At 74.1% G+C, this 57,671-nt stretch carries 35 protein-coding genes and 2 pseudogenes (2 of these 37 cut by a window edge); 24 read left to right on the top strand and 13 right to left on the bottom strand.

Features of this window, described 5'->3' with window-relative positions; translation table 11 throughout:
• Positions 1-1,142, top strand: the 3' portion of a protein-coding gene (locus AB0873_RS20020; protein WP_366601200.1) for an MFS transporter. Its footprint begins 106 nt before the window's first position; 1,142 of the gene's 1,248 nt are visible here — the last part of the coding sequence; its start codon lies beyond the left edge, outside the window; the stop codon is at positions 1,140-1,142.
• Positions 1,143-1,150: 8 nt separating this feature from the next.
• Here AB0873_RS20020 and AB0873_RS20025 read toward each other — a convergent pair whose 3' ends face one another.
• The gene (locus AB0873_RS20025) at positions 1,151-1,909 is read right to left on the bottom strand and encodes a FadR/GntR family transcriptional regulator (RefSeq protein WP_366601201.1); all 759 of its coding nucleotides are present in this window, start codon (positions 1,907-1,909) and stop codon (positions 1,151-1,153) included.
• Between the two features lie 136 nt (positions 1,910-2,045).
• On the opposite strand from AB0873_RS20025, the gene AB0873_RS20030 reads away from it, so the two are divergent.
• The 9 genes from AB0873_RS20030 (at position 2,046) to AB0873_RS20070 (ending at position 10,512) form a co-directional block, all read left to right on the top strand.
• A complete protein-coding gene (locus AB0873_RS20030) occupies positions 2,046-3,335 on the top strand; it encodes a sugar ABC transporter substrate-binding protein (RefSeq protein ID WP_366601203.1) in 1,290 nt (429 codons plus the stop codon).
• 77 nt (positions 3,336-3,412) lie between these two features.
• Entirely contained in the window at positions 3,413-4,360 is a 948-nt protein-coding gene (locus AB0873_RS20035; RefSeq protein ID WP_230688793.1) for a sugar ABC transporter permease, read from the top strand.
• Complete coding sequence (locus tag AB0873_RS20040; protein WP_155333027.1) at positions 4,357-5,172, top strand: carbohydrate ABC transporter permease; 816 nt, start codon at positions 4,357-4,359, stop codon at positions 5,170-5,172. Before AB0873_RS20035 ends, AB0873_RS20040 begins: the two co-directional genes overlap by 4 nt.
• Before the next feature lie 4 nt (positions 5,173-5,176).
• A complete protein-coding gene (gene dgoD / locus AB0873_RS20045; RefSeq protein ID WP_155333026.1) occupies positions 5,177-6,325 on the top strand; it encodes a galactonate dehydratase in 1,149 nt (382 codons plus the stop codon).
• A 5-nt stretch (positions 6,326-6,330) separates the two neighbouring features.
• Complete coding sequence (locus AB0873_RS20050; protein WP_230688792.1) at positions 6,331-6,966, top strand: bifunctional 4-hydroxy-2-oxoglutarate aldolase/2-dehydro-3-deoxy-phosphogluconate aldolase; 636 nt, start codon at positions 6,331-6,333, stop codon at positions 6,964-6,966.
• Positions 6,963-7,916 carry a sugar kinase gene (locus tag AB0873_RS20055; protein ID WP_366601205.1) on the top strand — a complete coding sequence of 318 codons (954 nt, stop codon included), beginning with the start codon at positions 6,963-6,965 and terminating at the stop codon, positions 7,914-7,916. The genes AB0873_RS20050 and AB0873_RS20055 overlap by 4 nt, the downstream gene beginning before the upstream one ends.
• 36 nt (positions 7,917-7,952) lie before the next feature.
• Positions 7,953-9,182 (top strand): D-mannonate dehydratase ManD, encoded by a 1,230-nt coding sequence (manD, locus tag AB0873_RS20060; RefSeq protein ID WP_155333024.1) that lies wholly within the window; start codon positions 7,953-7,955, stop codon positions 9,180-9,182.
• The gene (locus AB0873_RS20065) at positions 9,172-9,714 is read left to right on the top strand and encodes a gluconokinase (protein WP_366601207.1); all 543 of its coding nucleotides are present in this window, start codon (positions 9,172-9,174) and stop codon (positions 9,712-9,714) included. The genes manD and AB0873_RS20065 overlap by 11 nt, the downstream gene beginning before the upstream one ends.
• 402 nt (positions 9,715-10,116) lie before the next feature.
• Complete coding sequence (locus tag AB0873_RS20070) at positions 10,117-10,512, top strand: hypothetical protein (protein ID WP_155333022.1); 396 nt, start codon at positions 10,117-10,119, stop codon at positions 10,510-10,512.
• A gap of 17 nt (positions 10,513-10,529) precedes the next feature.
• On the opposite strand, the gene AB0873_RS20075 is transcribed toward AB0873_RS20070, so the two are convergent.
• Positions 10,530-11,417 carry a helix-turn-helix domain-containing GNAT family N-acetyltransferase gene (locus AB0873_RS20075; RefSeq protein ID WP_366601209.1) on the bottom strand — a complete coding sequence of 296 codons (888 nt, stop codon included), beginning with the start codon at positions 11,415-11,417 and terminating at the stop codon, positions 10,530-10,532.
• 162 nt (positions 11,418-11,579) lie between these two features.
• Here AB0873_RS20075 and AB0873_RS20080 point away from each other — a divergent pair, with 162 nt between their 5' ends.
• Positions 11,580-12,701, top strand: a complete 1,122-nt coding sequence (locus AB0873_RS20080) for a DUF3103 family protein (protein WP_366601211.1) — start codon at positions 11,580-11,582, stop codon at positions 12,699-12,701.
• A gap of 10 nt (positions 12,702-12,711) precedes the next feature.
• On the opposite strand, the gene AB0873_RS20085 is transcribed toward AB0873_RS20080, so the two are convergent.
• Both AB0873_RS20085 and AB0873_RS20090 read right to left on the bottom strand, forming a co-directional pair.
• Positions 12,712-13,731 (bottom strand): nitroreductase family protein, encoded by a 1,020-nt coding sequence (locus AB0873_RS20085; protein ID WP_366601213.1) that lies wholly within the window; start codon positions 13,729-13,731, stop codon positions 12,712-12,714.
• Positions 13,650-14,147 (bottom strand): hypothetical protein, encoded by a 498-nt coding sequence (locus AB0873_RS20090; RefSeq protein ID WP_366601215.1) that lies wholly within the window; start codon positions 14,145-14,147, stop codon positions 13,650-13,652. Before AB0873_RS20090 ends, AB0873_RS20085 begins: the two co-directional genes overlap by 82 nt.
• Positions 14,148-14,240: 93 nt before the next feature.
• Here AB0873_RS20090 and AB0873_RS20095 point away from each other — a divergent pair.
• Positions 14,241-14,723, top strand: a pseudogene (locus AB0873_RS20095) (hypothetical protein); the annotation flags it as partial.
• A gap of 293 nt (positions 14,724-15,016) precedes the next feature.
• Here the strand turns inward: AB0873_RS20095 and AB0873_RS20100 are convergent.
• Positions 15,017-16,879, bottom strand: a complete 1,863-nt coding sequence (locus AB0873_RS20100) for an adenylyl cyclase (RefSeq protein ID WP_366601217.1) — start codon at positions 16,877-16,879, stop codon at positions 15,017-15,019.
• A 192-nt stretch (positions 16,880-17,071) separates the two neighbouring features.
• On the opposite strand from AB0873_RS20100, the gene AB0873_RS20105 reads away from it, so the two are divergent.
• Both AB0873_RS20105 and AB0873_RS20110 read left to right on the top strand, forming a co-directional pair.
• Positions 17,072-17,554 carry a hypothetical protein gene (locus AB0873_RS20105; protein WP_366601218.1) on the top strand — a complete coding sequence of 161 codons (483 nt, stop codon included), beginning with the start codon at positions 17,072-17,074 and terminating at the stop codon, positions 17,552-17,554.
• A 79-nt stretch (positions 17,555-17,633) separates the two neighbouring features.
• A complete protein-coding gene (locus AB0873_RS20110) occupies positions 17,634-18,956 on the top strand; it encodes an MFS transporter (protein ID WP_366601259.1) in 1,323 nt (440 codons plus the stop codon).
• On the opposite strand, the pseudogene AB0873_RS20115 reads toward AB0873_RS20110, so the two are convergent.
• Positions 18,893-20,071 (bottom strand): annotated as a pseudogene (locus AB0873_RS20115) (Gfo/Idh/MocA family oxidoreductase); the annotation flags it as partial. The gene AB0873_RS20110 and the pseudogene AB0873_RS20115 overlap by 64 nt on opposite strands.
• 1,091 nt (positions 20,072-21,162) lie before the next feature.
• Here AB0873_RS20115 and AB0873_RS20120 point away from each other — a divergent pair.
• From AB0873_RS20120 to AB0873_RS20155, 8 genes are read left to right on the top strand one after another with little or no spacing between them, the layout of a single operon-like run.
• Positions 21,163-21,390, top strand: a complete 228-nt coding sequence (locus AB0873_RS20120; RefSeq protein ID WP_366601220.1) for an MbtH family protein — start codon at positions 21,163-21,165, stop codon at positions 21,388-21,390.
• Positions 21,387-29,192, top strand: a complete 7,806-nt coding sequence (locus AB0873_RS20125) for an amino acid adenylation domain-containing protein (protein WP_366601221.1) — start codon at positions 21,387-21,389, stop codon at positions 29,190-29,192. Before AB0873_RS20120 ends, AB0873_RS20125 begins: the two co-directional genes overlap by 4 nt.
• Positions 29,193-29,208: 16 nt before the next feature.
• The gene (locus tag AB0873_RS20130) at positions 29,209-30,204 is read left to right on the top strand and encodes a TauD/TfdA family dioxygenase (RefSeq protein WP_366601223.1); all 996 of its coding nucleotides are present in this window, start codon (positions 29,209-29,211) and stop codon (positions 30,202-30,204) included.
• Positions 30,201-30,761 carry a DUF6817 domain-containing protein gene (locus AB0873_RS20135; protein WP_366601225.1) on the top strand — a complete coding sequence of 187 codons (561 nt, stop codon included), beginning with the start codon at positions 30,201-30,203 and terminating at the stop codon, positions 30,759-30,761. Before AB0873_RS20130 ends, AB0873_RS20135 begins: the two co-directional genes overlap by 4 nt.
• Before the next feature lie 11 nt (positions 30,762-30,772).
• Positions 30,773-34,462 (top strand): ATP-binding cassette domain-containing protein, encoded by a 3,690-nt coding sequence (locus tag AB0873_RS20140; protein WP_366601227.1) that lies wholly within the window; start codon positions 30,773-30,775, stop codon positions 34,460-34,462.
• On the top strand, positions 34,459-40,176 hold the full coding sequence (locus AB0873_RS20145; RefSeq protein WP_366601229.1) for an amino acid adenylation domain-containing protein: 5,718 nt from the start codon (positions 34,459-34,461) through the stop codon (positions 40,174-40,176). Before AB0873_RS20140 ends, AB0873_RS20145 begins: the two co-directional genes overlap by 4 nt.
• A complete protein-coding gene (locus AB0873_RS20150) occupies positions 40,173-47,372 on the top strand; it encodes an amino acid adenylation domain-containing protein (protein ID WP_366601231.1) in 7,200 nt (2,399 codons plus the stop codon). Before AB0873_RS20145 ends, AB0873_RS20150 begins: the two co-directional genes overlap by 4 nt.
• The gene (locus AB0873_RS20155; RefSeq protein ID WP_366601233.1) at positions 47,369-48,148 is read left to right on the top strand and encodes an alpha/beta fold hydrolase; all 780 of its coding nucleotides are present in this window, start codon (positions 47,369-47,371) and stop codon (positions 48,146-48,148) included. Before AB0873_RS20150 ends, AB0873_RS20155 begins: the two co-directional genes overlap by 4 nt.
• A gap of 48 nt (positions 48,149-48,196) precedes the next feature.
• Here AB0873_RS20155 and AB0873_RS20160 read toward each other — a convergent pair whose 3' ends face one another.
• From AB0873_RS20160 to AB0873_RS20180, 5 genes are all read right to left on the bottom strand, one after another.
• Positions 48,197-48,937, bottom strand: a complete 741-nt coding sequence (locus tag AB0873_RS20160) for a GNAT family N-acetyltransferase (RefSeq protein ID WP_366601235.1) — start codon at positions 48,935-48,937, stop codon at positions 48,197-48,199.
• Between the two features lie 120 nt (positions 48,938-49,057).
• Complete coding sequence (locus AB0873_RS20165; protein WP_366601237.1) at positions 49,058-52,489, bottom strand: family 16 glycoside hydrolase; 3,432 nt, start codon at positions 52,487-52,489, stop codon at positions 49,058-49,060.
• Between the two features lie 279 nt (positions 52,490-52,768).
• A complete protein-coding gene (locus AB0873_RS20170) occupies positions 52,769-53,284 on the bottom strand; it encodes a 2'-5' RNA ligase family protein (RefSeq protein WP_155333007.1) in 516 nt (171 codons plus the stop codon).
• 51 nt (positions 53,285-53,335) lie between these two features.
• Positions 53,336-53,815, bottom strand: a complete 480-nt coding sequence (locus AB0873_RS20175) for a zinc-binding dehydrogenase (protein ID WP_366601239.1) — start codon at positions 53,813-53,815, stop codon at positions 53,336-53,338.
• Positions 53,713-53,976 carry an alcohol dehydrogenase catalytic domain-containing protein gene (locus AB0873_RS20180; RefSeq protein ID WP_366601241.1) on the bottom strand — a complete coding sequence of 88 codons (264 nt, stop codon included), beginning with the start codon at positions 53,974-53,976 and terminating at the stop codon, positions 53,713-53,715. Before AB0873_RS20180 ends, AB0873_RS20175 begins: the two co-directional genes overlap by 103 nt.
• A gap of 125 nt (positions 53,977-54,101) precedes the next feature.
• On the opposite strand from AB0873_RS20180, the gene AB0873_RS20185 reads away from it, so the two are divergent.
• Both AB0873_RS20185 and AB0873_RS20190 read left to right on the top strand, forming a co-directional pair.
• Entirely contained in the window at positions 54,102-54,479 is a 378-nt protein-coding gene (locus tag AB0873_RS20185; RefSeq protein WP_366601243.1) for an SCP2 sterol-binding domain-containing protein, read from the top strand.
• Positions 54,476-56,542, top strand: coding sequence for a glycogen debranching N-terminal domain-containing protein (locus AB0873_RS20190; RefSeq protein ID WP_366601245.1), 2,067 nt, complete (start codon positions 54,476-54,478; stop codon positions 56,540-56,542). The genes AB0873_RS20185 and AB0873_RS20190 overlap by 4 nt, the downstream gene beginning before the upstream one ends.
• Positions 56,543-56,558: 16 nt before the next feature.
• Here AB0873_RS20190 and AB0873_RS20195 read toward each other — a convergent pair whose 3' ends face one another.
• Together AB0873_RS20195 and AB0873_RS20200 are read right to left on the bottom strand one after the other, a co-directional pair.
• Entirely contained in the window at positions 56,559-57,329 is a 771-nt protein-coding gene (locus AB0873_RS20195) for a hypothetical protein (RefSeq protein ID WP_366601246.1), read from the bottom strand.
• A gap of 120 nt (positions 57,330-57,449) precedes the next feature.
• Positions 57,450-57,671 carry the end of a DinB family protein gene (locus AB0873_RS20200; protein ID WP_366601248.1) on the bottom strand. The gene runs 285 nt beyond the window's last position, so the window shows 222 of its 507 coding nt (coding positions 286-507); its start codon lies off the right edge, out of view; the stop codon is at positions 57,450-57,452.

A 57,671-nucleotide genomic window follows, 5' to 3' on the forward strand; every position in this document is an offset into this window, starting at 1 on the left:
CGCTGACCTACGCCACCACCGGGTCGGCCACGCTCACCGCGCTGAGCATGTTCGGGGCGCCGCTGGCCGGCGTGCTCGGCAGCCTCACCCTGCTCTCCGCGTCGGACAGCCTGCCGCCTCGCCGGGCCCTGGCCCTCGCCGCGCTGGTCGGCCTCGCCGGGACGGCTCTGCAGGCCGTGCCGGGGCTGCCGTTGGTGGCCCGGTTCGCCGTCATCCTGCTCGTCGCGTACGTCGGGTCGATCACCAACGGCGCCCGGTGGGCGCTGATCAACGACATCCTGCCGGCCGGCGCGTACGTGCTGGGCCGCTCCACGATGAACGTCAGCGTGGGCGTCATGCAGATCGCCGGCTTCGGAGCGGGTGGCCTGCTGCTGGTCTGGTTGAGCCCGTACCAGGTGTTCCTGGTCGCCACCGCGCTGCGCGCCGTGGCGTTGGCGGTGACCTGGATCGGCGTGCGCGAACGGCCGGCCCGGGCCGGTGCCCGGACCTCGACGGCCCGGACGCTGCGGATCAACCGTGAGCTGTGGGCCGACCCGGGGCGGCGCTCGCTCTACCTCAATCTGTGGCTACCCAGCGGCCTGGTGGTCGGATGCGAGGCGTTGTTCCTGCCGTACGCCGGTGAGCGGGCCGGCTTCCTCTTCGCCGCCGGCGCGCTCGGCATGCTCGCCGGCGACGTGGTGGTGGGCCGGTTCCTGTCCGCTGCCGCGCGCCAGCGGTGCGTCCTTCCGCTGCGGCTCCTGCTTCCCCTGCCGTACCTGGTCTTCCTGCTGCACCCGGGGCTGCCGGTGGCGATGCTCCTCGCCCTGGTCGCCTCGGTCGGCTTCGCGGTCGCCCTGCCGTTGCAGGAGCAGCTCATCGCCCACTCCCCGGCGGAGGCCCACGGCCAGGTGCTCGGCCTGCAACAGAACGGGATGATGACCGGGCAGGCGGTCTTCGCGGCCCTGGCCGGGGCGGTCGCCGACGTCCTGCCGACGCACCAGGCGGTGGCGGTGCTCGCCGGGCTGTCGCTGGCCACGACGCTGCTTCTCACCCGGGGTCTGCGCCACACCCGGCCCGCGCCGCGGGTCACGACCGGCCGGGCCGGTCCCGTCGTGCGGCGTCGACCAGCGGAGATGTCGCCGCCGGCCGACGGGAGGCGTTGAGGGAGCCGTCACTGGGCGGGGTTGGCCGCCTGTTCCCAGATCGCCGTCATCTCGTCGAAGGCCTGCTCCATGATCTGGACCATGGCGCCGCGGGCCCGGTCGCCGTCGCGCCGCTGGATCGCCTGGGCCACGTCGGCGTGCAGTTGGAGCGCCTGCTCGTGCGGATGGTGCGGCATCAGGTGGTAGTGGTGCCGGCCGCTGAGCACCTCGGCCACCAGGTCCTGGAGCTTGACGAACATCTCGTTCCCGGAGGCGGCCAGCACCCGGCGGTGGAACTCGATGTCGAGGCGGAGGAACCGTTCCTCGTCGCCGGCCTTGCCGGCGGCCCACATCTTCGCGGCGAGGCCGACGAGCTCGCTCGCCTCGTCGTAACCGATCCGGGCGGCGGCCAGCCAGGCGGCGTGCGGCTCGACCGCCGTCCGCAGCTCGGTGATCGAGCGGATCTGGGCGATGCGGCCGGCCGAGGCGAGCCGCCAGCGGATCACCTGCGGGTCGAAGACGTTCCAGGCGTCCGGCGTGCGGATCATGACGCCGACGCGGCGTCGGGTCTCGATGAACCCCATCGAGGCGAGCACCCGCAGCACCTCGCGGACCACCGAACGGGACACCGCGTACCGCTCGACCAGCTCGTCGATGTTCAGGATCGCGCCGGGCGGCAGCTCACCTCCGCAGATGGCCGTGCCGAGGTGGTCGAGGACGCGTGCGTGCAGCCCGGCCTCGGCAGGCGCGTTCTGGGCGACTGCGCCCTCGGAGGAGTACCGTTCCACGCCTCAGATCGTATCAGTTAGATCAACCCCTTGAATAAGTCCGCTTTTTCGGCCTAGCATCCCGACGTTAAGCGGATGTAAACACCGAGGTAGCGCCCGTCCGGGGCAGCGACCGGGGACAGAAGGAGAGACAAGGGTGCGACGTCGAGCAATGATCGGCACTTCTCTGGCCGTGGTCGCCGCCATGGGCCTGTCCGCCTGCGGCGGCGGTGACGACGGCGGCAGCGGGTCGAACACGCTCCGGGTGACGCTGGTCAACCACGTCTGGACGGAGAACATCAAGAAGGCCCTGCCGGAGTTCGAGAAGCAGAGCGGGCTCAAGGTCGAGGTCACCCAGCTCGGTGAGGACCAGCTGTCGGACCAGTACAACGTCAAGCTGAACGCCGGGTCCCGCGACCTCGACGTGATGATGTACCGGCCGCTGCAGGAGGGGAAGCTGTTCGCCAAGAACAAGTACCTCGCCGACCTGGGCGAGAAGGCCAAGTCGGACAGCGCGTTCGAGCTGGGCGACTTCCAGGCCGGACCGGTGCAGGCGACCACGTACGAGGACAAGTTGGTCGGCGTACCGATCATCACCGAGCAGGAGGTCCTCTACTACCGCAAGGACCTGCTGGAGAAGTCCGGCTTCACCGCCCCGCCGAAGACGCTCGACGAGCTCAAGGCGCAGGCGGCGAAGGTCGAGGCGGACAACCCGGGTGTCGCCGGGTTCGTGGCCCGTACCGGCAAGTCGGCCGCGGTCACCCAGTTCTCCAGCTTCCTGTACAGCTTCGGCGGTGACTTCGTCGACGCCAGCGGCAAGGCCTCGGTGAACAGCGAGCAGGCCAAGCAGGCGTACGCCTACTACGGCGGCATGCTGCGCGACCACGGCCCGGAGAACATCAGCACCGACATGAGCTGGTCCGAGGCGATGGCGATCTTCACCCAGGGCAAGGCGGCCTTCTACACCGAGGCCAACTCGCTCTACAAGAACGCCACCGACCCGGCCAAGTCGAAGGTCTCCGAGACCGTCGGGTTCGCCACCTTCCCGGCCGGCCCGGCCGGCTCGAAGCCGTACAACGTCCCGTCCTGGGCGCTCGGGGTCAACGACGCGTCCGAGAACAAGGACAACGCCTGGAAGTTCATCCAGTGGGCGGCCGGCAAGGAGCAGTCGCTGGCGCAGCAGAAGGCCGGTGTCCCCGGCGCCCGCGCCTCCGTCTGGGCCAACCCGGAGGGCACCGCGACCTACCCGAAGGACCTGGCCGAGGCCACCAAGGTCAGCACCACCAACGGCATCGGTCACGACCGCCCGCTGGTCGTGAAGGTCGCCCAGGCCCGGGAGATCGTCGGTCAGCCGATCGTCGACGCGATCACCGGCAAGGACGCGGCCGCCTCGGCGGACGTGGCGAACGAGGCGTTCCAGAAGTTCCTCGACGACGAGTCGAAGTAGCCCGATCGCGGGGTGGCGGGCCGACCGGCTCCGCCACCCCGCGCCGGGCCCCCTGGCCCCCCGAACCCGGAGACCTCATGTCAGCCGTCACCACACCAGTCACCAGATCGCCCGAGGCCGGTACGGCCCCGGCTGAATCGGCCTGGTCGCGCTGGGCCAACGCGCACCGCAAGTGGCTCTTCGCGGCACCCGCCATGGCGTTCGTCGCCGTGCTCATCATCTTTCCGGTGGCCTGGACCGGGTACCTCAGCCTGACCGACGCCGAGGGTTCGGTACGCGCCGAGAGCGAGTTCATCGGTTTCCAGAACTACCTGGACGTGCTCTCCGACACCGACCGGTTCTGGCCGGCGGTGTGGCGCACGGCCCTCTTCACCTTCGTCGTGCTCCTCGTCGAGGTCGTGCTCGGCATGGCGATCGCCCTGCTGCTGTGGCGACCCTTCCGCGGCGAGAGGTGGGTCCGGGTCGCCATCCTGCTGCCGCTGGTGGCCACTCCGGTCGCGGTCGGCATGATGTGGCGGCTGATCTTCGATCCCAACATCGGCATGGCGAACCAGGTGCTCAGCTGGGTCGGCATCGGCCCGCAGCCCTGGCTGTCCGGCCAGAACTCGGCCCTGCCGACGACGATGTTCATCGACATCTGGCAGTGGACGCCGATGGTGGTGCTGATCCTGCTCGCCGGGCTGACCTCGCTCTCCGACGAGCCCCAGGAGGCGGCGCTGATCGACGGCGCCAGCATCTGGCAGCGGTTCCGGCACGTCACCCTGCCGCTGCTGATGCCCACCGTGATCGTCGCGATCCTGCTGCGCGGCATCGACGCCCTGAAGACGTTCGACATCCTGTACGCCACCAAGGGGCGCGGCGGCGGGTCCTTCCACGAGGTGGAGACCCTCAACGTCTACGCCTACGGCCTCAGCTTCGACTACAACGACTACGGCGTCTCGTCGACGGTCCTCATCATCTTCTTCCTGATCATCATCGGGGTGATGTGGGCCCTGACCTACCGCAAGAAGGGGCTGGAGCGATGAAGCCGAGCAGGCCGTTCAAGGTCTTCCGGGCGGTGGCCCTCGTCCTGGTGGTGTTCTCGCTGATCGCGCCGCTGCTCTGGATGGTCGCCGCGTCGTTCAAGACCAACGTCGACATCTACGACACGGGCAAGGCGCTGGTCTTCACGCCCACCCTGGACAACTACGACACCGTTCTCCAGCAGGCGAACTACGTCCAGTTCATCGGCAACAGCCTCTGGGTGGCGCTCGCGGCCACGGTGTTCTCGTTGATCCTCGGCGTGCCCGCCGCGTACTCGATGAGCCGCTTCAACATGAAGAAGTCCGCGCTCGTCGTGCTGATGGCCCGGGTGATCCCCGGTGTCTCGCTGCTGGTGCCCTGGTACTACGTCTTCTCGAACCTGCAGATGGTCGGCGGCTACACCGTGCTGATCCTCAGCCACATGTTCGTGTCGCTGCCGCTGATCGTCTACATCATGATGGGTTACTTCGACGGTTTGCCCGGCGAACTCGAAGAGGCGGCGCTCGTCGACGGCCTGACCCACATCGGCGCGTTCCGGCGGATCACCCTGCCGCTCTCGGTGCCCGGTGTCGCCACGGCCGGCATCCTGTCGTTCATCTTCTCCTGGAACAACTTCATGTTCGCCCTGGTGCTCTCCGGCGCCGACACCAAGACGCTGCCCGTGGCGATCTTCGACTTCGTCGGCTACGCCAGCATCGACTGGGGCGGCCTGATGGCGGCGGCCACGGTGGTGACCGTCCCGATCATGCTGATCGCCCTGTTCGTGCAGAAGTACATCGTCTCCGGCCTCACCGCCGGCGCCACGAAGGGCTGAGGTCATGACCACGATCGCGCGGGTGGAGACCTTCCTCGTCGCACCACGCTGGCTGTTCGTCCGGGTCGAGACCACCGACGGGACCGTCGGCTGGGGCGAGGCGACCTGCGAGGGCCGCTCGGAGACGGTCCGTACCGCCGTCGAGCAGCTCAGCGAACTGCTGATCGGCCGGGACGCGCTGCGCATCGAGGACCACTGGCAGGTGATGACGAAGGGCTCGTTCTACCGGGGCGGGCCGATCCTGGCCAGCGCCGTCGCCGGGCTCGACCAGGCGCTGTGGGACATCGCCGGCAAGCACTTCGGCGCGCCGGTGCACCAGTTGCTCGGCGGACCGGTCCGGGACCGGATCCGGGTGTACGGCTGGGTCGGCGGTGACGAGCCGGCCGAGGTACGCGACCAGATCAGCGCCGCCGTCGAGTCGGGCCTGACCGCGGTGAAGATGAACGCCTCCGGTCGGATGAGCCCGGTCGCCTCGGTCCGCGAACTCGACGGCGTGGTCGAGCGGGTGGCCGCCGCCCGCGAGGTGCTCGGCGACGAGCGGGACGTCGCGGTCGACTTCCACGGGCGGTTCACCCTCGCCACCGCCCGCCGGGTCGCCCCGCTGCTGGAGGAGTTCCGGCCCTTCTTCCTGGAGGAGCCGGTGGTGCCGGAGAACTCGCACCTGATCGGCGAGTTCGTGCGCTCCACCACCACCCCGGTGTCGACGGGGGAGCGGCTCTACAACCGGCAGGAGTTCCTGCCCGTCCTCCAGGCCGGTATCGCGGTCGCCCAGCCGGACCTCTCGCACGCCGGCGGCATCACCGAGGTCCGCAAGATCGCCGCACTGGCCGAGACGTACGACGTGCAGCTCGCCCCGCACTGCCCGCTCGGGCCGATCGCCCTCGCGGCCTGCCTCCAGGTCGGCTTCGCCACGCCGAACTACCTGATCCAGGAACAGAGCATCGGCATCCACTACAACCTCGGCGCCGAGGTGCTCGACTACTGCCTCGACAAGACCCCGCTGACCTTCGTCGACGGGTACGTCGAGCGGCTCACCGCACCCGGCCTCGGCATCGAGATCGACGAACACGCGGTGCGGACGGCGGACAAGCGCGGCCACGCCTGGCGCAGCCCCACCTGGCGGCACCGCGACGGCTCCTACGCGGAATGGTGATCAACATGACCGTCAACCTCACCGCCGAACTCGCCGACGCCCGCATCCTGGCGGTCATCCGCGGCACCGACACCGCCGGCGCGATCGCCGCCGGCACCGCCCTGCTCGAAGAGGGCGTGCGCATCGTCGAGGTGGCCCTCACCACGCCGGACGCCCCGCGGGCCGTGGCGGCGCTGCGCGCGGTGGCGCCCGCCGGGTCCCTGGTCGGCGCCGGCACGGTGCTCACCACCGCCGACGTGGCGGACGTGGCCGCCGCCGGCGCGCAGTTCGTGGTGACGCCGGCCGTGGTCGAGTCGATCCCCGAGGCGGCGCGCCGCGGCATCCCGGTCGCCGCCGGGGCCTTCACCCCGACCGAGGCGTACACCGCGATGCGGATGGGGGCGTCGGCCATCAAGCTGTTCCCGGTGTCGGTCGGCGGGCCGGCGTACCTGAAGGCGGTGCGGGACCCGTTCCCGGACATCCCGTTCGTCGCGGTCGGCGGCGTCGGTCTGGACGACGTGCCGGGCTACCTCAGGGCCGGTGCGATCGCGGTCGGCGTCGGTGGGCCGCTGGTCGGCGACGCCGCCTCCGGCGGCGACCTCGCCGCCCTGCGGGCCCGGGCCCGCACCTACCTCGCCGCGGTCGGGTCGTCGCGCTCATGACCGCACCGGACCTGCTCACCTTCGGCGAGACCATGGTGTCGTTGCGCTCGGCCGGTCCGCTTGCCGCCGGGGGTTCGCTGACCATGCACCTGGCCGGTGCCGAGTCCAACGTGGCGGTCGGAGTGGCCCGGCTGGGTCACCGGGCCGCCTGGGCCGGCCGGGTGAGCACCGACGAGTTCGGCGAGTACACGCTGCGGCAGCTCCGCGCCGAGGGCATCGGTGTCGACGGCGTGACCCGGGACCCCGACCGGCCGACCGGCCTGATGTTCCTGGAGCAGCGCACCGCCGACCTGACCCGGGTGCAGTACCACCGGTCCGGATCGGCCGGGTCCGCGCTGCACGCCGACGACCTGCGGGCGTCGCTGGCCGCCGGCGCGCGGATGCTGCACCTGACCGGGATCACCCCCGCGCTGTCCGACACCGCCCGGGAGGCCACCCGGTGGGCCGCCCAGACCGCCGCCGAGGCGGGTGTCCCGGTGTGCCTGGACGTCAACTTCCGCGCCCGGCTCTGGTCCCGGGACGATGCCCGCGAGGTGCTCACCCCGTTGGCCGGGTACGCATCCGTCGTCATCGCCTCCGCCGACGAGCTGAACCTCGTCGGCGACCCGGCGGCCGACGAGTCCACCGTGGTGGCGGACCTGTTCCGGCGGGGCGTGCGGACGGTCCTGGTGAAACTGGGCCCGGACGGCGCCCGGGCGCACACCCCGGACGGGGTCGAGCACGTCGGCGCGCTGACCGTGACCGCCGTCGACGCCGTCGGCGCCGGGGACGCGTTCACCGCCGGCTACCTGTCCGGCTGGTTCGACGGGCTCGACCTGGCCGGTCGCCTGCGCCGCGCGGCCACCCTCGGCGCCTTCGCGGTCTCCAGCCGGGGCGACTGCGAAGGGCTGCCCCGCCGCGCCGAACTGTCCCTTCTCGACGGCCACGAGACCGGAAGCGTCCTCCGTTAGCCGCCGCCGAAATCACGTGAAGAAAGGCACCCCGCCGTGAAGATCATCGCAGCCGACGTCATCGTCACCAGCCCGGACCGCAACTTCGTCACCCTCAAGATCACCACGGACGAAGGCGTCACCGGCCTGGGTGACGGCACCCTCAACGGACGGGAACTCTCCGTCGCGTCGTACCTGCGCGACCACGTCGTGCCGCTGCTGATCGGCCGGGACCCGCACCGCATCGAGGACACCTGGCAGTTCCTGTACCGCTCGGCGTACTGGCGGCGCGGACCGGTCACCATGGCCGCCATCGCCGCCGTCGACGTCGCCCTCTGGGACATCAAGGCCAAGGCGGCCGGCATGCCCCTGTACCAGCTGCTCGGCGGCGCGTCCCGCACCGGCATCATGGCGTACGGGCACGCCTCCGGCCGTGACCTGCCGGAGCTGTTCGACTCGATCCGCCGGCACCTCGACCTCGGCTTCCGGTCGATCCGCGTGCAGACCTCCGTGCCCGGCATCAACGCCGTCTACGGGGTCGCCGCGCAGCCCAGCGTGGACGGCAAGCGGTACGACTACGAACCGGCCCAGCGCATCCCGCTGCCGGCCGAGGAGGACTGGGACACCCGCGCGTACCTGCGGCACCTGCCCGGGGTGTTCGAGGCGGTCCGCAACGAGTTCGGCCCGGAGCTGCCGCTGCTGCACGACGGTCACCACCGGATGACCCCCATCCAGGCCGCCAAGCTCGGCAAGGCCCTGGAGCCGTACGACCTGTTCTGGCTGGAGGACTGCACGCCGGCGGAGAACCAGGAGGCGCTGCGGCTGGTCCGCCAGCACACCACCACCCCGCTGGCCATCGGCGAGGTCTTCAACACCGTGTGGGACTACCAGACCCTCATCCGGGAACAGCTGATCGACTACGTCCGCTCGGCCGTCACCCACACCGGCGGCATCACCGCGATGCGCAAGCTGCTCGACTTCGCGGCCCAGTACCAGATCAAGTCCGGCATCCACGGGCCGACCGACATCTCACCGGTCGGCATGGCCGCCGCGCTGCACCTGGACCTGGCCATCCACAACTTCGGCATCCAGGAGTACATGCAGCACGGGCCGCTCACCAACGAGGTGTTCCGGCAGTCGTTCACCTTCACCGACGGGTACCTGCACCCGGGCGAACTGCCCGGCATCGGCGTCGAACTCGACGAGGAGGCCGCCGCGCGGTTCCCGTACCAGCCGGCGTACCTGCCGTTCAACCGCCTGAAGGACGGCACCGTCCATGACTGGTGACCGGCGGCCGACCCGGCACGTCGTCGTGATGGGCGTGTCCGGGTGCGGCAAGACGACCGTGGCCCGGCTCGTCAGCGAGCTGACGGGACTGGCCTTCGCGGAGGCCGACGAGTTCCACTCCGAGGCCAACGTGGCGAGGATGCGCTCCGGCGTACCGTTGGACGACGTCGCCCGCTGGCCCTGGCTGCGCGACCTCGCCGGCTGGATGACCGCCCGCCACCGGGAGGGCGTCTCGACGGTGCTGGCGTGCTCCGCGCTCAAGCGCTCCTACCGTGACGTCCTCCGGCAGGGACCGCCGAACGTGGAGTTCGTGCACCTGGACGGCCCGACCGAGGTGATCCGCGAGCGGATGGCGGCGCGGACGCACCCGTACATGCCCGCGAGCCTGCTCGATTCCCAGGCGGCGATCCTGGAGCCCCTGGGGCCGGACGAGCACGGCGTGGTGCTCGACCTCCGGCTGCCCGCGGAGATCCTCGCCGCTACCGCGGCCGACCGCCTCGGCCTGCCCGCTGTGGACCCGTCCGCGCGCTGAGCGGGTCGTCGCCGGCCCCGCGCACACCATCCTGTCCGGTGCGTGACGGACGGACGCGCGACGGCTGACCCTTGCCGCTGTCGGCCTCCCGTCACATGTCACCCGGCCGACCGTCTGGTGCTCCCGTCGTCGCCTGCCTACCGTGTGCGGTACCGCACGCAACGTGGTCGTGGTGAGGGAAGGAGGGTATGGCAGGCGCGCCAGTGGGTAGAAGGACGTCACTGGACCCCGAGTGAGGGGGCACCGTCGCCCCGACCGGCGCCGGTGGTGCGACCCGCGCGCCGCCCTCGGGGCCTGATCAACCGGAGGAAGGAGGCCGGTCGTGATGTTCCACAGTGGACCCGGTCGTCGATGGGTGGCCGCCCGCGCGTCGGCCGCCGCGTGTCGGGCCGGGTGATCGCCGTGTCGCCGATCCCCGCGCCCCGTCCGGCGCCCGCCGCGTCACCGGTCCCCAGCACGTACATCCGGTACCTGCGAGACCGGCTGCTGGAGGCCGAGGCGGGACTGACCGCGATGTCCGAGAAGTACGAGCGGACCAAGGCCCGGTTCGACCGCTGCTACGCGCGGCAGGGCATCACACCCGAGGCCGACATCGTCAACTACATCAACGCCAAGTCGATGAACCCCGAGCTGAAGTTCTGGTACTCCAAGGTGGAGCACTTCCAGCGGGAGGTCACCGCCTACGGTGCCGCGCTGACCGGCCTGGAGGCGGCCGGCCGGATGCTGGCGGTGGAGGACCACCGCGCCGACAACCAGCGCGTCCGCAGCGGCCGTCGTGGCCTGAACCGGGTCAGCTGACCGGGGGGTACGGGCCGTCACGGCGACAGGCGCTTCTCGAACCAGTGGTGGGCGTAGCGCTCGTCGTTGTACGGCTCGATCTCCCGGTACCCGGCGGCGCGGTACATCGCGATCGCCTCGGTCAGGTTCCGGTTGGTGTCCAGCCGTACCGCCGTCCAGCCCCGGTCGGCGGCGTAGCGCTCCAGCTCGTCGAGCAGCCGCCGCCCGATCCCGAGGCCGCGTACGCTGTCGGCCACCCAGACCCGCTTGATCTCGGCGGGTGCGTCGGGGTGGAGCTTGACGGCGCCGCAGCCGACGGGTTCGGCGTTGAGGGTGGCGAGCAGGAACAGGCCGGCGGGCGGAACGAGTTCCTCGTCGCGTACGGGACTGCTCAGCGCCGGGTCGAAGCCCTCGTCGAACCGGCCCGCCACGTCCCGGGCGTACGCCCGCACACAGGCGCGGGCGCGCGGGTCGCCGGGCGGGCACGGCTCGACGACCACCATCGACCCGACGAGCAGTCGTTCCACCTCGGCCATCGCGGCGACGAGCCGACCGCGCCGGCGCTCACTGAGCGGTCGGAGGATGGACCAGGCCAGGTCGTCGGAGCGCTTGTCCAACTCGGTCCACTCCGCCCGGCCGGCGTCGGTGAGGGCGGCCATCCGCACCCGTCCGTCGCCGTCGGCCGGGCCGACCGTGACGAGCCCGTCGCCCTCGAGGGTGCGCAGGAGCCGGCTGAGGTGTCCCGAGTCCAGGCCGAGCCGGGCCCGCAGCGCCGCGACCTCGGCGCCGCCGGGGCCGATCTCCCACAGCAGCCGCGCCTGCGCGAGGGGCCGGCCGCGGGCCATGTACTCGTCGTCGAGCGCGCCCACCCGCTGGGTGACCGTCCGGTTGAACCGCCGCACCGCGGCAACGAGCTCCGATTCCATAAGCCTGACTTTAGTCAGGCACCCCCGCCGTCCGCCAGCCGGTCGGACCCGCGCCGTGTCGGCGCGCCCAACAGCATTGACGTACTCCTATGTGAACGGCGATCATCTGGCAAACCCGGCCGCGCCGGTCACGAGCCGGCGCCGCACCGCAGAGGGGTCCGTATGAAGCCACGCTCCTTCCGGCTCGCCGCGTCGTCGGTCTGTCTGGCGGCGACCACCCTGATCGCCGCCACCGCGGCACCGGCCCAGGCCGGTCCCGACGACGTACGGCGGGGCGCCCCGTCGGCGCCGTCCACCGTCGGTCCTGTCCTCGCCGCCACCGACCGGCTCGCCAGCGTGGTGGCCGGCGCACTCGCCGACCCCGCCACCCGCGGGCGGCTCGTCCCGGCCGTCACCGCCGGCCCGGTGGACCTGCTGGCGGTACGCCTCGACGCGCGGACCGAGCGTGCCGCCCGGTCGGCCAACCAGGCGGTGCTGGCGGCGAAGGGCCTGCCGGCGACGAGCGGCTCCGTGCTGCGACTCCGGCTCGGGCACGAGAACATGGCGGCGGCGTTGACCCGGGCCGAGGTACCGCTGGTGGCGGCGGCGCCGACCGACGACGCGACGACCGCGGTGACCGGCCACGACCCCGCCGGGGGACAGGTCGTCCTGGATCCGGTCCGGCTGCCCGCCCGTCCCGTGCTGGTCGTCGAGGTCGACGTGGCGAGGGCGATGGAACGGGGCCTGGCGCAGGTGCGGCAGGAGTTGGCGGCCCGGAACCTGACGGCTGCCCGGCCCGCGGCGAGAACGCAGGCCGGGTACTGGGCCACCAAGGTCAACGCGGTCCGGCTCGGTGACGACAAGGAACCGTGGATCAAGGGCGGCGCCGAGATCTTCACGGTCGTCACCGGCTTCGGGCTCGACGGCAAGGCCACGGCCAGCATCGTGGAGATGCCCTACCTCGACAACGACGGCACGGTCTACCACCCGAACCAGTTGCTGGTCCACTTCAACGGCTACAAGTACAACCTGGCCGACGTGGTGATGTGGGAGGACGACGGCGACACCAACTACCGCGACCTGGCCAAGGCGCTGATCACCGCCCTGCTGACCATCGTCGACCAGGGCGTCTACACGCCGCTGGTCAACGCGATCATCGACGCGATGCCGGCGAGCTGGTGGACCGACGACCCCGACTACGTCGACTCCTGGTACACCCTCAGCACCGGCAGCTCCGGCCGGCTGCACGGTGCGGCAGCCAACGGCTGGATGGACGTCGCGCCGTACTGGGTGCAGCCGTTGTAGGGGATCGGCGTCAGGCGCCCAGGCGGGGCATGACCGGGCGGACCGTCACCGGTGCGCCCGGTCGGCCGCCCGGGCGGGACACGTACTCGGGCACGCCCACGCACGTGAAGAGCAGGGCGGCCAGGTCGTCGGGTTCGCCGAGCAGGCCCGGCACCTCCGAGTCGTTGAAGGTCATGCCGGAGGCGCCGGCGCCCAGGGCGTACGCGGCGAGGTGGAGCCGGCCCTCGACGAGCCCGGCGGCGAGCTGCGCGTCGCGGTAGGAGCGGTCGTCCAGACCGGACGCCCGGGTGGCGGCGACGACGACGTACGCGGCGTCGGCCGCGAGCGCCTGGTCGAGGCAGACCCGGAGGACCTCGTTGCGAAGGTCGCCGGTGCGCAGCGGCGTCGACAGGTCCGGCCACCGGTAGAGGCCGGACGCCACCCCGTCGACGCCGTGCACGGCGACCCAGTGCGGCACGGCCACGCCGCGCAGGGCGGCGCGCATCGACCACTCCAGGGCGGGGCGGGGCAGCGTCCCCGACCGGTCCATCCGGCGCTGCGAGCCGCGCCGCCGGACGACCTCGTCCAGGGTGGCCGACGCCGGGGCGTCGGGCAGGGCGTCCCCGGTCGGCCAGGCGTCGCCGAGCACGTCCCGCTCGCCGGCCCGCTGCGCGGCCGTGCAGAGCGGCAGCTCGACGGGGGGCAGGTCACCCGGCGTCGCGGGCGCGGTGGGGCCGACGGCCGGATCAGCCTCGCCGAGGGAGAGCAGCGCGAGCGGGTACTCGTGGACACCGTCCGCGCCGACCAGCTCGCGTACCTGCGCGTCGGGAAAGAGCGAACGCAGGCGCGGCCCGAGACCGGCGCTCGCCGCGGCCGCCGAGAGCTGGGACAACAGGGTGCCGGCGTCCCAGTAGAGGTGCCGCCAGCCGCGCTCGGCGTACCGCCAGCCGGTCCGCCACGGCACGCCGGTCACGACGAGCGTGGTGGCCGTCCCGGTGGCGGCGGGCGCGACCTGGACGAGGGCGTGCCGGCGGCCGTCGTACCAGTGCACGCCGTCGGGCACCCCGGCGACGCCGCGGGTGCTCGCGTACACCTCCAGGGGAAGCGGGCACCGGCCGAACCGGAGGCGCGGAAGAGGACCGGGCGCCCGTTGCGCTCGGCGGTGCGTACCACCCCGGCGCCGAGGAACAGCACCCGGCCGAGCTGCGCCGCGTCGAGGGGCAGCGCGGGGGCCGCGGCACCCGCGAGGACGGCCGTCGCCGCCACGCCGGGGTCCGGCAGGTCCCGCGGCAGGTCCACGACGGGCAGGTCCCCGGCGTACGTCTTCATCGGCGGCGGCAGCGTCGCCGGGTCGTTCGGGACGAGGTCCTGGCGGACCCGTGGGTCGTCGGCGGGCACGTCCCAGTCGCGGGTCGGCACGTACGAGGTGAGCCGGTGCAGCAGGCCGGCGCCCGAGTCGAGATCCACGCGGCCATCCTGCCAGCACGCCGACCGCGGCGCGGGCCGCTACGATGCCGATCATGGCGTTGCTGCACCGTGCGGACCTGAGACCCGGCCGGCGCGGTGGGCGTCGAGACCCTGCTCGTGCGGGCCGGTTCCGGGCCGGTCCTCCAGGTGCCGCTGACCTACCGCGCGGCCCCGCTCGACGGCGGCGACGAGTGGCTGGTCGGCACGACCGAGCACTCGGTGCTCGGCCGGCGCTGGGTGTACGACGGGTGCGGCGACCCGGTCCACGCCGGCGTGTTGGCGAGCGTCCTGCGGGGCGACACCGGCCAGGCCGAGGAGTACTTCGAGGTCGACGGCGTCCGCGAGGTCCGTGCGCCGCTCATGACCGTCACCGCACGGCCGGGCGCCGACGTTCCGGCGGTCGGCGCGGTCCGCCGCGTCGAGGACGGCGACCCGACGGTCATCGTCACCGACACCGTCGACCTGGCCGTCGTCCGCCGGCCCGGCGTCGACGCCGGGAGCGCGGGCGCCACCGTGAACGGCACGTGGCCGGGCGGACCGGGTTCCGTCGCGCTCGCGTACACCCGGCCGCGCTGACGGCGTGCGGCCGTCGACCGAGTCGTCACGGTGCGGATGAATCGCCTTTGGAGCTGATGTCGTGAATGAATCAGCGGCTGGACGCGTCGGGCGATGCCGTAGCCGGCGCGACCGGCGGGCCGGCCGGTTCCGGGCTGATGTCGTGAACGAGTCAGCTCCACAGGCGGCCAGCAGTTGTGGGCGCGGCGTACTGACAAGCACGCCGGCGTGTCCACAAGTGCGCCGGGCGCTGCCACGAGCACGCCTGGCGCGGGCCGGAGTAGAGACCTCTGCTCCGGCCCGCGCCGCACGATCTACGGGAGCGGGTACCCGCTGAGGTAGACCGGCGCGCCGACGCGGGTGGTGTCGGCCGCCTCGCCGACCCCGTTGACCACGTGGTCGATCGTGCCCGCGCTGAGGTTCACGGTCATGATGTGGTGCAGCCGCACGCCGGGCCGATCCGGCACCTCGAAGCCGTTCTCGGTGTGGATCGACGGGTTGTTCTGGTTGAACACGTACACCCCGCCGCCGTGCAGCGTGTGGTGCCGTACCCGGTCACCGACCTTGTAGCCGGCCCACCCCTCGACGTCGCCGTTCATCCAGTCGGCCTGCGTCGGCGGGTCGTACGGCAGTTCGTTCTGGTAGAGGATCGTCGTCCCGTGCTCGCCGTTCCACACCGTGTTGTACCGCTGGAAGTGCTCGACGAACAGGCCGGTCGCCGTCACGTGGTCGCCGTTGACGATCGCCCCGTAGCGGCCGGTGTTGGTGCGCCACCGGTCGGTGTCGCCGTTCACGCCCTCGGTGAAGCCCTCGACGCCGTGGTCGCCACGCCACACCCAGGTGTGGTCGATGAGGACGTGATCGCTGTTGACCTCGAGCGCGGTGTGTGTCCGGCCGATGTGCGGCCCGCCGACCCGGAAGTACACGTCGGACAGGGTGATCGGGTTGTGCGGGGTGCTGTGGTCGCGCCCGTGCCGGCTGCCGACCCGCAGCAGCACCGGCGACTCGCGAAGCCCGGCGTCGACCGTGACCCCGGCCACCACGACGCCGGGGACGCCGGCGACGTCGAGCGGGACGGCGCCGTTGACGGCGGTGAGCGTGGCGTGGCCCAGGCCGAGGACGACCGTGTCGGGCCGCCGGACCTCGATGCTGCGGGCGATGTCGTACCCGCCGGGGGTGAGCAGCAGGTGCTTGCCACGGGCGAGTTCCCGGTTGATGACGTGCACCGGGTCGCCCGGTCGGGCGATGAAGAAGTCGCGGATCGGGATGGTCCGGCCGGGGGTCAGCCCCGTACCCCAGGAGATGCCGCGGGTGTCACGGCGCGCGGCCGGTACGCGGACCTGGTAGCGGCCCTGGTCGTCGACGAACAGGTACGGCTTCTCCCGGCTGAGCGGCGTGGTGTCGAGCGTCGTGTACGGCGGGGCGGGGAAGCCCGCGTCGTCCGGGGCGCCGACGACGCCGGCGAAGACCTGGTTCCACACCGCGTTGGACCAGCCGCCGATCTCGCTGTTGCGGGTGAGCCACTGCTGCTGTGACCCGTTGGTGACGGCGGGCAGCCGGGAGTCGGCGATGAAACCGCCGCTGGCGTACTGGGGGCCGGCGGTGCAGTAGTCCATCAGCGACAGCGTGCCGCCGCTGACGTCGAGGCGGCGCATCGACACGGCCTGGGAGACGGCCCAGAAGTTCGCCGAGGAGCGGCAGCCGTCCTGGCCGGCGGCGTTGATCGCGAGGGAGAGGTTGGACAGCGTGCGCCAGAAGTTGACCAGGGCGATGCAGTTGCCGGTTCCGCCGTCGGCGAGGCAGCGGTTGTAGACCTCGATCTTGCCGTTGACCCGGACGTCGGTGGGGGAGGCGCCGAGGCCGGAGACCTCGGTGTAGTAGCCGACCTTCACCTGCAACGGCTGCTCGGCGGTGCCGTAGCTGCCGGGCAGGAACAGGTACGCGTGCCGGGCGGTGCCCATCTCGGCGTCGACCTGCGCGGCGTGCCGGGCGTCCATGGTGGCCTGGATCTCGCCGAGCGGGGTGTCCGGTCCGAAGATCGTCACGTTGGGCCCGAAGTCCGGCGGTCGCGGAGGACCGGCGGTGGCGGCCGGGCCGGTGGTCGTGACGGCGGTCGCCAGCACGAGGCCGAGCACCAGGGCCCGGCGCCCGCGCCGTCGTGTGCCGTGGATGGTCATGCGGTCGTCCTCTCGGGAGGCGTCGATGGCGGTGGGAGAGCGCTCTCTGAGTGGGGCGCGATGGTCGTCGGCGGTGACGAGGGATGGGAATGTTTCTACCGCGTGAACGGGCCGGGTGGAAGAGCCACCGGCGACGTCCTGACCGGACGGACTCGGCAGGCCGCGCCGATTCTGTCAACGTACTGTTGACGCATGACATCCGAGCTGGATCAGCTCGCGGAGGTGACCGCGGCCCGTACCCGACTGGACGAGCAGGAGCTGACCCTCATCGACCGGGCCCGCCAGGCCGGCGCGACCTGGGCGCAGATCGCCGCCGCGCTGGGGCTGGCCAGCCGCCAGGCAGCCGAGCAGCGGCGCCAGCGCCTCACGGCGGCCGCTCGGGCCCACCGGGCCGCCGCCGACCGGCCCTACGGTCCGCAGATGGCCGCCCTCCGCGCCGCCATGGCCGAACTTGACCGGTGGATCGCGGCGGACCGCCGGTGGGACGAGCGCTTTCCCCGCGCCGCGCTGGTGCGGCGGACCGTCGCGGCGGCCCTGGACGCCCCACCGGGCCCGCTGCACTCGCTGGCCCGGCACGTCGTCGCCGACGTGGCCGCCGCCGGCCCGGACCGGGTGCCCGCCCGGGCGCGGGCGGTGGCGGCGGCGATCGGAGCGGCAACGTCAACAGATCATTGACAGGGGCACCGGCTCTTGCGGCACCTCGACTCAAGCTTCGAGGATCGGAGCTGTCGCGGCTCAACTGTCGGGGGTGTCGATGCGTCGCAACGCCGTGCTCTTCGTGGCCATCTCCCTGCTGTCCGGCTTCGGGAGCACCACCATGTCGCTGGTCGCCGGCATCTGGATCCTCGACCTGACCGGGTCGGGCGGTCTCGCCGCGCTGGTCGGCGTCTGCGTGTTCGCCCCGGTGCTCGCCGGCCCGTGGCTGGGCGGCGTCGTCGACCGGCTGCCCCGGCGGCCCACCCTGGTCGCCGTGCACCTGCTGCTCGCGGTGACGCTGCTCAGTCTGCTCGCGGTGCGGGACGCGGGCGGCACCTGGCTGATCTTCGCCGTCTCCCTGGCGTACGGGATCAGCTACGTGCTGATCGACGCCGGCGAGTCGGCGCTCCTGCCCGAGGCGCTCTCCGCCGAGCATCTCGGCGACGTCAACGGCTGGCGGACCAGCGCCCAGGAGGGCGTCAAGCTGGTCGCCCCGTTGGTCGGCGCCGGGCTCTACACGTGGCGGGGCGGTCACGTCGTCGCCGCGGTCAGCGCTGCCCTGCCGGTCCTCGCCGCCGTCCTCTACACCGCCGTACGGCTGACCCGCCCGCGGCCGGCCGCGCCGCCGGACCGCCGCAGGGACCTCCGGGCCGGGCTCGCCGTGATCCGCCAGGAGCCGGTGATCCGCCGCAGCGTCGGCCTGGCCGCCGTCGCCATCGGGACGTCGGGGTTCACCACCGCGGCGTTCTACCAGGTCGTCACCATCGACATGGGGCTACCGCCGACCTTCCTCGGAGTGCTGCTCAGCGCCCAGGGTGCCGGATCGATCGCCGCCGGACTGGTCGCCGGGCGCCTCGTGAACCGGCTCGGGCCGGTCACGGTCGCCGTCGCCGGGACGGTCCTCTTCGCCGTCGTCTGCCTGGCCCGGTGCCTGCCGTGGTGGCCGGTGGCCGTCGCGGCGTCGCTCCTCGCCGGGCTCGCCCTGCCCTGGGCCCTCGTCACGGCCGTCACCGCCGTCCAGCTCCACGCTCCGGCGGCGCAGCTCGGCCGGGTCGCCGGCACGGCCACCACCGCGATGTTCGGGCCGGTCGCGCTGGCCACCCCGCTCGGCTCGGCCGCCGTGGCGCCCGGCGCCCGTCCGCCGTTCGTCCTGGCCGCCGCGCTGTGCCTCGCCGCCGCCGCGGTCGTCGCCCGCCGGTCACCGCGCCGGCGTCCCGCCGCCCGATCCGGGCCGCCGACGGGTCAGGACGGGACGCTCAGCACCGTGCCCTCCGCGGCGGACCGGTGCGCCAGCTCGATCAGCTCGACGGTCCCGACCGCGTCGCGCGGGTCGACCGGCATCGGCGTGCCGCCGCGCAGTGACGCCGCCACCTCGGCGTAGAAGCTCTGGTAGCGGCCGGGTTCCGTCGGCACCGGGCGCAGCTCGCCGTCGACGCCGAGCTGTCCGTACCGCTCCGGCGGCACCGTGCCCCACCCGGCCGTGCCGGGTCGGCCGCCGTCGCGCAGCGCGGCCTCCTGCACGTCCAGGCCCCACGTGGTGTACGCGGCACGGTCGCCGAGGATCCGCAGGCGCGGTCCCAGCTGCGCGGCGAGCGCGCTCATCCACAGGTGCGAGCGGACGCCCCCGGTGTGGGTGAGCGCCACGAACGCGTCGTCGTCGACCTCCGCGCCGGGCCGGCGGCGGTCCACCTCCGCGTACACGCTGCCGACCGGGCCGAACAGCTGCACCGCCTGGTCGATCAGGTGGGCGCCGAGGTCGTAGAGGACGCCCCCCGCCTCGTCGGCGGTGCCGATCTCCCGCCACCCCGGCTTGATCGCCGGGCGCCAGCGTTCGAAGCGGGACTCGAACCGGGTGACCGCGCCGAGTTCGCCCGCGGTCACCAGTCGCCGGGCGGTCAGGAAGTCGCCGTCCCACCGGCGGTTGTGGAACACCGTCACCGGTACGCCCCGCCGCCGCGCCTCCGCCAGCAGGTCGCGGCCCTCGGCCGCGGTCGCGGCGAGCGGCTTGTCGACGACCACGGGCAGCCCGGCGGCCACCGCCCGCCGGGCCATCGGGACGTGCAGGCGGTTCGGCGTCGCCACCACCACCAGGTCCAGCGCGTCCGCCTGCCGCCACAGCAGGTCGGGATCGGCGACGAGCCGCGCGTCCGGGTGGTCGAGGCGGACCTGCTCACGACGCTGCGGATCGCGGGTCACCACGGCGTGCAGGCGCAACCCGGGGGTCGCGGCGATCAGCGGGGCGTGGAACACCCGGCCGGCCGCCCCGTACCCCAGCAGCCCCACCCGCAGGGGTGTCCTGTCCGCCATGCCGTCCCCGTTCCCCGTACACCCCGGTCGTACCGAATCTACGCGGCGGCCCGGGTCGCCATCCGCGGGCTCCGGCGTTCGCCGGTCCACCGGCGGGGGCCCGTACCACCATGGGTGCTGTTTCCGGGACCGTACGAAGATCGCCTGTGGCCGTTCCCGGTATTTGGTCAGCGCTTCCACCTTCCCCATCGGAGATGCGGTTTCCGCGGTCGGCTCGGGACGGCCTGTCACCGCCGCGTCGGGGGCGGGGGCCGGGTCGCGTTCGGCCGGCTGGGGCGCCCACGCGTCCCGGTCGACATCCCGGTGCCGTGGTCGCAGCCGATGGTCGGGAGAATTGCAAGATAATTGCCGGACAGGGTGGTGGGGAATTGATTTCCGGTGCCGTCGCCTCCCATTCGCCTTTCTGGCATGACTGTCACAGCGGGCGATTGATCGCGATATCCCGTCATTGACCGTCAAGTCATGTCGAATCGGACGCGCTGTCCGGCGAGTGACACACGCCGTTAATGTTGCTTCCGCAAAAGTTCGGGTTCTGTACGGGTCTCACCCGCGCGACCGGTCCAATTCGCGATCGGTGGCCTCCGCTGCTGTCGGCCGTTCGTTCCATACGAATTACCTGATCGACGTACGTGCTGGCCGATCCGCGACAATCACGGGGTTGACCTGCTCATGCCGGCCTGGCCGAGGTGGGGTGTGGTTCGCCGCCGCTACCGAGGTCGTCGAGGTGACGTGGCTCGACGATCGCTGCCCTGAGCTGGGAGAACCAGGGGTCCCGGGCTGCTCGGCGCGTCGGCGGCGCTGGGCGCGGGCCGGCCGGTCGTGACGGCGCGGACGGGCCTTGACACGTTCCGTGTCGGGTGATTTTCTGTGCCTCGCTCGCGTTCACATTCACCGGCGATGGCGAGGTCGCCAGTTTTTCGGGGGGTACGACATGGGTCGCAGTGCACCCTGCGCCGGGTGCGGTAAATGACCTGGACATCGACCGGCGTGCGCTGATAAAGCGATGCCCCGCTGCGTCGGATAGCCGATCCTCGACTGCCCGCGCCGCGCGCGCATCCTACGATGGCCACGAGGGGAAGGCGACGTGCCGCAGCCGCGCCCGGCCCCATGAAGCGTGTGGAAGGTTTCCGCGAACGACAGTTCACGACGCCCGACCTGGGGGACGCGCGTCCCGGTTTCCGGTTCCGGCAGGTCCACCGATTCGGTGGTGCCTGCCCGGCTGCCGTGCCGTTGCAGCGGTCCTCGGTCGGCGCTGGGACGAGGCGAAGAGTGAGGAAGACGTGAACATTCTCGACAACCCCGACGGCCGCTTCTTCGTGGTGGTGAACGACGAGGGCCAGCACTCGCTGTGGCCGCAGGCCCTGACCGTGCCCGCCGGCTGGACGGTCACCCACGGCCCCGCCGACCGCGCGTCCTGTCTGGACCACGTCACGGCCACCTGGACCGACATGCGGCCGTCGAGCCTCGTCGCGTACCTGGCGAGCGCCGGCCAGGAGACCGGCCGATGACCTCCGGTGTGGGCGCCGACCGGCCGGCGCTCCCCGGCGCGGCGGCGGTGCCGGCCCCCAGGTCCCGGCTGGAGTCGATGTCGCCCGCGAAGCGGGCCCTGTTCGAGAAGCGGCTCGGTGGCCTGCGGGCGCGGCCCGACGACGGGATCGTCCCCGTTCCGCGCGAGGGTGACCTGGCCGTCTCCCCGGCGCAGCGGCGCCTGTGGTTCATGGACCAGCTCACCCCCGGCACGGTGATGTTCAACGTGCCCACCGCGCTCCGCCTCACCGGGCCGGTACGGCTCGACGTGCTCACCGACGCGGTGCGGTCCCTGCTCGGCCGGCACGAGGCGCTCCGCACCGTGTTCGCCTCGCACGAGGGCACGCCGGTGCAGCGGATCCGGCCCGACGTCGAGGTCGACCTCACGCCCCGGGGGCTGCCCGCCGGCGACGACACCGCCCTGGCCGCCGCCCTGCACGCCGAGGCGACCCGCCCCTTCTCACTCGCCGAGGGCCCGCTCGCCCGCGCGGCCCTGTTCCGCCGGGCCGCCGAGGACCACGTGCTCCTGCTGACCCTGCACCACAGCGTGTGCGACGGCTGGTCGGTGAGCATCCTCCTGGACGAGCTGCTGGAGTTCTACCGCGCCGGCGCCGAGGGCCGGGCACCCGACCTCGCGCCGCTCACCCTCCAGTACGCGGACTACGCGGCCTGGGAGACCCGGCCCGAGCGGGCCGTCGACCTCGCCGCGAGCCTCGACTACTGGAAGCGCACCCTCGGCGGGGCCGTCCCCGTCATCGACCTGCCGCTGGACCGCCCGCGCCCGGCCGTGCAGACCTTCCGGGGCGCGCGGCACCGGTTCACCCTTCCCGACGGCGTCTGGCCGGCCGTGAACCGGATCGCGCGGGAGGAGCGGGCCACGCCGTTCATGGTGCTGCTCGCCGGCTTCGCGGCGCTGATGTCGCGGTACGCGGCCCAGGACGACGTCTCCGTGCTCACCCCGGTGGCGAACCGGCCCCGCGTCGAGCTGGAGACGATGGTCGGCTTCTTCGCCAACTCGGTCGTCCTGCGGGTCGACACGTCCGGCGCCCCCACCTTCCGCGACCTCGTCGGGCGGGTCCGGGACCTCGCGCAGGAGGGCATGGCGCACGGTGAGGCGCCCTTCGACAGCGTGGTGGAGGCGGTCGACCCGGAGCGCAGCCTCGCCCACACACCGCTCGCGCAGGTCATGTTCGCGCTCGTGCCGGACCCGGCACTGGAGACCGACGTGGCGGGCGTACGCGTCACCGCCCTCGACCACCACCTGCCGATCAGCAAGTACGACCTCACCGTGGAGCTGTGGCCGGACGCCGACGGCCGGTTGCAGGGCGTCGTCGAGTACGCCACCGACATCCTCGACGAGTCCACCGTGGCGCGCACCGCCACCCACCTGGGCACCCTGCTCACCAGCCTGACCGCCGCGCCGGACGCGCCGGCCGCCCTCGCCCGCCTGCTCTCCGACGACGAGTTGCACGCCGCCGTCGTCGAGTGGAACCGCACCGACGACCCGCTCCTCGGCGACGTCCGGGCGCACGAGCTGTTCACCCGCCAGGCCGCCCGTACGCCGGACGCGCCGGCGCTGGTGGCCGACGCGGGGACGGTGACCTTCGCCGAGCTGGACCGGCGGTCCGACGCCCTCGCCGCCCGGCTGCGCCGGCACGGCGTCGGCCCGGAGACCCGGGTCGGCCTCTTCCTGGACCGGGGCGCCGACCTCGTCACCGCCGTGCTCGCCACGCTCAAGGCGGGCGGCGCGTACGTGCCGCTGGACGTGACCGAACCGGCGCAGCGGGTGGGCTTCATGCTGGCCGACGCGGACGTGCGGGTGGTGGTCACCAGCGGAGCCCGGGCCGGTGCGCTGCCACCGACCGGCGCCGCGGTGCTGCTCGCCGACGACGCCGACGCCGACGCGGGCACCGGCGACCTGCCGCCGGCGGTGCGCCCGCACCCGGACAGCGCCTGCTACATCATCTACACCTCGGGCTCGACCGGGCGGCCCAAGGGCGTCGTGGTCACCCACCGCGGGCTCGCCAACTACCTGGCCTGGAGCCTGCGCGCGTACCGGGTCGCCGACGGCGGGGGCGCACCCCTGGTGTCACCGCTGCGGTTCGACCTGTCGGTGACGACGCTGTTCTGCCCGCTGCTGGCGGGCCGGCCGGTGGTGCTCGTCGCCGACGGCGCCGAACTGGAGACGCTGACCGGGCTGCTCGGCGCCGACCTCGACCTCGGTCTGGTCAAGCTCACGCCCGCGCACCTGGAGGCGCTGGACCGGGCGATCCCGCCGGCCACGATCGAGGCCGACGGCTACCTCGTCGTCGGCGGCGAGTCGCTGCACGGCGCCACCGTCGCCGCGTGGCGCCGCCGGGCACCCGGGCTGCGGGTGGTCAACGAGTACGGCCCGACCGAGACCGTGGTCGGCTGCTGCGTGCACGAGGTCGACGACCGCACCGACCTGTCCGGTGTGGTGCCGATCGGCCGGCCGATCGCCAACACCCGCCTCTACGTGCTCGACGCGAACCTGACGCCGGTGCCGCCCGGCACCGTCGGGGAGCTGTACGTGGCCGGCGCCGGCGTCGCCCGCGGCTACCACGGCCGCCCCGACCTGACCGCCGAGCGCTTCCTGCCCGACCCGTACGCGGCGACGCCGGGCGCGCGCATGTACCGCACCGGCGACCTCGTGCGGCTGCGCCCCGACGGCGAACTGGACTGCCTCGGCCGGGTCGACACCCAGGTGAAGATCCGGGGCTACCGGGTCGAGCTGGAGGAGATCGAGGCCGCGCTGACCCGGCTCCCGCAGGTCCGGGAGGCCGTCGTGCTGCTCCGCGGCGACCGCCCGGGGGAGGACCGGCTCGTCGCGTACGTCACCGCGGAGGGCCCGGCCGGGGCGGGCGACCCGCGCGACGCCCTGCGGGCCGACCTGCCCGAGTACATGGTGCCGGACGTGGTGGTCGCGCTGGACGCGCTGCCGCTGGCCGCCAACGGCAAGGTGGACCGGCGCGCCCTGCCCGCGCCGACCCCGCAGGAGGCGACGCCGACCCGGGAGGCGCCGGCGACCCCGCTGGAGACGGTCATCGCGCAGGTCTGGGCGGACGTGCTGGGTCTGCCGGTCGAATCGATCGGCCGCGACTCGAACTTCCTCGACCTCGGCGGCCACTCCCTGCTCGCCGTGCAGGCCATGGCCCGGCTGCGCAAGACACTCGACATCGAGCTGCCGCTGCCGGTGTTCCTGGAGGCCACGTCGCTGGCCGACCTGGCCGTCCGGATCGGGGCGCTGGGCGGCAAGGCGCCCCGACCGGGCCTGACGTCCATGCCGCGCACCGGGCCGGTGCCGCTGTCGTACGCGCAGGGGCGGCTGTACTTCCTCAACCGGCTCGCCGAGGACAGCGCCTTCTACAACGTGCCCATCGCGCTGCGCTTCGACGGGGACCTGCGGGCGGACGCGCTCCGCGACGCCTTCGCCGGCCTGTGGGCCCGGCACGAGGGTCTGCGGACCGTCTTCCCGTCCGTCGACGGGGAGCCGGTGCAGGAGATCCTGCCCGTCCAGGCGGTGGCGTACGCCGAGGTGGACGTCTCCGGCGACCCGGACCCGGAGCGGCGGCTCGACGCGCTGTTCACCGCCGAGGCGCGGACGGCGTTCGACCTGGCCCGGGGGCCGCTGCTGCGCGGCACGCTGGTGCGGCTGCGCCCCGACTCGCACGTCCTGCTGGTGACGCTGCACCACACCGTCTCCGACGGCTGGTCGCTGGGCATCGTGCTGGACGACCTGGTGACGCTCTACCGGGCGTACGCGCAGGGGCAGCCGTCGCCGCTGCCGGAGCTGCCGTACACCTACGTGGACTACACCCTCTGGCAGCGGTCCTGGCTGACCGGGGCGGAGCTCGACGCGCAGCTCGACTGGTGGAAGCGGCAGCTGGCCGACGTGCCGACGCTGGACCTGCCGACCGACCGGCCCCGGCCGCCGGTGCAGACCTTCCGGGGCGCGCGCCACGACGTCCGCTGGTCCGCCGACCTGTCCCGCGGCGTGGCCGAGCTGGCCCGCCGCGAGGGCGTCTCCCTGTTCATGGCGCTGCTCGCCGGCTTCGACGTGCTGATGGCCCGGCTCAGCGGCCAGCGGGACGTCACCGTGGGCACGCCGATCGCCAACCGCACCAGCACCGAGCTGGAGAACCTGGTCGGCTTCTTCGCCAACACCCTGGCGCTGCGTGTCGACCTGTCCGGCGACCCCACCTTCACCGAGGTGCTGCGGCGGGTCCGCGAGGCGGCGCACGGCGCGTACGCGCACCAGGACGTCCCCTTCGAGATGGTGGTCGACGCGGTGGCGCCCACCCGCAGCCTCAGTCACTCGCCGCTGTTCCAGGTGCGCTTCGCGCTCCAGAACGCACCCGGCGGGATGCCCGACCCGGGCCCCGGCCTCACCCTCACGTCGATCGACAACGAGCAGTGCACGGCCCGCTTCGACCTGCTCGTCGACCTGTGGGAGACCGGCGACGGCATCGAGGGGCACGCCGAGTACAGCACCGACCTGTTCGACGCAGGCACGGTCGCGGCGATGATGAGCCGGCTGGAGGCGCTCCTGGAGCGCCTGGTCCGGGCCCCGGACCAGCCGGCCTTCGACGTCGACGTCCTGCTGCCCGGCGAGCGGGAGCGCCTGGACGCGCTCGCCCACGGGCCGGCGCTGCCCGCCGGGGCGGCCGGGCGGACGCTGACCCGCCGCGTCGCGGAGCAGGCGGCCCGGCGGCCGGACGCCCCGGCCGTCACCGGCGGCGGGACCACCCTGACGTACGCGGAGCTGCACGAGCGGGCCGGCAACCTGGCCCGCGTGCTGGCCGCCCGGGGCGTCGGCCCGGAGACCATGGTCGCCCTGCACCTGGACCGGGGCGTCGACGTGGTGGTCGCCGCCCTCGCCGTGCTGGAGGCGGGTGGGGCGTACCTGCCGCTCGACCCGGCGTACCCGGCGGAGCGGCTGGCCGCGATCGTCGCCGACGCCCGGCCGGCGCTCACCCTCACCACGCGTGCGCTGGCCGGCGCCACCCCGCAGGGCGCGGGTGAACTGCTGACGCTCGAGGACGCACCCACGCTGCCCGGTGACCGTCCGGCACCGGCGGTGCGCCCCGACCACCCCGCGTACGTCGTGTTCACCTCCGGCACGAAGGGCCTGCCGAAGGGCGTCGTCGTCACCCACGGCGCGCTCGCCGCGTACCTGCACGCGCTGCCCGCCGCGCTGGCCCTGCCGGCCGAGCCGGTCGTGCTGCACACCGCGTCGTTCGCGTTCTCCTCGTCGGTGCGCCAGTACGCCGTGCCGCTCGCCCTCGGCGGTCACGTCGTCGTCGCCGACCGGGAGCAGCTCGCCGACCCGCACGCCCTGCTCGGCTACGCCGCCGCGCACGGCGTCCAGGTGCTGGACCTCGTCCCGTCGTACCTGCGGGTGGTCCAGCCGGCCCTGGCCCGCCAAGACGGGTGGCAACCGCGGGTCGTGCTCACCGCCAGCGAGCCGCTGCGCTACGACCTGCCGGAGGCGATCCGCAGCGCGCCCGGGGAGGCGCCGCGGCTGGTCAACATGTACGGCCAGACCGAGACCACCGGCATCGTCGCCGCCGCCGAGGTGAGCGCCGACCGGGAGGGGCGCCGTGCGGTGGTGCCGCTCGGCCGGCCGATCCCCGGCACGTGGGTGTACGTCGTGGACGAGGAGCTGCGTCCGGTCCCGACCGGCCTGCCCGGCGAGATCGTCGTCGGCGGCTCCGGTCTCGCCCGGGGCTACCTGGGCGACCCCGCCCTGACCGCCGAGCGGTTCGTCGCCGATCCGTTCGGGCCGCCCGGCAGCCGGCTCTACCGCACCGGCGACCGGGGCCGATACCTGCCCGGCGGCACGGTCGAGTTCCTCGGCCGCATCGGCGACCAGGTCAAGATCCGTGGTCACCGGGTCGAGCCCGACGAGGTCGCGTCGGTGCTGTCCGGCGTGGACGGCGTCGGCGAGTGCGTGGTGCTGTGCGACGACGACGGCGCGGACGACCGGCGGCTCCTCGCGTACGCGGCGCCGCTCGCCGGCGGAAGCCTCTCGGCGGACGGCCTGCGCGTCGCCCTGCGCGAGAAGCTGCCCGACTACATGGTGCCGACGGTCACGGTGGTCGACGCGCTGCCGCGGCTGCCCAACGGCAAGGTCGACCGGGCCGCGCTGGTCGCCGGCGCGACCGTCACGGTCGGTGCCGCCACCGGGGACGGAAGTCCCCGGGGCCGGGTCGAGGAGGTGCTGGCCGGGATCTGGCGGGAGGTGCTGCGGCTGCCGTCGGTGGGTGTGGACGACGACTTCTTCGCCCTGGGTGGGGATTCGCTGCACGTGATCCGGGTGGTGGACCGGGCGCGCAAGGCGGGGGTGGTCGTGACGCCGGCGCAGTTCATCGCGCACCCGACCATCGCGGGCCTGGCGTCGGTGGCCACCGAGGCGGCCGCCGGCGGGAACCGCCGCGACGACCCGGGCGCGGTGGCGCTGGTGCCCTCGCACCTCGCGTTCCACGAGCGGAACTTCACCGACCCGCACCTCTACACGCACATCTTCATGTTCGAGGCGGCCCGGCCGCTGGATCCGGCCCTCGTCGAGCAGGCGGTGGCCAGCGTGGTGGCGCACCACGACTCGCTGCGGATCAGCTTCCCGACCGAGGGCGGCCGGCTGGCCGTCCGGGTCAACGAGCCGTACCAGCCGACGCCGTTCACGAACGTCGACCTGTCCGCCCTCGACCCGGCCGACCAGGAGGTCGCCTTCCAACGGCTGGACCGGTCGCTGCACCGCAGGCTCGACCTGGCGCGCGGGCCGCTGCTGCACGTCGCGCTGGTCCGGTTCGGGCCCCACCGGCCGGACGCGCTCGTCGTGATCGTCCACCACCAACTCATGGACAACAGTTCGTGGGACGTGCTGATGGAGGACGTGCGGACCGCGTACACGGCCCTCGAAGCCGGCCGGGAGCCGGCGCTGCCGCCGCCGACGGCGTCGTTCGCCGCGTGGGCGCGCAACCTCGACACGCTCGCCCGCTCGTCCGAGCTGGCGGAGGACATCGCGTACTGGACGGCGCTCGCCAAGGAGCCGATCCCCGCCTGGCCGCTGGACCACGAGGGGGGCGACGACTGCATGTCGTCGGAGGAGACCGTCGTGGTCGGCCTGGACGCCGAGGAGACGGCGGCGCTGCGCCGGCTGCTGCCGCGGGAGTACGGGCTGAGCCTCAACGACGGCCTGCTCGCCGCCACCCTCCAGGGCTTCACCGACTGGTCCGGCCAGTCGTCCCTGCTGGTGGACCTGGTCGCCCGTGGCCGCGAGATGGGCGGCGACGACCTGGACCTGTCCCGCGCCATCGGCCGGTTCTCGATGACCTCGCCCCGCCTGGTGCGCCGGCCGGAGAAGCCCGGACCTCGGGCGCTGCTGGAGTCGGTCCGCGAGCAGATCAGCGCGGTGCCCCGGCACGGGCTCGGCTACGGCCTGCTGCGCTACATCGACGCGCACCCGGGCGTGGCGGAGGCGCTGGCCCCGCTCGGCAAGCCGCACATCCTGCTGAACAACTGGGGCGAGTTCACCCACGAGCCTGAGGAGTCGCCGCTGCTCGGGCCGCCCGACGAGGACGTCTGGCCGGCGCCGCGCCTGCAGCGGATGCACCAGCTCCAGGTCTTCGCCCGGTTCGGCGACGGCGAGCTGCGTCTCCACTTCAAGTACAGCCGCAACCTCAACGACCGCGAGAGCATCGCGCGCCTCGCGGCCCTCGTGCAGGACGCCCTCCGGTCGTTCGTCCGGCCGGACGGCGACTGACCCCACCCCGACCCCGATGAGCGCAGAACGGAACCCCGACATGGACGACGTGAAGGAATCGTGCCTCTTCCCCGAGCGTGACCGGGTGGCCTGCTTCGAGGCCACCTCGCCCGGGATCTCTCCCGTCGCCTGGGCGACGGACCACCTGGCCCTGCTCAACGAGCGGCTGGACGCGTACGGCGCGGTCCTGCTGCGCGGCTTCGACGCCCCGGACGCCCCGGTGTTCTCGGCCTTCGTCCGCGTCTTCGGCGAGGAGATGGCGGAGTACACCTACCGCTCCACGCCGCGCAGCAAGGTCGGCGACGTCTACACCTCCACCGAGTACCCGGCCAGCGAGGTCATCCCGCTGCACAACGAGATGGCGTACACGAGCGTCTGGCCGCGGCGGCTCTTCTTCTACTCGCACGTCGCGGCGCAGACCGGCGGCGAGACCCCGCTCGCCGACAGCCACGCCGTGTGGCGGCGGGTCCCGGCGGACGTCCGGGAGCGGTTCGAGCGGCACGGTGTGCGCTACGTCCGCAACTACCGGACCGGGCTCGGCGTCTCCTGGCAGGAGACGTTCCCCGGGATGGACCGGGCGGGCGTAGAGGAGTTCTGCCGCGAGCGCGGCATCACCTGGCAGTGGCTCGACGGCGGGGACCTGCGGACCGTCGAGACCTGCCAGGCGGTGGCCGTGCACCCGGTGACCGGGCGGACCGGGTGGATGAACCAGGCCCACCTGTTCCACGTCTCGAACCTGCCGGAGGCCACCCGGGAGGCGCTGCTGGAGCTCATGGCCGAGGAGGACCTGCCGCGCAACGCGTACCTCGGGGACGGCAGCCCGATCACCGACGCCGACCTGGCCGCCATCCGCGCCGCGTTCGACGCCGAGGCCCTCGCCTTCCCCTGGCAGCAGGGCGACCTGCTGATGGTGGACAACATGGCCATGGCCCACGGCCGGTCCAGCTTCACCGGGCCGCGCCGGACCCTCGTCGCGATGACCGGGTCGTACGGCAGCCGGGAGGCGTCGTGACCACGGGGTACCCGGAGAAGATCGCCTTCCTGGAGTCGCACGGCGTCGCCGACCTGGCCCACTCCGAGGCCAACCTGCTGGCGCACCTTCGCGGCGTCCACGACCTGCTCGCCGGGTGGGGATCGCGGCCGGCCCTGTGCGACGCCGGGCTCTTCCACTCGGTGTACGGCACGGAGATCTTCCCGACCGGCGCGATCCCGCACGAGCTGCGTCCGGCCGTCCGCGACCTGATCGGCGCGGAGGCGGAGACGCTCGCGTACCTGTTCGGGACGGTCACCCGCTCCGCGCTGTTCGACGCCGCGTTCGACGGTCCGCCGTTCCTGCTGGAGGACCGCTCCGGCGGGTGCGTCGCGGTGACCCCCGGCCAGTACGCCGACCTCGCCGCGCTGACCGTCGCCAACTGGCTGGAGCAGCGCCCCCGGTTCCCGGAGGCGAGCCGCTTCAACCGGGCCCGCGAGTTCGACGCCATGCGCCCCTACCTGCCCGACCCGGTGCGGCACGCCCTGGAGCAGGCCTACGGCTTCGCTCCGGTCACCGTCGTCCAACCCATCGCCTGAAACGAGTAGCCGTGGCAATCGACACGCCGGTACGCCCGAGCGCCGAGGGGGACGCGGGGATCATCTCCCGGGTCTTCATCCACTGGCCGTCGGTCCTGGTGCGGACCGCACTGCGGCGGCCCCTGGAACTCTCCGACAGCCTGACGCCCCCGCGCTACGACCACCTGGAGCGGGTCGCGCCGGTCTTCGCCCGCGCCTGGGCGGCCCGCCGCGGCCGGCCGGACGGGCTGCGGCGCGCCCTGTACCAGACGTACCGGCGGCGGTTCTGGTGGGCGGCGCTGATCTTCCTGGCCTACCAGGCCTGCGCGACGCTCGGGCCGCTGCTGGTACGGGAGCTGATCGCCTGGTTCGAGGGTGACGGCCGGGGACCGGTGGTGGAGGGCCTGCTCATCGCCGCCGGCCTGGCCGGGTTCTACGTCCTCGACTCGCTGACGCACAAGCACCAGTGGTCCGAGGTGTGGAAGACCGCCCACTCCATCACCGCGCTGCTGCGGACGGAGATCCTGCACAAGTACCTGCGGATGGACCAGGGCGCCCGGCTGGCCCACCCCACCGGCGAGGTGATCACCCTCGCCTCGTCGGACGCCCGGCGCGTCGGCCGGGTCGCGTTCACCCACATGGCGTGGGCGGTGCCGCTCGGCATCGCGGGCTCCTGCGTGATCCTGTGGGTGCTGCTGGGCTGGGCCGCGCTCGTCGGCGTGGCGATTCTGATCGCCGGCCTGTGGCTGTCGCACGTGGCCAACGAGCGGGTCTTCGCGCTCGTGCCACCGATCCGGGACGCGAACGGCGTCCGCATCGGACTGGTCAGCGAGTACCTCACGGCCATGCGGACGCTGCGTTCGCACGGCTGGGAGGACGTGGCCGAGCGGGCGGTGGGCCGCGAGCGGGCCGCGCTCAACGAGCTGCTGGTACGGCGGCAGCGGCGCCTCGCCACCCTGTACCTGGTCAACGCCGCCGCGCCGGTGCTGATGGTGATGGCCACGCTGGTCACGTACGCGGCCCTCGGCAACGAGCTGCGGGCGGCGGACGTGTTCGCCGCGATCGCGGTGCTGACCGTGCTCCGGGCGCAGCTCCCGGAACTCGTGCGCTACCTCGACATGCGCAACGAGTGGCGGGTGGCGTTCGGCAAGGTGACCGCGTTCCTGGAGGCGCCGGACGTGACGGTGCCGTCGGGCGTGGACACCGCCGCGGCCGGCACCGTGGACCTCGACGGCGCGTCGTTCGCCTGGCCGGGCGCGGAGCCGGCGACGGCGCCGGTCCTGTCCGGCGTCGACCTGCGCGTCGCGCCCGGTGAACTGGTCTGCGTCCTGGGGCGGGTCGGCAGCGGCAAGTCCGCGCTGCTCGCCGCGCTCGCCGGAACGATGCGTACGGTCGCCGGCACCGCGACGGTCGGGGGCAGCGTGGTCCACCTGCCGCAGCAGCCCTGGATCATGCACGGCAGCATCGCCGAGAACATCCGCTGTTTCGCACCCGAGGATCCCGACCGGTACGCGGCGGTGGTCCGCGCCACCGCCCTGGGCGCGGACCTGGCCGCGATGCCCGCGCGGGACGCGACGGTGATCGGTGAGCGCGGCGCGAACCTCTCCGGCGGGCAGCGGCAGCGGGTCGCGCTGGCCCGGGCCGCGTACGAGGACGCCGACGTCTACCTCTTCGACGACCCGACCAGCGCGGTCGACGACGCGGTCGCCGGCACCATCCTGGAGTCCCTGCTGTCCGACGTCCTCGCCGGCCGTACCCGGATCGTGGCGACCCACCGCCCCGACGTGGCGCGACGGGCCGACCGGGTGGTCGTCCTCGACGGCGGCCGGGTGGTCGCGGCCGGCCGGTTCGACGAGGTGGCCGCCGGGATGCCGGAGCTCCTGCCGGCCGCCGCCGCCGAGGCCGCGCCGCGGACCGGGACGGACACCGCCCCGCTCGACGAGGTGGTCGAGGAGGTCGCCGAGGAACCGGCCGAGGCGGTGCGGACCGGGCGGGTCGACACCGGGACGTACCGCCGGTACCTGCGGGTGCTCACGCCGGGCGCGCTGGTCGTGGTGCTGCTCGGGCTGGCGGTCGGTGGGCAGGCCGTGCTCGGCGGGTCGTCGTTCTGGCTCGGCCACTGGACCGAGAGCGCGGGGCAGGACACGCTGTTCTACGCGGGCGTGTTCGCCGCCATCGGCCTGCTGGCGCTGGTGTTCGACCGCGGGCTGTTCAGCTTCGCCTTCGCCCGGGGCGTGACGGCCGGCCAGTCCCTGCACAACTCGATGCTGCACCGGGTCTTCCGGGCCCCGCTGTCGTTCTTCGACCGCAACCCCTCGGGCCGGGTCCTGGCGCGGTTCTCCAGCGACATGGAGACCATCGACCTGGAGCTGCCGGAGACCACGATGGACACCCTCCGGGTGGCCGTCGGCCTGGTCGTCCCGCTGGCCGCGCTCGCCCTCACCAGCCCGCTGATCCTGCTCGCCGCCCCGCTGCTGCTGGTGCTGTTCCTGCGCTGGCAGCGGCTCACCCGGGCCAGCACGGTGGCGGCCTCCCGGCTGTCGAAGCAGGCGAACGAACCGCTGCTCGCCCTGCTCACCGAGGCGGTCGAGGGGGTCAGCTCGATCGAGGGGCGGGACGTGCGGGTCCGCGGCTACCAGGCCGCCTTCCGCGGCCGGGTGCGCACCGCGCACCACGCGGACTACACGGTCAACTCGCTGTCCCGGCACTTCAACCTGCGGCTCGACCTGCTCGGCGCGACCGTGCTGCTCGCGTACGGCGTGCTGATCGTCGTGCAGGGCGGCATCGGCGCCGGGCTGGCCGGCGTCGGGATCAGCTTCGTGTACGCGCTGATGGAGGCGCTGGCCATGAGCCTGATGACGGTGCAGATGATGGACCTCGCCCTGGCCAGTTTCGAGCGGGTCGACGACTACACGAGACTGCCGGTCGAGCGCACCGACGGGCGGCCGGCGCCGGCCGGCTGGCCGACGGCGGGCGACGTCCGCTTCGAGGACGTGACCCTGCGCTACTCGGACGACGCCCCACCCGCCCTGGACGGCGTGTCGTTCCACGTGCCGGCGGGGAGCAAGGTCGGCATCGTCGGCCGGACCGGAAGCGGGAAGTCGAGCCTGTTCACCGCGCTGCTGCGGTTCGTCGACCCGGAGCGCGGACGCGTCCTCGTCGACGGGGTGGACACCGCCACGCTGCGGGTCACCGACCTGCGGGCCGCGGTCGAGGTGGTTCCGCAGGACCCGGTGCTGCTGCCCGGCACGCTTCGGGACAACCTGGACCCGACCGGGGCGTACCCGGACGCGGCGGTCAGCGCCGTGCTCACCAAGGTCGGACTGGCCGACCGGCTGCTCGGCCCCGACGGCGGCCTGGACCGGACCGTGTCGGCCGGCGGCGGTCAGCTCAGCGCCGGCGAACGGCAACTGCTCTGCCTGGCCCGGGCGCTGCTGCGCGAGGCGAAGATCCTGCTCATCGACGAGGCGACGGCCAACCTGGACGCCGAGACGGACGCCCGGATCCAGCGGCTGCTCTCGGTGGACCTCGCCGGGGCCACCGTGCTCACCATCGCCCACCGCCGGGAGACCCTCGCCGGCGCCGACCTCGTGGTGACGCTGGACGCCGGCCGGCTGGTCCGGACGACCGGGCAGGACCGGGCGGAGGCGCTGCTCGGCACGGTGGCGGAGCCGGTGGGCCCGCGGACCGGCCGGGCCGACGTCGGGGAGCCGGTGCCGTGACCGCGGACACGCTCGCGTACTGGCGGGAACGGCTGACCGGGATGGCCACCCTGGACCTGGTCACCGACCGGGTCCGCCCGGCCGTCCGGCGGCACCGCACCGAACGGGTCGGCCTCACGGTCGACCCGGACACCGCACGCCGGCTGATCGAGGTGAGCGGAGCGCACGGCCTCCCGCCGTTCGTGACCCTCCTCGCGGTCGGGCAGCTGGTGCTGGGCCGGCACGCCGGCACCCGGGACGTCACCGTCGGCACACCAGCCGCCGGCGCACTCGTCGCGGTGCGCACCGCCTGGACGGACGACCCGACCGTCGGTGGGCTGCTGGCGCGGGTGGGGGAGGCGGTGCGCGGGGCGGCCCGGCACACCGACCTCCCGCCGGACCGGCTGGCGGAGGCGCTGGGCCGGCCCCGCGACCCGAGCCGCGCCGCGCTCTGCCCGGTGGTGCTCGCCGCCGGTGCCGCCCCGGAATCCGGCGACGTGCCGCCCGACCTGACCGTGCTGTGGGACGAGCCCACGCCGGACGGGTTCCGGGGCGTCGTCGGGTACGACCCGGACCTGTTCGACCGGGCGTCCGTGCGGCGGCTCGCCGACCACTACCGGACGCTGCTCGGCAACGCCCTGACCACCCCGGACGCCCCGGTCTCCGCGCTCGCGCACACCACCGCCGAGGAGGCGGCGCTGCTCACCGCGTGGGGCACCGGCGACGGCGCGGCCGCGGCGTCGAGCGTGCTGGCGGCGTTCCTGGCCCGGGCCGACGCGACGCCGGACGCGGTGGCAGTGGAGTACGGCGCAACGACCCTCACGTACGCCGACCTGCGCGAGCGCGCCGGCGGCCTGGCGGCGGTGCTGGCCGCCCACGGTGTCACCCCGGAGAGCGTCGTCGGCCTGGCGCTGGAGCGTTCCGCGCAGCTCGTCGTCGCCATGCTCGCCGTCCTCGCCGCCGGTGCGGCGTACCTGCCGCTGGACCCGGCCCACCCGGACGCCCGACGCGAGTACATGCTGCGCGACAGCGGCGCCCGGCTGCTGCTCGCCGACCGCGACGTGACCTTCGCGGGTGGGCTGCCGGTGCTGCGTCTCGACCGGACGGTCAGCGCGGCGGCGGCGGGCCGCGCGAGCGCCGGGCCGCCGGTCCATCCCGCGCAGCGGGCCTGCGTCCTCTACACCTCCGGCTCGACCGGGCGGCCGAAGGGCGTCGAGATCACCCACGGCGGGATCGTCCGGCTGGTCCGCGACGCCCGGTACCTCCGCGTCGGCCCGGCCGATGTGATGGCCCAGGTGGCGAACACCTCCTTCGACGCGGCCACCTGGGAGATCTGGGGGGCCCTGCTCAACGGCGCCCGGCTGGTCGGTGTCGCCAAGGACGACGCGCTGACCCCCGCCCGGCTGCGTGACCGCCTGGCCACCCACGGCGTCACCACGATGCTGCTCACCACCGCCCTGTTCCACCGGTGCGTCGACGAGGACCCGGCGATGTTCGTGCCGCTGCGGACCCTCTTCTTCGGCGGGGAGGCCGCCGACGCCCGCCGGGTCGCGGTCCTGCGCGCGGCCCTGCCCGGGTTGCGGCTGGTCAACGCGTACGGCCCGACCGAGGGCACCACGATCGCCGCCACCTGGGACGTGGCGGACCTGCCCGGCGACGCGGCCCGCACCCCGATCGGCCGGCCGATCGGCGGCACCCGGCTGCACGTGCTCGACGACCACGGTCGGGAGACCGGCGTCGGCGTCCCCGGCGAGCTGCACCTCGGCGGCGCCGGGCTGGCGCGCGGCTACCTGGGGCGGCCCGACCTGACCGCCGAGCGGTTCGTGCCCAGCCCGTTCGGCGCCGGGGAGCGCCTCTACCGCACCGGAGACGTGGTGCGCTGGCGGGAGGACGGCCACCTGGAGTACCTGGGTCGCGCCGACCACCAGCTGAAGATCCGGGGCGTCCGGATCGAGCCGGAGGAGATCGCCAGCGTCCTCACCACCTGTCCGGGTGTCCGGGCCGCCGCCGTGGACGTACGCGGGGACGGGGAGGCGCGCCGGCTGGTCGCGTACGTCGTGTCCGACGCCGACCCGGTCCCGGCCGGCGACCTGCGCGCCCACCTGGCCGCGCGGCTGCCCGAGGCGATGGTGCCGGCCTGGTACGTGCCGCTCCCGGCGCTGCCGGTCACCCCGAACGGCAAGGTGGACCGGCGGGCGCTGCCCGAACCGGCCGCGCACCACGGCGTGCGGGCGGCCACCCACGTGCCGCCCCGCGGGCCGGTGGAGGAGCTGGTCGCCGACGTCTGGCGGGACCTGCTCGGCGTACCGGTCGTCTCCGCCGCCGACGACTTCTTCGCCCTCGGCGGCCACTCGCTGCTCGCCGCGCAGATGGTGGCCCGGGTCGCCGCCCGCGCGGGCGTGGACCTCGGGGTCCGCGCCGCCTTCGAGGCTCCGACGCTCGCCGCGCTGGCCGCCCGGGTCGCGGTGGCCCGGCACGGCACCGCCCGGCCACCGGTCCCGCCCGCCGGGGACGGCCCGCACCCGCTGTCGTACGCGCAGCAACGCCTGTGGTTCCTCGACCGGCTCAACCCCGGCCAGGCCGTGTACTCGGTGCCGCTGCTGCTCACCATCGACGGGCCGGTCGACGTCGCCGCCCTCGACGGGAGCCTCCGCGCCCTGGTGGCGCGGCACGCGGCCCTGCGGACCCGGCTGGTCGCCGTCGACGGCGAGCCGCGGCAGGTGGTCGACGAGGAGCAGGCCGTCACCCTCACCGTCGACGACCTGCGCGGGCTGCCCGACGCGGACGAGCGGGCCGGCCCGCTGCTGCGCCGCGACTCCGACGAGCCCTTCGACCTCGCGGCCGGGCCGCTCGCGCGGTGGCGCCTGGTCCGGCTGGCCGACGACCGCTCCCTGCTGCTGGTCACCATGCACCACGCGATCTGCGACGGGTGGTCGGTCGGCGTGCTGATCCGCGACCTCGGGGCGTTCTACGCGGCCCGGACCACCGGGGCGCCCGCCCCGGCGCCGTTGACCGTGCAGTACGCCGACCACACCGGGTGGCAGCGCCGGCTGCTCGCCGGCGAGACCCGCACGGCGCAGCTCGGGTACTGGCGGGACCGGCTCGGCGGCGCCCCCGCCACCCTGGACCTGCCCACGGACCGCCCCCGCCCGGCCGCGCCCTCGCACACCGGCGAGACGTTCGGCGTACGGCTGCCCGCCGCGCTGGTCCGCCGGCTCGACGAGCTGGGCCGGCGGCACGGCGCCACCCGGTTCATGGTGCTGCTCGCGGCGTTCCACCTGCTGCTGGGCCGGTACGCGGGCGTGCGCGACGTCAGCGTCGGCAGCCCGGTCTCGGGCCGCACCCGGCCGGAGTTCGACGACCTGGTCGGCTTCTTCGTCAACACGGTCGTCCTGCGGACCCGCTGGCGGGACACCGACACGTTCGCCGACCTGGTGTCCGCCGCGCGCGAGGCGGTGCTCGGCGCGTACGAGCACCAGGACGTGCCCTTCGAGCAGGTCGTCGAGGCGCTGCGCCCGCCCCGCGACCCCAGCCGCACCCCGCTGTTCCAGGTCATGCTCTCGGCGCAGACCGTGCCGGAGCGGACGACCGCGCTGCCCGGGCTGACGGTCACAATGGCCGAGCAGCCCGGCCGGGTCGCGAAGTTCGACCTGACCGTGGCCTGGGACGAGACCCCGCTCGACGCGGGCGACCTGCGCGGCACCGTCGAGTACGACGTGGAGCTGTTCGACCGGGACACGGTCGAGCGGATGGCGGAGAGCTACCGGACCCTGCTGGAGTCTGCCGCCGCCGCGCCGGACACCCCGGTGGCCACCCTGGACCTGCTGGCCGGGCCCGAGGAGGTCGCCCCGGCCGCGCCGCCCGCTGTCCCGGACGCCGGGACACTGCACGGCCTGGTGGCCGCCGCCGCGGCCCGCTGGCCGGACCGGCCCGCACTCGTCCAGGACGACCGCACCGTCACCCACGCCGAGCTGGCCGCCCGCGCCGCCGCCGTCGGCGCCGGCCTGGCCGCCCGGGGCGTGCGCCCCGGCGACACCGTCGCCGTCCTGCTGGACCGGACGCCGGACTGGCCGGCCGCGCTGCTCGGCGTTCTGCGCTGCGGCGCCGCGTACGTTCCGCTGGACCCGGCCACGCCGCCGGAACGGCTCGCGTACGTCCTCGCCGACTCGTCCGCCGTGGCGGTGCTCGGGTCACGGACCGCCGGCCCGCCGTCGGTGGAGGTGCCGTTCGTCGCCGTGGAGGACGTCGCCGCGGCCGCCCCGCCGGCCGGGGAGGCCGCCGGCCCGGGCCACCCGTCGGCGCCCGCGTACGTGCTCTACACCTCGGGCACCACCGGTCGGCCCAAGGGCGTGTGGGTGAGCCACGGCAACCTCGTGCACACCCTGGCGGCGGTCGCCGCGCACTACGCGCTCGGTCCCGCCGACCGGGTGCTCCAGTTCGCCGCGCTCACCTTCGACGTGGCGGCGGAGGAGCTGTTCGCCACCCTGATCCGGGGTGGCGCCGTCGTCCTGCCGCCGGCCGGCCCGGTCCCCGGCCTCGACGAGCTGACCGCCCTGGTGCGCCGGTACCAGCTCACCGTGCTCAACCTGCCGGCGTCGTACTGGCACGAATGGGTCGCCGCGCTGGACCGGCACCCCCCGTCGTCCTGCCCGACGCTGCGGCTGGTCGTCGTCGGCAGCGAGCGGGTCGACGCGGGCCGGCTGGCCCGCTGGCGGTCCGCCGCGCCGGACGTGCGGTGGCTCAACGCGTACGGCCCGACGGAGACCACCATCACCGCCACCGTGCACGAGCCGGCCGACCATGATCCGGCTACCGGCACCGTCCCCGTCGGACGGCCGCTGCCCGGCGTGCGGGCGTACGTGCTCGACGACGGGCTGCGCCCGGTGCCGCGCGGTGTGCCCGGTGACCTCTGGCTCGGCGGCCCCGGCGTCGCCCTGGGCTACCTCGGCGACCCGGCCCGCACCGCCACCAGCTTCGTGCCCGACCCGTGGGGGCCGCCCGGCACCCGGATGTACGGCACCCGGGACCGGGTACGCCTCGGCGTCGGCGGCGTGCTCGAGTTCCTCGGCCGCGACGACGACCAGGTCAAGCTGCGCGGCTTCCGGATCGAGCTGGGCGAGGTGGAGGCGGCGCTCGCCGCGTACCCCCCGGTCGCCGAGGCGGCGGCGCTGCTGCGCGAGGACACCCCCGGCCACGCGGCCCTGATCGGCTACGTGACGCCGCCCGCCGTGGACGTGACGGGCCTCCGCGCGCACCTGGCCGACCGCCTCCCCGGCTACATGGTGCCGGCGGCGATCCTGCCGCTGGAGCGGCTGCCGCGCGGCGAGAGCGGCAAGGTCGACCGCGCCGCCCTACCGCCGCCACGGCTCCCGGCCCCGGCCGGACGTGCCACCCCCACCGGCGAACTGGAGGAGGCGGTGGCGGCGATCTGGCGGGAGGTGCTGGCGGTCCAGCACGTCGGCGCCGACGACAACTTCTTCGACATCGGCGGCCACTCGCTGCTCATGGTGCGGGTGCAGGCGCGCCTGGCCGAGCGGCTCGGGCGCACGGTGCCGGTGGTGGACCTGTTCCGCCACCCCACCGTGCGTGCCCTCGCCCGGCACCTGGCGGCCGGCGGGAGCCCGCCGCCACCGACCACCGGGCACCGCCGGGCCGAGACCCGCAGAACCATCCAGAGGGGACGGACGCCGCGACGACGGTCCGCCGCCCCCCGCAACTCGGGAGAAGATAAATGACCGAGGGCCGTACGCTGCCCGACACCGCCGTCGCCATCGTCGGGATGGCGCTTCGGATCCCCGGAGCCGACACCCTGGACGGCTTCTGGCGCAACCTGCGCGACGGGGTGGAGTCCATCACCACCCTCAGCGACGCCGACCTGCTCGCCGACGGTGTGCCGCCGGAGGAGTTCACCCACCCCGACTACGTCCGCGCGCTCGGCGTCCTCGACGACCCGGCGGGCTTCGACGCCCGTTTCTTCGGCTTCTCAGCCCGCGAGGCGCAACTGCTCGACCCGCAGCACCGGCTCCTGCTGGAGTGCGCCTGGGAGGCGCTGGAGCACGCCGGGCACCCGGCGGACACGACCGACGCGGTGACCGGCGTCTGGGCCGGCGTGGGGGAGAGCGGGTACCTGCTGCACAACCTGCTGCCCCACGCCGACCTGGTGGCGCGGGTCGGCGAGTTCCAGACCTCGATCGGCAACGACAAGGACTTCGTGCCGACGCGGGTGTCGTACAAGCTGGACCTGCGCGGCCCGAGCGTCAGCGTGCAGACCGGCTGCTCGACCTCGCTGGTGGCGGTGCACATGGCCGCCCAGGCCCTGCTGGCGGGGGAGTGCGACGTCGCGCTGGCCGGCGGCGCCACCGTCATCCCCCGGCGCCGCGGCCACCGGTACGAGCCGGGCGGGATCCTCTCCGCCGACGGGCACTGCCGGGCCTTCGACGCCGACGCCACCGGCGCGGTACCGGGCAGCGGCGGGGCGGTCGTCGTCCTCAAGCGGCTCGCCGACGCCGTGGCCGACCGGGACGTGATCCACGCCGTGATCCGGGGATCGGCGGTGAACAACGACGGCGCCCGCAAGGTGGGCTTCACCGCGCCGAGCGTGGACGGGCAGGCCGACGTCATCGCCGAGGCGCTCGGCGTCGCCGACGTCGACCCGGACACCATCGGCTACGTCGAGGCGCACGGCACCGGCACCCCCATCGGCGACCCGATCGAGGTGACCGCCCTGAGGAGCGCGTTCCACGGGGTGCCGGCCGGCCGGATCGCCCTCGGCTCGGTGAAGACGAACGTCGGGCACCTCGACACCGCCGCCGGCGTGGTCGGCCTCATCAAGGCGGTGCTGGCGCTGAAGGAGCAGGAGATCCCGCCGTCGCTGCACTTCCGCACCCCCAACCCGGAGCTGGGGCTGGACGGGAGCCCGTTCCGGGTCGTCGCGGCCCGCACCCCGTGGCGCGACGAGGTCCGCCGCGCCGGGGTCAGTTCGTTCGGCATCGGCGGGACCAACGCCCACGTCGTGCTGGAGGAGGCCCCGGCGCCCGCGCCGCCGGTCGACGGCCGTCGCCGGCACGTGCTGCCGCTGTCGGCCGCCACGCCCGCCGCGCTCGACGCGTCCGCCGCCCGGCTGGCCGGGTACCTGCGCGCGAACCCGGACGCGCACCTGGCCGACGTGGCGTACACGTTGCAGCGGGGCCGCTGGACGCTGCCGTACCGCCGGGCCGTCGTCGGCGGCGGCCCGGCCGAGCTCGCCGAGGCCCTGGACCGGCCGGCCCCACGGGGCGCGGAGGAGACCGCCACCGACCGCGAGGTCCTGTTCACGTTCCCCGGCCAGGGCGCGCAGCGCAGCGGCATGGCCCACGCCCTGTACGCGAACGAGCCGGTCTTCCGCGCCGAGGTGGACCAGGCGGCGGAGCTGCTGGCCCCGCTGCTCGGCGAGGACCTCCGCCGCCTGCTGTACCCGGCCGACGACGGGCGGCCCGCCGCCGGGGCGGGCATCGACCAGACCCGGTACGCGCAACCGGCCCTGTTCGTCGTCGAGTACGCCCTCGCCCGGCTCTGGCAGGCGTGGGGCGTCCGGCCGGCGGCGATGCTCGGGCACAGCGTCGGCGAGCTGGTGGCCGCGTGCCTCGCCGGGGTGTTCACGCTGCCCGACGCCCTGCGCCTCGTCGCCGCGCGCGGCCGGCTCATGCAGGCCGCGCCGCCCGGGGCGATGCTCGCGGTGCCGCTGCCCGAGGCCGAGCTGCTGCCGCTGCTCGGCGACGGGCTGGACCTCGCCGCCGTCAACGGGCCCCGGCAGTGCACGGTCTCCGGTGCGCCCGCCGACGTCGACGCGTTCGCCGCCCGGCTCGCCGCTCGGGGAACGGCCGCCAAGCTCCTGGTCACCTCGCACGCCTTCCACTCCCGGTCGATGGACGACGCCGCCGCGGCGTTCGAGGCGGAGGTCGCCCGGGTGCCCCGGGCCGCGACGCAGGTGCCGTTCGTGTCCAACGTGACCGGCACCTGGATCACCGCGCAGGAGGCGACCGACCCCGCGTACTGGGCCCGGCAGCTGCGCGCCACCGTCCGCTTCGCCGACGGCCTCGCGACGGCGCGCCGCCCGGACGCGGTGCTGCTGGAGGTGGGCCCGGGCCGGGTGCTGACCCGGCTCGCCGGCGGTCCCCGGTCGGTGGCCTCGCTGCCCTCGGCCGGCCGGGACGCCGACGCCGAGACCGAGGTGCTGACCGCCGCGGGCGAGCTGTGGCGGCAGGGCGCGCCCGTCGACTGGGAGGCGCTGCACGGCGAGCTGCCGCCGCGCCGCGCCGTCCTCCCGACGTACCCGTTCGAGCGCGAGCGCTGCTGGGTGGACCCGCCCCGCGGCGCGGTAGTGGCGCGGACCGGTGGGGTCGACGGGCTGGCGGTGCGCGGCTTCCGCCGGACCGGCCCGGTCGTGCCGGGCGGTGCGGCGACCGGCACCTGGCTCACGGTCGGGTCCGGCGCCCTCGACCAGGTCGTGGCGCTGCTGCGCGCGGCCGGCACCCGGGTGGTCACCGCCGACGGCGACCCGGCCGCCGGCGGGCTCGCCGTCCCGCTGCCGGCGGACGAGCGGGTGGCGGGTGTGCTGCTCGCCGCCGGGCCGGACGACCCGCTGGCCACGCTCGCCGCGCTGGAGAGCGCCCTCGCGGCGCGCGGCGACACGTACCCCCGGATCGTGGTCGTCGCCGACGGCGTCCTGGACGTCACCGGCGCGGAGACCCTGGTGCCGGCGCGCGGCGTCCTCGCCGGCTGGGCGACCGGCGGTGTTCCGGGCCGCCGGACGCTGCTCGACGTGGCGCCGCCGGCGTCCCCGGACGCGGCCCGGCGGCTGGCCGCCGCCGTCGCCGCCGAGGTGCGCGCCGAGCGTCCCGAGCCGGTGGTGGCCCTGCGCGGGCCGCACCGGTTCGTGCCCGACGTCGAGCCCGTGCCGGCCGCCGCGCCGGCCCGGCACGCCGGCGCGCGGTACCTGCTCGCCGGGGACCCGGAGACCACCGGCACGTTCCGCCGCGCCCTCGCCGCCGCCGGTGCCACCGTCGGTGACCTCGCGGCCGGGACCGCCTCCGCCACCGGCGCGGCCGGGACCGCCCTGGTCCTGATCGACGCCGGCGCGCCGGCCGCCGCTGCCCTCGCCACACTGGCCGGCGCCCTCGCCGACGCGCGGGCCGCCGGACCGGAGCTGGTGGCCGCCGCCGAGGTGCACGTCCTAGGCGGCGCGCCGGAGACGCCGCTCGCGGACCGGGTGGCCGGGCACGTCGCGGCGATCCGGCGGGAGGCCGACGTGCCGTGGACGACCTACGTGTGGCCGGCGGGTGCCGGGGCGGCGGTCGAGGCGACCGTCCCCCGGGTGGTGGCCGCCGCGCCCGGCGCCGGCCACGTCCTGGTCACCGCCCTCGACGAGCCGGTGGACGGCACGGCGGAACCGGCCGGCGACGCCCCCCGGTACCCGGATGCGACCGAACGGGAGGTGGCGGCCATCTTCGCCGACCTGCTCGGCGAGTCGGACGTCCCACCCACCGCCGGGTTCTTCGAGCTGGGCGGGCACTCCCTGCTCGCGGCGCAGCTCGTCGCCCAGGTGCGCGGTACCTGCGGGGTGGACATCCCGCTGCGGACGTTCGTCGCCGAGCCGACGGTCCGCGGTCTCGCCGCCGCCGTGCGCGCCGCCCGGGCGGCCGCCGGCGACGCCACGCCGGAGGCGCTGCCGGTCGTCGTCCCGGACCCGGCGGCGGCCGGCCGGTCCTTCCCGCTGACCGACGTGCAGCAGGCGTACTGGATCGGCCGCACCGGCGTGTTCGAGCTGGGCAACGTCGGCATGCACGGGTACGAGGAGTTCGACGTCCCGGATCTCGACGTGCCCCGGCTGGAGCACGCGCTGCGCCGGCTGATCCGGCGGCACGGGATGCTCCGCGCGATCGTGCTGCCCCACGGCGAGCAGCAGATCCTCGACGAGGTGCCGGACTACGTGATCGTCACCGAGGACGTCCGCGGCCGGCCGGAGGCCGAGGCCACGGCCGTCCTGGAGCGCACCCGGGACGCCATGTCGCACCAGGTCTTCGCCCCGGACCGGTGGCCGCTGTTCGAGCTGCGGGCGACCCTCCTGGACGGTGGCCGGGGCCGGGTGCACTACAGCATCGACGGCCTGATCACCGACGCGTGGGCGTCGAACATCGTGATGCGCGAGCTGACCCGGCTCTACCACGAGCCGGACGCGGAGCTGCCCGAGCTGGAGCTGACGTTCCGCGACTACGTGCTCGCGGCGACGGCGGTCGAGTCGACCGACCGGTACCGGCGTGCCGAGGCGTACTGGCAGCAGCGCGTCCCGACGATGGCGCCGGCGCCGGAGCTGCCGCTGGCGCGCGATCCGCACAGCATCTCCGCGCCGCGCTTCGCCCGGCTGACCGGCGAACTGCCCGCCGACGCGTGGACCCGGGTGAAGGCGGCGGCGTCCCGGCGCGGCGTCACCCCGACCGCGCTGCTGCTGGCCGCGTACGGTGAGGTGGTCGCCACCTGGTCGAAGACCCGGCGGTTCACCCTCAACCTGCCGATGGCGCACCGGCTGCCGCTGCACCCGCAGGTCGACGCGATCCTCGGCGACTTCACGTCGGTGACGCTGCTGGAGATCGACGCGGCCGGCGCGGCGTCCTTCGAGGACCGGGCGCGGGCCGTCCGCGACCAGCTCCTCACCGACCTCGACCACGGGCTGTTCAGCGGCGTGCGGGTGGCGCGGGAGCTGAAGCGGGTACGCGGCGACGCCGCCGCGGTGATGCCGGTGGTGTTCACCAGCCTGTTCCAGGGCGTCGGCGGGCACCCGCAGATCGGGGAGGTCGTGTACAGCATCTCCCAGACGCCGCAGATCTGGATCGACACCCAGGTGTACGAGCGGGACGGCGCGCTGGTGCTGGACATCGACGCGGTCGAGGACCTGTTCCCCGACGGTCTGGTGGCGGACCTGCACGCGGCCACGATGGACGTGCTGCGCCGGCTCGCGGCCGACGAGTCGCACTGGGCCGACCCGGTGCCGTCGCTGGTGCCCCGCGCCGACCTGGCCGCCCGGGCGGAGTACAACCGGACCGGCGGGCACCTCCCGGCGGGCCTGCTGCACGAGCCGTTCTTCGCCACCGCCGCCCGGGCGCCCGAGCGCCCGGCCGTGATCACGCCGACCCGCACGCTCACGTACGGCGAGCTGGCCACCCGCGCCCGGGTGATCGCCGCCCGCCTCGCCGGGCTGGGCGCACGCCCCGACGACCTCGTCGCCGTGGTGATGGAGAAGGGCTGGGAGCAGGTCGCCGCCGTGCTGGGGGTTCTCGCCGCCGGGGCGGCGTACCTGCCGGTCGACCCGGACCTGCCCGACGAGCGGGTGCGGCTGCTGCTGGCGCACGGCCAGGTCCGCGCGGTGCTCACCCAGGGGCACCTCGCCGACGCCGGGGCGGAGCGGTTCGCCGGCGTGGCCGACGTGCTGCGGGTGGACGAGCTGCCGGCCGACCCCGGTGCCGTGCCGCCGGTGATCGCCACGACCCCCGACGACCTGGCGTACGTCATCTTCACGTCCGGGTCGACCGGCCTGCCCAAGGGCGTGATGATCGACCACCGGGGCGCCCTCAACACCGTCGTCGACGTCAACGAGCGGTTCCGGGTCGGCGAGGACGACCGCGTCCTCGCGCTGTCGTCGCTCAGCTTCGACCTGTCCGTCTACGACATCTTCGGTCCCCTCGCGGTCGGCGGCGCGGTGGTGCTGCCCGAAGCGGCGGCGCACCGCGATCCGGCCGCCTGGCTCGACCTGGTGGCCACGGTGGACGTGACGATCTGGAACTCGGTGCCGGCGCTGATGGAGCTGTTCGTCGAGCACCTGACCGTCCGGGAGGCGACCGACCGGCTGCGGCTGGTGATGCTGAGCGGAGACTGGATCCCGGTCGCCCTGCCCGGCCGGATCCGTCAGGTGCTCGGCGGGCCGGAGGTGGTCAGCCTCGGTGGAGCCACGGAGGCGTCCATCTGGTCGATCCTCCACCCGATCGGCGACGTGCCGCAGGACTGGACGAGCATCCCGTACGGGCGGCCCATGCGGAACCAGACGTTCCACGTCCTCGACGACGCGCTGCGGCCCCGGCCGACCGGCGTGCCCGGGCAGCTCTACATCGGCGGCGTCGGCCTCGCCCGCGGCTACCTGCGCGACGAGGCGAAGACGGCGGCGAGCTTCGTGGTGCACCCGGAGACGGGGGAGCGGCTGTACCGCACCGGTGACCTCGGCCGCTTCCTGCCGAGCGGGGAGATCGAGTTCCTCGGCCGGGAGGACTTCCAGGTCAAGGTCCAGGGCTACCGCATCGAGCTGGGCGAGATCGAGGCCGCGCTCGCGCAGCACCCGGCCGTGCGGGCGTCGGTCGTCGTCGTGCAGGGCGAGCCGCGCGGCGCCCGCCGCCTGGTCGCCTTCGTCGTGCCGCAGGAGGCCGGCGGGCCGCCCACGGACGTGCGGGAGTTCCTCGCCGGGAAGCTGCCCGGCTACCTGGTGCCCGGCGCGTTCCACGAGGTCGACGAGCTGCCGCTGACCGCCAACGGCAAGGTCGACCGGAAGGCGCTGGTCGTGCCGGCCGAGGCGGACGAGGCGGACGAGGTGCCGTACGTGGCGCCGCGTACCGCCCTGGAGGAGACGGTCGCCGCGGTCTGGGCGAGCATCCTGGGAGTCGACCGGGTGGGCGTGCACGACAACTTCTTCGCCCTCGGCGGGGACTCGCTGCTGGCCATGCGGGCGGTCGTGCACCTGCGCAAGGCGCTCGACGTGCAGGTCCCGATCCGGGTGCTCTTCGACAGCCCCACGCTGGCGGCCGCCGCGCTCGCCATCGAGGACCAGCTCCTCGCCGAGCTGGAGGAGATGTCCGACGAAGAGGCGCACAGCCTCCTGTCCACCGAGCCCGCACTGGAGAACCACCCGTGAACCCCACCGCCACCCCCCGCGCCCGGCGCGCCCACGACTGGATCGTGGGCGCGCCCCGCCGCGGCGGCCCGCCCACCGTCCGGCTGTTCTGCCTGCCGTACGCCGGGGGTGGCTCCTCGGCGTACGCCGGCTGGCAGGAGGCCCTCGGCGGCGCCGTCGACGTCTGCCCCGTCGAGCTGCCCGGCCGGCAGACCCGGTGGCGCGATCCCGCGTACACCCGGGTGGGGCCGCTGGTCGAGGCGCTCGCGTCGGCGCTGACCGGCGAGCTGGACGTGCCGTACGCCCTGTTCGGGCACAGCATGGGCGGGCTGGTCGCGTTCGAGCTGGCCCGCGAGCTGCGCCGGCGCGGCGCCGGCCTGCCGCGCGTCCTCTTCGTCGCCGGTGCCCTCGCCCCCCAGCTGCGGCGTGCGGCGCCGGACATCCACGACCAGCCGGACCGGCTGGTGGTCGAGCGGCTGCGCCGGCTCGGCGGCCTCGACGAGGAGATCGTGGCCGAGCCGGAGCTGCTCGAACTCCTGCTTCCGACGATCCGGGCCGACTTCTCGATCTGCGAGACCTACGAGCACCGCCCCGAGCCGCCGCTGCCCTGCCCGGTGGTGGCCTTCGCCGGCGACGAGGACGACGAGGTGCCGCCCGAGCGGGTGGCACCGTGGCGCGACCACACGGCGGCGGGGTTCACCCTGCACGTCCTGCCCGGCGGCCATTTCTTCCCCCGCACAGCCCGGGCGGCGCTGCTGACCGTCGTCCGTGCGACCCTCTCGCCGTGTCGATCATGAGGTGAGCGGCGGGGGTCACCTGAACCGCTGACCTCGTGATCGACGGGGTCAGAGGGCGTGGCGGACCCAGACGTTCGGCTCCACGTAGACCGCGTTGTCCTGTGCCACGTCGCACCACACCGGTGCCAGGGCGTGCGGCACGTGCACCGGGCCGGTGCGGTCGAACGGCAGGCCGGTCCAGGCGCGCCACTCGGCCAACGTGCCCGGGATCGTCATCGAACGGGGCGCCACGGAGTCGATCCGGCCGCCGGCGCGGACGTGCACCCGCAGCCACGGGTCGACCGGCAGGCCGTCGTCGCGGACGCGGTACGCGTACTCGCTCATCGGTTCGTCCGGGACGGTGTGCTTGCCGCTGGGGCGGACGGGCGCGACCAGCTCGGTGAAGCCGAGGCGGGCGGCGTTGTCCCGCATGGCGGCGAGCATCCGCGCCGAGAGGCCCCGGCCCCGCGCCTCCGGCCGGATGCAGATCTCCAGGGCCGACACCAGGTTCGGCTTCGTGCCGATCAGCCGGTTGATCGAGGCCCGCTGCACGATCCGGTCCCAGCCGCCGGGCGGCAGCGCGTCGGCCGTCCAGGACAGCGGCACGCTGTACGCCCGGGCGACGGCCCGCCCGGGCTCGGCCGGGTCGAGGGCGAGCAGGACGTACTCCGGGTAGAGCTGGTCGGCGACCGCGTAGTACAGCGCCGCCATCGGGTCCCAGCTCATGAACTCCGGCCACGCGCCGTCGAAGTCGTCCAGCAGCGGGGCGAGGTCCGGCCGCTCGGCGAGGGTCACGATCTCAAGATCCACGTCGGGCACGGTAGCGACCCGCTGCCGTCCACGCACCCGACTTTCGGCCCAGGTGATTGGAAGGGACCCTTTTACCACCGCAGGCGTTAAGAAGGGTCCCTTCCTTGCATCCGGTGCTGGTTAGGGGAGGGGTTCGATCCAGATGTTGCGGTAGCGGACGTTGGCGCCGGGGTCGCCGTGGTCCTGGAGGCGGATCGGGCCGCCGGCCGCGGTCTCCGCGGCGCCGCCCCCGGTCGGGCCGGTGATCTCCACGTCGTCGTGGACCAGGACGCCGTTCCAGCGGACCGTCACGCGGGCGTTGGCGGTCTTGTTGCCGGCCCCGTCGAAGCGCGCCGCCCGGAACGTGACGTCGTACGTCTGCCAGGTCTCGGGTGCGCCGGCCGCGTTGCTGTCGGCCGCCTTCCGGTCGTAGATCGAGCCGGCCTCGGTGTCGTCCAGCGACGGGTCGCCGTACGAGTCGAGCACCTGGATCTCGTACCGGTCCTGGAGGTAGACACCGCTGTTGCCGCGCGCCTGCCCGGTGACCGTCGACGGGTACGTCGGCTCCCACCACTCCACGTGCAGGGTGAAGTCGCCGAAGCTCTGCCTGGTCCGGATGTCGCCACCGAGCACCTCCATCGACCCGTTCGCCAGCGGCCAGGTGGCGGCGCCGCCGGCCGTGCTCTGCCAGGCGTCCAGGTCGTCGCCGTCGAAGAGCTGGATCCGGCCGGTCGAGCCGTTGACCACCCAGTGCTGGTGGGCGCCGCCGGCGTACGTCCAGATCTGGACCTGGGTGCCGTCGGCGCTGGACCCGCCCGCGGCCTCGAGCACCTTGCCCGACTGCGGGTTGAGGATCGAGCCGTTGGCCTGCGGCCGCCACACCTGGGAGCCGGTGCCGTTGCAGGTCCACAACTGCACCCTGGTGCCGTTCGTGGTGCCGCCGTTCGCGACGTCCAGGCACTTGCCGAGAGCCTGGTACGTCTCCCCGACCCGGGTCCACTTCTGCGCGTTGGTGCCGTTGCAGGTCCAGAGCTGGATCTTCGTGCCGTCGGCGGTCGCCGAGTTGCTGACGTCCAGGCACTTGCCGCCGGTCCCGGTGATGGTGCCGGTCCCGCCGCCGGCGCCACCCGGCCCGTACACCTCGAACTCGTAGATCCGGGCGGCGACGTCGGTGGTGCTGGTCGGCGCGGTGATGTTCAGCCGGACGTAGCGCGCCGCGACGGCCGTGACGTCGTGTGTGGTGGTGCTCGCCGTGTTGCCCGTCACCGTCGTGCGGGTCGTCCAGGTCGACCCGTCGGTGCTGGTGGCGATCGTGAAGTCCTTCGTGTTCCAGGCGGTGTTCTCGCCGCCCGCGCCGGCGTGCCGCACCACGAACCGGTTCACGTCGCGGCCGGCGCCGAGGTCGACCTGGAGGTGTTTGGTGGCGCCCTTCGAGCACCACTTGTCACCGTTGCCGCCGGAGACGCTGCCGTTGACGGCCTTCTCCGGGCCCTCGGTCGCCGCGCAGGAGCTGTCCGCCGTGGCCGGCCGGTTCAGCGCCAGGTTGGTGCCGCCGGTGGGCGGTGGGGTGCTGCCCGGGATGGCGTTCAGGGTGTACCACGCCTCGGTGCTCCACAGGGACTGTCCGGCGGACGACGTGAACGGCCGGGGTGAGCGGACGTACACCACGTGCCCGGCCTTGCGACCCGGGATGGTGAGGGTGACGGTCTTGCGGTCGGCGGACAGGGTGGCCGACGAGACGGTCAGCGTCTGCTCGTCGATCTTCGGGCCACCGTAGGCGGCGGTGGGCTGGTAGCGCCACTGCTTGACCCGGTAGCGCGCGGCGAGGTCGGTTGCGGTCTCGGTGGACAGCGGCTGGGTGTACTCGAGCTGGAATCCGCCCTCGGTGGCACGCATGGCGAGGATGTCGAAGGCCGTGGTGCCGTTCGGGGTGAGTTTCTGCAGGCCGTACGCCAGCTTGCCGCTCTGGCCCCAGTTGCCGCCGGCGCCGAGCCCGCCGACGTAGATGGCGCCGTCCGGCCCCAGGTGCACCTCGGAGACGCCGGCCTCCAGACCCTGGGTCATCCGGAACAGCGCGCCCTGGTACTCGCCGTTGACCTTCTCGAGGTACGCGCGCTGGAGCCCGCCGTACGTGACGTCACCGATCAGCAGTTGCCCGGCGAAGGTGCCGCTGGGCACCAGCACGGGGGCGCTGGGGGAGTTGGCGATCTCGTTCTGCGGCATCCACAGCACCGGTGGGGTGACCGGCCTGGTGTCGAACGGGCCGGCCGGGTTCATGTAGTGGTTGAAGAACCGGTCCTGCTTGACGTGCAGCAGTTTCGACGAGGGCAGCCAGCCGCCCTGGTTGTCGGTGACGAAGATGCCGTTCTCCGGCCCCCAGCCGATGCCGTGCGGTGTCCGCAGGCCACCGGCGACGTACGAGACGGCACCGGTGTCCTTGTGCACCCTGATGGTGGTGCCCCGGTTGGGGGCCGGCTGGGGATCGGTGGTGGCACCGCCGTAGTTGATCGACACGGAGAGGTTCAGGTAGAAGTACGGCGCCTGGTAGAGCAGGCCGAACGCGAACTCGTGGAAGTTCCCGCCGTACGGCCAGGTGGCCACGGTCTGGTACTGGTCCGCGACCTCGTCGCCGTTGGTGTCCACCAGCCGGGTGAGCCGCTGCTTCTCCGACACGTGGACGACACCGTCGACGACCTTCAGGCCCATCGGCTCCTTGAGGTTGTCGGCGATCTTCTTGGTGGTGACGTTGCCGGGCCCGGTGGATCCACCGGTGTTGCCCAGGATGTACACCTCGCCGTCCTGTGAGGTGCCGGACTGGTCGTTGCCGCCCCAGGTGGAGATGACCAGCCTGCCGTCGGCGAGCCAGTCCATGCCGGTGACCTTCGGTTGGAAGCCGCTCGGCCGCAGGTTGGTGAGGCTGTAGCCGGGGTGGACCCCCGCCAGCGGCAGGCCGTCGCCGGGCGAGTCGAAGACACCTTCGCACTCCTTGCGGCCCGGCGACGTTACCCGCACCACGCCGGCGTCGGTGCTCAACGCCGAGTTGGGCACGAGCGTGAACGTCGACGAGCCGGGGGTCCGCCACTCCAGGGTGATCTGCTGGCCGCCGTCGCGCTCGAAGTGGTCGAGGCGCAGCGGGTGCAGCCCGGCCGCGAGGGTGAGCGTCCCCTCCTTCGGCGTCGGGCCGTGCAGGCCGTCGTGGTCGACGACGACGGTGCTGCCGATGGTCAGCTTCGAGCCGTCGTCGCTGGTGAGCCGGAACGTGTAGGAGCCGGCCTGGGTGACGTTCAGGTTGCCGAGCACCTGCGTCACGAAGCGGTCCGCGAAGCCGAAGTCGGTGCTCGACGTCCAGTTGATCGTCGGCATCAGCCGGTCGACGTTCGGAGTCTGGCCGGGCTTCAGGGTGCAGAGTTCGTCGAGCGGCACCTGCACGTCGTACACGCGCAGGGTGACGCCCGGCTCCTGGGCGGGTGGTGCCGCCGCCGCCGGTGTCGCCGGCAGGCCGCTGGCGGCGAGGACGAGCGCGGCCGACGTCAGGACGGGGCTGCGGAATCGGCGCAGCAGCCAGTTGCCCATCGTTCCTCCTGGGACGCAGTAGGGGTGAGGCGACGGCCGACCGCGAGAATCGTGGTGGGGGAGGGCGGTGACCGTCGAACCAAAGCCAGGTGGTGATCGGAACGCCGACCCGGGTCGCCACCTGAACGCGGGGTGATGAGCCGAGACATTAAACCAGACGACGACATCTTTCGATCAGTTCACCAGAAGTTCTAGCCGGCTGAGCGAAAGGCGATGTCGTCCTTTATGGACGAATGCCGCGTTCCGGTGCGGCGACCCGGCATCGGTCGGCAGTACCGATCACGGCAGCGGATGGGTGATGCCGCGTGCGTGGTCGGCGACCCCCGCGGCCACGACCGTCGCGCTGAGCGGAAGCATCTCCAGGCAGCGGCGGACGGCGGCGGCCAGCAACGTGTTCGGCACCCGCATGGACAGGGTGCAGTGCGGCACCCAGCGACCCGGCCGGTAGTGCTCGGCCAGCGTCACCCCGGCGCCAACCAGCCGGTCGTGCACCCGCCGGTGGTGCGCCAGCAGTTCGGTGGTCGGCGTGACACCCAGCCACAGCACCCGGCCGACGAACTGCCCGGCGTACTGGAAATCAAGGCGCAGCGGCTCCGCCACCACGCACCCGGCGAGAGCTCCGGCCACCTGCTCGGGGTCCAGCCGAGGCGCCACCGCGAGCGAGACGTGCGGGCGGTGCCGCTGCTCCAGCAGCGAGCGCATGCTCTGCACGCCCTCGGCCTCGAGCGCGTCCCAGAGCACCCGGATCCGCCGGCTGGCATCGGTGTCCAGGTAGAGCTCCAGCGCCGCGACCACGTGATCATCGTAGGGCGCGGCCCGCGTTTCCGGGCCGCGCGACCATCGTGCTCAGGGCACGACGACGGCGCGGCCCTCGAGCGTGCCGTCGGCCATCTTCCGGTACGCCGTGACCGCGTCCTCCAGCGCGTACGTGCTCGCCTTCGGCCGGACCAGCCCGCGCGCGCCCAGCTCCAGCACCTCGATCAGCTCCGGGCGGCTGCCCCAGTAGGTGGTCTGGATGCTCACCTCGTACGGCACCGAGAAGAACCCGACCGGCAGGGTGCCGCCCCCGAGGCCGACGATGGTCAGGTCCCCGACGGTCCGCGCCGCGGCGGCGCCGAGCGCCAGCGTCGCGTCCGCGCCGACGCAGTCGATGATCACGTCCGCGCCCCGGCCGCCGGTGGCCTTCCGGATCTCCTGGGCGGTGTCCGCCCCCGAGCGCAGGCTCAGGTCGGCGCCGCCCGCACCGGGTCGAGCCCGGTCACGCCGTCGCCGAGCGCGTGCACCCAGCCGGCGTTCTCGTATCCCAGCGTGAACGGCGGGTTCCACGGCACCGCGCCGGCCTCGAAGTCGTGCATCAGGTGCAGGTCGGAGTGGTAGGCCCCGGCGGCGCCGATGCGCACCACCACCTGGCCCGGGCCGGGCGTCGGCTCGGGCACCTCGACCAGCTCGGGCTCGGACTTCCAGCCGGGCAACCGCAGTGCGCGCATCGGGTCCTCCTGTCCGTCCCGGCCCGTCTGCCCGCTCGGCGCGCCGTCAAACGGTTCACCCGCTCCGGGTGAACCGGCCTCACCCCGCGCCGTGTCAGCCTGCCAGGGACAGGAAGGAAGAGCGGATGACGACGCCTGCGGCGGACCTGTTGCGGCGGTTGGGGGACGGCATCCACCCGGACCTGCCCGAGACCACCACGGGGACGGTACGCCTCGACGCCCGCGGCGACGGCCGCACGGAACACTGGTACCTGACCATCGCCGACCAGCGCGTGGCGGTGACCCGGAGCGCCGACGAGGCCGACCTGGTCGTGCGCGCAGACCGGTCGGTCTTCGACCGGATCGCCGCCGGGACGCTGCACCCGGCGGCCGCACTGGGCCGCAACGACCTGACCGTTCGCGGTGACATCCGGCTGTTCATGATGCTCCGCCGGCTGTTCCCCGGCTCGCCCGGCGCGCGCCACCCCCGTGACGTGGCGACCGGTACGCGGAGGCACCCGTGAGGCAGGAGCGGGTGCACGTGATGGCCGGCAACGCCTTCGCGATCAGCGACGCGCAGGGCGACATGGAGGCCGACCCCCGCGCGCCGGTCGGGCTCTTCTCCTTCGACACCCGGTTCCTGGCGCACTGGGTGCTCCGGGTCGACGGGGAGCGGTTGCAGGCCCTGTCCCGGGACGACATGACGTACTTCGAGACCCGGTTCTTCCTCGTCCCCGGCACCGCCAGCCACTACGTCGACGCGGACGTGTCGGTGATCCGGCACCGGTCCCTCGACGACAGCTTCAACGAGAAGCTCACCGTGCTCAACCACTCCGCCGAGCCGGCCGACATGACGGTCCGGATGGAGATCGGCAGCGACTTCTCCGACGTCGCCGAGGTCGGCCGGCCGCGCGAGCGACCGGTCGAGGTCACCCCCGTGCCCGAGTGCCGGCAGTTGCGGCTCCGGTACCGCCGGGAACACTTCGACCGCGAGGCGATCGTGAGCAGTACCGCGCCGGTCGAGGTCGACGAGGCGGGGATGACGTTCCGGATCCGGGTGGCCCCGCGTGGGCAGTGGGAGACCGACCTGCACATCAGCATGACCGTGCGGGGCGAGGGCGGTCACGACATGCGCGCCGACCTGGAGACCCACCACCGCAACGTCCGCCGGGACATGCGCGACGACCTGCAGGCCTGGCTCGACCGGGCACCCACGCTGGTCGCCGAGAACGGCGCGCTGGCGGCGGCGTACGAGCGGTGCCTGACGGACCTCGCCGCCCTGCGCTACGAGCCGCTGTCGTCCACCCGGCGGGTCACGGTCGGTGGCCTGCCGTGGGCGATGACGCTGTACGGGCGGGACATCCTGGTGACCTGCCTCCAGACGTTGCCGTTCACGCCGGAGCTGACGCCGGTGGCGTTGCGCCTGCTCGCCCTGGTTCAGGGCGGCCAGCTGGACGACGTCCACGACGAGGAACCCGGCAAGATCCTCGCCGAGTTGCGCTACGGGGAGGCCGCCGCGTTCGGCGAGCAGCCGACCACCCTCTACTACGGCGCGGCCGACACCACGCCGCTGTTCGTGGTGCTGCTCGACGAGTACGAGCGCTGGTCCGGCGACGTCGCGCTGGTGCGGGAGCTGCGCCACCCGGCGCGGATGGCGCTGAACTGGATCGACGAGTACGGCGTGTCGACCGGCGACGGGTACGTCCGCTACCAGCCTCGCAACGATCGCCAGGGTCGGCTCAACCAGTGCTGGAAGGACTCACCGGACGCGATCACCGACCGGAACGGGCGGCAACCCGGCTTCCCGCGCGCGACCTGCGAGGTACAGGGCTACGCGTACGACGCGAAGCTGCGCGGTGCCCGTCTCGCCCGGAAGGTCTGGGGCGACCCCGCGTACGCGGACCGGCTCGAGCGGGAGGCGGCGGAGCTGAAGCGGCGGTTCAACGAGGACTTCTGGCTGCCCGAGCGGGGCTACTACGCGCTGGCCCTCGGCCCCGACGGTGAGCCGGTCGACGCGCTCACCTCCAACATCGGTCACCTGCTGTGGAGCGGGATCGTTCCCGACGACCGGGCCGGTACGGTCGCCGAGCACCTCGTCGGCCCGGATCTCTTCTCCGGCTGGGGCGTGCGCACCCTCGCGGCCGGGCAGCACGTCTACAACCCGGTCGGCTCGCACCTCGGCGCCGTGTGGCCGTGGGACAACGCCCTGATCGCCGCCGGGCTGCGTCGGTACCGGTGCGACCGGGCGGCGGCGCGGATCGCGCAGGGGATGTTCGACATGGCCGAGACGGTCGGCGGGGCGGTGCCCGAGGTGGTCGCCGGCTACCCGCGCACCCTGACGAAGTACCCGGTCCAGCTTCCCATCGCCGGCCGCCCGCAGGCGTGGTCCTCCGGTGGCCTGCTGATGCTGCTCGCCACCGTCCTCGGGCTGGTCCCCAGCGGCGACAGCCTGCTGGTGAACCCGGCGCTGCCGGAGGGCTTCGGGCGGATCGAGCTGCTGGACGTCCCCGGCCGGTGGGGTCACGCCGACGCCTACGGCCGGGACCGCGCCGCGGGGGTGCGTGGGCATCGTCCCCGGCTGCGCTGATCCGGCCGGGGCCGCCTCACGTCGCGCCGTTGGGCGGTGACGGCTTGCCGGGCCCGTCGCCAGGCGTCGGAACACCGGGCGCCGTGGGCTGCCCGGGCACGGCGGCGGGTGGCTGCGTCGCCCGGCCGGTGGGACGGGCGGTCGGCTGGTTGCGGTGCCGCCCGGTCGGGGTGGCGCTCGGGCCGTCGCTGGGCTTACCGGCCAGCACCCGGTCGCAGTAGCCGGTCACCTCGTCCCGCCCACCGGCCGCGGCGACGAGGTCGCCGAAGACGGGATTGTCCAGGGCCTGGCCGGGGTTGTCGCCGGCGCCGGCCCGGTACGCCCGGCACAGTCCCACCACCGAGGCGTCGGGATCGGGCCGGGCCGCCCCGCCGGTCGGGGGAGCGGGCCGCGGGCCGGTGCCGGTGGCGTCGGGCGTCGCCGGTGTCGACGGGGACGGCGTCACCGACGGCGTCGACGGGCGCAGCGGATTCGGCAGGGCGCCCCCGGCGGCGGCCAGCGCCGCCCCGCCGGTGCCCGCGAGCAGCAACCCGACCAGGGCCGCGCGCCCGCCGAAGCCGGCGAGCGCGAAGCCCCGCCGACGCTCGGGAATCGCCACGGGGGTGCCGAGGAGCGCCATCTGGTACGCCCGCACCGCCGCGGCCTCCCCGGTCAGCTCGCCGGGTGCCGGTGCGGCGCGGACCGCCGACAGGAACGGCACGAGGGCGTGCCACCGGTCCGTCGGGTCGACGGCGGTGCCGTCGAGCAGCCGCTCGACGATGTCGGGATCCATCCGGTGTGCAGTCATGTCGTGTCCCTCAGCGCCGACGAGCGCCCGGGCGTCACACCGGCGGAGAGTGACCTGGGACAACGGCGGCGCACACCGCGCGCGCCGGACCGGGACGGCGGCCCGGGGCCGGGCTGCGGCTCAGCCCATCGTCTTGGCGCCGTCGATCGCCTCGCGGAGGATGTCGGCGTGCCCCGCGTGCTGGGCGGTCTCCGCGATGACGTGCAGCAGGACCCGGCGGACGCTCCAGCTCGCGCCGGGCTCGAACCACGGCGCCGTCGGCAGCGGGTGGGACCCGTCCAGGTCGAGCGTGGTGACCAGCTCGTCGGTCCGGGCGGCCACCTCGGCGTACGCGTCGAGCAG

This window comes from Micromonospora sp. NPDC047707 (assembly GCF_040704235.1).
Classification (GTDB): Bacteria; Actinomycetota; Actinomycetes; order Mycobacteriales; family Micromonosporaceae; genus Micromonospora.

Excerpts from the sequence above, each read along its gene's own strand:
- AB0873_RS20035 (WP_230688793.1), top strand. The coding sequence starts at position 3,413 with ATGTCAGCCGTCACCACACCAGTCACCAGATCGCCCGAGGCCGGTACG.
- AB0873_RS20040 (WP_155333027.1), top strand. The coding sequence starts at position 4,357 with ATGAAGCCGAGCAGGCCGTTCAAGGTCTTCCGGGCGGTGGCCCTCGTC.
- dgoD (WP_155333026.1), top strand. The coding sequence starts at position 5,177 with ATGACCACGATCGCGCGGGTGGAGACCTTCCTCGTCGCACCACGCTGG.
- AB0873_RS20050 (WP_230688792.1), top strand. The coding sequence starts at position 6,331 with ATGACCGTCAACCTCACCGCCGAACTCGCCGACGCCCGCATCCTGGCG.
- AB0873_RS20055 (WP_366601205.1), top strand. The coding sequence starts at position 6,963 with ATGACCGCACCGGACCTGCTCACCTTCGGCGAGACCATGGTGTCGTTG.
- AB0873_RS20065 (WP_366601207.1), top strand. The coding sequence starts at position 9,172 with ATGACTGGTGACCGGCGGCCGACCCGGCACGTCGTCGTGATGGGCGTG.
- AB0873_RS20075 (WP_366601209.1), bottom strand. The coding sequence starts at position 11,417 with ATGGAATCGGAGCTCGTTGCCGCGGTGCGGCGGTTCAACCGGACGGTC.
- AB0873_RS20080 (WP_366601211.1), top strand. The coding sequence starts at position 11,580 with ATGAAGCCACGCTCCTTCCGGCTCGCCGCGTCGTCGGTCTGTCTGGCG.
- AB0873_RS20100 (WP_366601217.1), bottom strand. The coding sequence starts at position 16,879 with ATGACCATCCACGGCACACGACGGCGCGGGCGCCGGGCCCTGGTGCTC.
- AB0873_RS20105 (WP_366601218.1), top strand. The coding sequence starts at position 17,072 with ATGACATCCGAGCTGGATCAGCTCGCGGAGGTGACCGCGGCCCGTACC.
- AB0873_RS20110 (WP_366601259.1), top strand. The coding sequence starts at position 17,634 with ATGCGTCGCAACGCCGTGCTCTTCGTGGCCATCTCCCTGCTGTCCGGC.
- AB0873_RS20125 (WP_366601221.1), top strand. The coding sequence starts at position 21,387 with ATGACCTCCGGTGTGGGCGCCGACCGGCCGGCGCTCCCCGGCGCGGCG.
- AB0873_RS20130 (WP_366601223.1), top strand. The coding sequence starts at position 29,209 with ATGAGCGCAGAACGGAACCCCGACATGGACGACGTGAAGGAATCGTGC.
- AB0873_RS20150 (WP_366601231.1), top strand. The coding sequence starts at position 40,173 with ATGACCGAGGGCCGTACGCTGCCCGACACCGCCGTCGCCATCGTCGGG.
- AB0873_RS20165 (WP_366601237.1), bottom strand. The coding sequence starts at position 52,489 with ATGGGCAACTGGCTGCTGCGCCGATTCCGCAGCCCCGTCCTGACGTCG.
- AB0873_RS20180 (WP_366601241.1), bottom strand. The coding sequence starts at position 53,976 with ATGCGCGCACTGCGGTTGCCCGGCTGGAAGTCCGAGCCCGAGCTGGTC.
- AB0873_RS20185 (WP_366601243.1), top strand. The coding sequence starts at position 54,102 with ATGACGACGCCTGCGGCGGACCTGTTGCGGCGGTTGGGGGACGGCATC.
- AB0873_RS20195 (WP_366601246.1), bottom strand. The coding sequence starts at position 57,329 with ATGACTGCACACCGGATGGATCCCGACATCGTCGAGCGGCTGCTCGAC.